Source organism: Shewanella cutis (genome assembly GCF_022410515.1).
GTDB lineage: Bacteria > Pseudomonadota > Gammaproteobacteria > Enterobacterales > Shewanellaceae > Shewanella > Shewanella cutis.
The window spans coordinates 1-43,897 of record NZ_JACSDI010000030.1 but is presented as its reverse complement, the minus strand read 5'-3'; the positions used below and the strand labels follow the sequence as shown (position 1 = coordinate 43,897).

At 43.1% G+C, this 43,897-nt stretch carries 44 protein-coding genes and 4 tRNA genes; 27 read left to right on the top strand and 21 right to left on the bottom strand.

Annotated elements, in window-relative coordinates; translation table 11 throughout:
• Positions 1-833 precede the first annotated feature (833 nt).
• The 9 genes from H9J30_RS20935 to H9J30_RS20895 all read left to right on the top strand — a co-directional run bounded on the left by H9J30_RS20935 (position 834) and on the right by H9J30_RS20895 (position 8,774).
• Complete coding sequence (locus H9J30_RS20935) at positions 834-3,341, top strand: TonB-dependent receptor (RefSeq protein WP_240132743.1); 2,508 nt, start codon at positions 834-836, stop codon at positions 3,339-3,341.
• A 198-nt stretch (positions 3,342-3,539) separates the two neighbouring features.
• On the top strand, positions 3,540-4,223 hold the full coding sequence (ssoR, locus tag H9J30_RS20930) for a response regulator transcription factor SsoR (RefSeq protein ID WP_240132742.1): 684 nt from the start codon (positions 3,540-3,542) through the stop codon (positions 4,221-4,223).
• Between the two features lie 169 nt (positions 4,224-4,392).
• Entirely contained in the window at positions 4,393-5,520 is a 1,128-nt protein-coding gene (locus H9J30_RS20925; RefSeq protein WP_240132741.1) for a M14 family metallopeptidase, read from the top strand.
• 8 nt (positions 5,521-5,528) lie between these two features.
• Positions 5,529-5,846 (top strand): zinc ribbon domain-containing protein, encoded by a 318-nt coding sequence (locus H9J30_RS20920; RefSeq protein WP_240132740.1) that lies wholly within the window; start codon positions 5,529-5,531, stop codon positions 5,844-5,846.
• Positions 5,843-6,124 (top strand): YeaC family protein, encoded by a 282-nt coding sequence (locus tag H9J30_RS20915; protein ID WP_240132739.1) that lies wholly within the window; start codon positions 5,843-5,845, stop codon positions 6,122-6,124. Before H9J30_RS20920 ends, H9J30_RS20915 begins: the two co-directional genes overlap by 4 nt.
• Before the next feature lie 869 nt (positions 6,125-6,993).
• Positions 6,994-7,069 (top strand) — tRNA-Gly (locus H9J30_RS20910).
• Between the two features lie 20 nt (positions 7,070-7,089).
• A tRNA-Cys gene (locus tag H9J30_RS20905) sits at positions 7,090-7,163 on the top strand.
• Positions 7,164-7,213: 50 nt separating this feature from the next.
• Positions 7,214-7,300 (top strand) — tRNA-Leu (locus H9J30_RS20900).
• Positions 7,301-7,580: 280 nt separating this feature from the next.
• Positions 7,581-8,774: an amino acid aminotransferase gene (locus H9J30_RS20895; RefSeq protein WP_240132738.1), complete on the top strand. Its 1,194-nt coding sequence runs from the start codon at positions 7,581-7,583 to the stop codon at positions 8,772-8,774.
• 96 nt (positions 8,775-8,870) lie between these two features.
• On the opposite strand, the gene H9J30_RS20890 is transcribed toward H9J30_RS20895, so the two are convergent.
• On the bottom strand, positions 8,871-9,791 hold the full coding sequence (locus H9J30_RS20890) for a YvcK family protein (RefSeq protein WP_240132737.1): 921 nt from the start codon (positions 9,789-9,791) through the stop codon (positions 8,871-8,873).
• 289 nt (positions 9,792-10,080) lie between these two features.
• Between H9J30_RS20890 and H9J30_RS20885 the strand changes: the two genes are divergently transcribed.
• Together H9J30_RS20885 and H9J30_RS20880 are read left to right on the top strand one after the other, a co-directional pair.
• Positions 10,081-10,893: a glucosaminidase domain-containing protein gene (locus tag H9J30_RS20885; protein WP_240132736.1), complete on the top strand. Its 813-nt coding sequence runs from the start codon at positions 10,081-10,083 to the stop codon at positions 10,891-10,893.
• Positions 10,886-11,509, top strand: coding sequence for a DUF2987 domain-containing protein (locus H9J30_RS20880; RefSeq protein ID WP_240132735.1), 624 nt, complete (start codon positions 10,886-10,888; stop codon positions 11,507-11,509). The genes H9J30_RS20885 and H9J30_RS20880 overlap by 8 nt, the downstream gene beginning before the upstream one ends.
• 56 nt (positions 11,510-11,565) lie before the next feature.
• Here the strand turns inward: H9J30_RS20880 and ttcA are convergent, their stop codons facing one another.
• The 11 genes from ttcA to ccoN form a co-directional block, all read right to left on the bottom strand.
• Positions 11,566-12,534, bottom strand: coding sequence for a tRNA 2-thiocytidine(32) synthetase TtcA (gene ttcA / locus H9J30_RS20875; RefSeq protein ID WP_240132734.1), 969 nt, complete (start codon positions 12,532-12,534; stop codon positions 11,566-11,568).
• 76 nt (positions 12,535-12,610) lie between these two features.
• Entirely contained in the window at positions 12,611-13,543 is a 933-nt protein-coding gene (gene uspE, locus H9J30_RS20870) for a universal stress protein UspE (protein WP_240132733.1), read from the bottom strand.
• Positions 13,544-13,669: 126 nt separating this feature from the next.
• Positions 13,670-14,422 carry an electron transport transcriptional regulator EtrA gene (gene etrA / locus H9J30_RS20865; protein ID WP_240132732.1) on the bottom strand — a complete coding sequence of 251 codons (753 nt, stop codon included), beginning with the start codon at positions 14,420-14,422 and terminating at the stop codon, positions 13,670-13,672.
• A gap of 55 nt (positions 14,423-14,477) precedes the next feature.
• On the bottom strand, positions 14,478-15,182 hold the full coding sequence (locus H9J30_RS20860; protein ID WP_011072344.1) for a sulfite exporter TauE/SafE family protein: 705 nt from the start codon (positions 15,180-15,182) through the stop codon (positions 14,478-14,480).
• On the bottom strand, positions 15,179-15,382 hold the full coding sequence (ccoS, locus tag H9J30_RS20855; RefSeq protein ID WP_240132731.1) for a cbb3-type cytochrome oxidase assembly protein CcoS: 204 nt from the start codon (positions 15,380-15,382) through the stop codon (positions 15,179-15,181). Before ccoS ends, H9J30_RS20860 begins: the two co-directional genes overlap by 4 nt.
• 20 nt (positions 15,383-15,402) lie before the next feature.
• Positions 15,403-17,802, bottom strand: coding sequence for a heavy metal translocating P-type ATPase (locus tag H9J30_RS20850; protein WP_240132730.1), 2,400 nt, complete (start codon positions 17,800-17,802; stop codon positions 15,403-15,405).
• A gap of 22 nt (positions 17,803-17,824) precedes the next feature.
• Positions 17,825-18,304, bottom strand: coding sequence for a FixH family protein (locus H9J30_RS20845; protein WP_240132729.1), 480 nt, complete (start codon positions 18,302-18,304; stop codon positions 17,825-17,827).
• Positions 18,305-18,414: 110 nt separating this feature from the next.
• Positions 18,415-19,383, bottom strand: coding sequence for a cytochrome-c oxidase, cbb3-type subunit III (gene ccoP, locus H9J30_RS20840; RefSeq protein WP_240132728.1), 969 nt, complete (start codon positions 19,381-19,383; stop codon positions 18,415-18,417).
• The gene (locus H9J30_RS20835; RefSeq protein ID WP_011072349.1) at positions 19,383-19,559 is read right to left on the bottom strand and encodes a CcoQ/FixQ family Cbb3-type cytochrome c oxidase assembly chaperone; all 177 of its coding nucleotides are present in this window, start codon (positions 19,557-19,559) and stop codon (positions 19,383-19,385) included. The genes ccoP and H9J30_RS20835 overlap by 1 nt, the downstream gene beginning before the upstream one ends.
• Positions 19,560-19,570: 11 nt before the next feature.
• The gene (gene ccoO / locus H9J30_RS20830; protein WP_011072350.1) at positions 19,571-20,197 is read right to left on the bottom strand and encodes a cytochrome-c oxidase, cbb3-type subunit II; all 627 of its coding nucleotides are present in this window, start codon (positions 20,195-20,197) and stop codon (positions 19,571-19,573) included.
• Positions 20,198-20,209: 12 nt separating this feature from the next.
• Complete coding sequence (gene ccoN, locus H9J30_RS20825; RefSeq protein WP_240132727.1) at positions 20,210-21,646, bottom strand: cytochrome-c oxidase, cbb3-type subunit I; 1,437 nt, start codon at positions 21,644-21,646, stop codon at positions 20,210-20,212.
• Between the two features lie 224 nt (positions 21,647-21,870).
• Here ccoN and H9J30_RS20820 point away from each other — a divergent pair, with 224 nt between their 5' ends.
• Positions 21,871-22,356, top strand: coding sequence for a hypothetical protein (locus H9J30_RS20820; RefSeq protein ID WP_240132726.1), 486 nt, complete (start codon positions 21,871-21,873; stop codon positions 22,354-22,356).
• A gap of 100 nt (positions 22,357-22,456) precedes the next feature.
• Here H9J30_RS20820 and H9J30_RS20815 read toward each other — a convergent pair whose 3' ends face one another.
• Entirely contained in the window at positions 22,457-24,034 is a 1,578-nt protein-coding gene (locus H9J30_RS20815) for a DUF3369 domain-containing protein (protein WP_240132725.1), read from the bottom strand.
• Between the two features lie 177 nt (positions 24,035-24,211).
• On the opposite strand from H9J30_RS20815, the gene H9J30_RS20810 reads away from it, so the two are divergent.
• From H9J30_RS20810 to H9J30_RS20800, 3 genes are all read left to right on the top strand, one after another.
• On the top strand, positions 24,212-24,430 hold the full coding sequence (locus H9J30_RS20810) for a hypothetical protein (RefSeq protein WP_240132746.1): 219 nt from the start codon (positions 24,212-24,214) through the stop codon (positions 24,428-24,430).
• A gap of 61 nt (positions 24,431-24,491) precedes the next feature.
• Entirely contained in the window at positions 24,492-25,787 is a 1,296-nt protein-coding gene (locus tag H9J30_RS20805) for a tyrosine-type recombinase/integrase (protein ID WP_240132724.1), read from the top strand.
• Between the two features lie 285 nt (positions 25,788-26,072).
• Positions 26,073-26,285: a DUF3892 domain-containing protein gene (locus H9J30_RS20800; RefSeq protein ID WP_240132723.1), complete on the top strand. Its 213-nt coding sequence runs from the start codon at positions 26,073-26,075 to the stop codon at positions 26,283-26,285.
• Positions 26,286-26,899: 614 nt separating this feature from the next.
• On the opposite strand, the gene H9J30_RS20795 is transcribed toward H9J30_RS20800, so the two are convergent.
• Positions 26,900-27,337, bottom strand: a complete 438-nt coding sequence (locus tag H9J30_RS20795; RefSeq protein ID WP_023265801.1) for a helix-turn-helix domain-containing protein — start codon at positions 27,335-27,337, stop codon at positions 26,900-26,902.
• A gap of 118 nt (positions 27,338-27,455) precedes the next feature.
• Here H9J30_RS20795 and H9J30_RS20790 point away from each other — a divergent pair, with 118 nt between their 5' ends.
• The 4 genes from H9J30_RS20790 to H9J30_RS20775 are packed head-to-tail and all read left to right on the top strand — an operon-like array spanning position 27,456 to position 29,299.
• Positions 27,456-28,574 carry a phage/plasmid replication protein, II/X family gene (locus H9J30_RS20790; RefSeq protein WP_240132722.1) on the top strand — a complete coding sequence of 373 codons (1,119 nt, stop codon included), beginning with the start codon at positions 27,456-27,458 and terminating at the stop codon, positions 28,572-28,574.
• 11 nt (positions 28,575-28,585) lie between these two features.
• Positions 28,586-28,867, top strand: coding sequence for a single-stranded DNA-binding protein (locus H9J30_RS20785; protein WP_144374978.1), 282 nt, complete (start codon positions 28,586-28,588; stop codon positions 28,865-28,867).
• Positions 28,868-28,871: 4 nt separating this feature from the next.
• The gene (locus H9J30_RS20780) at positions 28,872-29,105 is read left to right on the top strand and encodes a hypothetical protein (protein WP_240132721.1); all 234 of its coding nucleotides are present in this window, start codon (positions 28,872-28,874) and stop codon (positions 29,103-29,105) included.
• Between the two features lie 8 nt (positions 29,106-29,113).
• Positions 29,114-29,299 carry a hypothetical protein gene (locus H9J30_RS20775; RefSeq protein ID WP_240132720.1) on the top strand — a complete coding sequence of 62 codons (186 nt, stop codon included), beginning with the start codon at positions 29,114-29,116 and terminating at the stop codon, positions 29,297-29,299.
• Between the two features lie 1,019 nt (positions 29,300-30,318).
• On the opposite strand, the gene H9J30_RS20770 is transcribed toward H9J30_RS20775, so the two are convergent.
• Positions 30,319-30,409: transfer RNA gene (locus tag H9J30_RS20770), tRNA-Ser, on the bottom strand.
• Positions 30,410-30,489: 80 nt separating this feature from the next.
• Positions 30,490-31,761, bottom strand: a complete 1,272-nt coding sequence (gene punC, locus H9J30_RS20765) for a purine nucleoside transporter PunC (RefSeq protein ID WP_240132719.1) — start codon at positions 31,759-31,761, stop codon at positions 30,490-30,492.
• A 115-nt stretch (positions 31,762-31,876) separates the two neighbouring features.
• On the opposite strand from punC, the gene punR reads away from it, so the two are divergent.
• The 6 genes from punR (at position 31,877) to H9J30_RS20735 (ending at position 35,127) form a co-directional block, all read left to right on the top strand.
• The gene (punR, locus tag H9J30_RS20760) at positions 31,877-32,779 is read left to right on the top strand and encodes a DNA-binding transcriptional activator PunR (RefSeq protein ID WP_240132718.1); all 903 of its coding nucleotides are present in this window, start codon (positions 31,877-31,879) and stop codon (positions 32,777-32,779) included.
• 255 nt (positions 32,780-33,034) lie between these two features.
• Complete coding sequence (locus H9J30_RS20755; protein WP_240132745.1) at positions 33,035-33,694, top strand: Bax inhibitor-1/YccA family protein; 660 nt, start codon at positions 33,035-33,037, stop codon at positions 33,692-33,694.
• Positions 33,695-33,753: 59 nt separating this feature from the next.
• Positions 33,754-34,143: a sulfurtransferase complex subunit TusD gene (tusD, locus tag H9J30_RS20750; protein WP_240132744.1), complete on the top strand. Its 390-nt coding sequence runs from the start codon at positions 33,754-33,756 to the stop codon at positions 34,141-34,143.
• A 14-nt stretch (positions 34,144-34,157) separates the two neighbouring features.
• Entirely contained in the window at positions 34,158-34,514 is a 357-nt protein-coding gene (gene tusC, locus H9J30_RS20745; RefSeq protein ID WP_240132717.1) for a sulfurtransferase complex subunit TusC, read from the top strand.
• Positions 34,514-34,795, top strand: a complete 282-nt coding sequence (gene tusB, locus H9J30_RS20740; protein WP_011072360.1) for a sulfurtransferase complex subunit TusB — start codon at positions 34,514-34,516, stop codon at positions 34,793-34,795. The genes tusC and tusB overlap by 1 nt, the downstream gene beginning before the upstream one ends.
• The gene (locus tag H9J30_RS20735) at positions 34,789-35,127 is read left to right on the top strand and encodes a TusE/DsrC/DsvC family sulfur relay protein (RefSeq protein ID WP_240132716.1); all 339 of its coding nucleotides are present in this window, start codon (positions 34,789-34,791) and stop codon (positions 35,125-35,127) included. The genes tusB and H9J30_RS20735 overlap by 7 nt, the downstream gene beginning before the upstream one ends.
• A gap of 76 nt (positions 35,128-35,203) precedes the next feature.
• Here the strand turns inward: H9J30_RS20735 and H9J30_RS20730 are convergent, their stop codons facing one another.
• The 3 genes from H9J30_RS20730 to H9J30_RS20720 form a co-directional block, all read right to left on the bottom strand.
• Complete coding sequence (locus H9J30_RS20730) at positions 35,204-37,168, bottom strand: RecQ family ATP-dependent DNA helicase (protein WP_240132715.1); 1,965 nt, start codon at positions 37,166-37,168, stop codon at positions 35,204-35,206.
• A gap of 78 nt (positions 37,169-37,246) precedes the next feature.
• On the bottom strand, positions 37,247-37,573 hold the full coding sequence (locus H9J30_RS20725; RefSeq protein WP_240132714.1) for a hypothetical protein: 327 nt from the start codon (positions 37,571-37,573) through the stop codon (positions 37,247-37,249).
• 156 nt (positions 37,574-37,729) lie between these two features.
• Positions 37,730-38,230, bottom strand: coding sequence for a hypothetical protein (locus H9J30_RS20720; RefSeq protein ID WP_427915946.1), 501 nt, complete (start codon positions 38,228-38,230; stop codon positions 37,730-37,732).
• 597 nt (positions 38,231-38,827) lie between these two features.
• Between H9J30_RS20720 and H9J30_RS20715 the strand changes: the two genes are divergently transcribed.
• Together H9J30_RS20715 and H9J30_RS20710 are read left to right on the top strand one after the other, a co-directional pair.
• Positions 38,828-39,937 (top strand): tyrosine-type recombinase/integrase, encoded by a 1,110-nt coding sequence (locus H9J30_RS20715; protein ID WP_240132712.1) that lies wholly within the window; start codon positions 38,828-38,830, stop codon positions 39,935-39,937.
• A gap of 182 nt (positions 39,938-40,119) precedes the next feature.
• Complete coding sequence (locus H9J30_RS20710) at positions 40,120-42,171, top strand: PhoX family protein (RefSeq protein ID WP_240132711.1); 2,052 nt, start codon at positions 40,120-40,122, stop codon at positions 42,169-42,171.
• A 71-nt stretch (positions 42,172-42,242) separates the two neighbouring features.
• Here the strand turns inward: H9J30_RS20710 and H9J30_RS20705 are convergent, their stop codons facing one another.
• Positions 42,243-42,998 carry a tRNA-uridine aminocarboxypropyltransferase gene (locus H9J30_RS20705; RefSeq protein WP_240132710.1) on the bottom strand — a complete coding sequence of 252 codons (756 nt, stop codon included), beginning with the start codon at positions 42,996-42,998 and terminating at the stop codon, positions 42,243-42,245.
• A gap of 283 nt (positions 42,999-43,281) precedes the next feature.
• Entirely contained in the window at positions 43,282-43,650 is a 369-nt protein-coding gene (locus H9J30_RS20700) for a hypothetical protein (RefSeq protein WP_240132709.1), read from the bottom strand.
• Between the last annotated feature and the right edge of the window lie 247 nt (positions 43,651-43,897).

Genomic DNA, 43,897 nt, shown 5'->3' with positions numbered 1-43,897 from the left:
ATCGCTTATCTATTACTTAATATACTAAAGCGGCCTATGCCGCTTTTTTGTTTTTATATTTTTTGAATTTTTTTTGTGCAAGCAACCGTCTTATCTAAGCGCTGTTTATGTGAGTTTATGGGGATTTCACTGGTGAATATCAGTCAAATTATGATAAGTCGTTTTATCGAGATTTGACTCGTTTAAACTATTTTAAAAGTTATAAAGATAGTTTTAGTCAAATTTCATTTCTCATTTTTCTCAGTATTACCATTCACTTGTTTGTACTTTTGTAAGCTTGCCGCATCAAATCAAAGGAATATCCTTATGTGCTAAATTGACAATTAATTGTTGCATTTGTGTGTTACCTGCCGATGCGGTGCATAAAAATCACAAGTTATTCATTTTGTATCATCTGATGTATTGAAACTGCTGATGTTTGCTCAAGCTTTAGCATCACGTTAATTACTTATATGCATATTTTTTCATTATTAGACACCACAGCATTCTGTGCGTTAGATAGTTTATCGCCAAAAAAGTGTGACGATAGTCACACTTTAAAGCTGTCGCGATGTTGCGAAAATGTTTGCTTTTTAACAGTGTAAATCCCTTTAAAATGGATAAAACTTAGTTTTAACTGCTTAGTTAGTCTGCGCGAAAGCATTTGATATATAGATATTACAATCAAGAAACAATCTATTATAGATAAACAAACAATTTGTGGCGGCAGGTTAAAAAAATGGACGTTGACTGAATGAAAGTGAATCCTCAGTATCAAGCGCAACAGTTGTACAGCAATTAGTTGTACAAGCTGTAAGCATAAAAATAATAGTAAGATCTAGGGAGCATTCATCATGATCAAAAGAACCAAAGTGGCGTCGGCTATTAATTTAGCAGTCGTTAGCTCAATTGCTGCGGGTGCCTTTGTGGCATCAAGCGCATTTGCGGCTGAAGAGACAGCAAAAGTTGAACGTATTGAAGTGACGGGTTCACGTATTCAACGTCAAGACATGGAAACAGCTTCTCCTGTTACCGTTATTGATGCTGCTGCAATTAAAGCCGAAGGCTTTACCTCTGTAGACCAAATGCTACAAGTTCAAACCTCAATGGCGGGTGCGGCAGTTGGCTCAACCACTAACAACGGCGCTGATGGTGTTGCACAAGTTGACTTACGTGGTATGGGTTCGCAACGTACTCTCGTTTTGTTAAATGGTCGTCGCATGGTGAACTCAGGTTCGGGCGCTGACAGTTCTGTGGATTTAAACTCTATCCCTGTTGCGATGATCGCTCGCGTTGAAATCCTGAAAGATGGTGCTTCAGCGGTATATGGCTCTGATGCGATTGCTGGCGTTGTGAACATCATCACTAAGAAAGACTTTGAAGGCTTCCAGTTTGATATGAACGGTAGCGGTACCGATAAAGGCGATGGTCAAAACGGTGATGTCAGTGCGCTATATGGTTTTAATACTGATGGTGGTAACTACACATTTGGTGCAGCTTACGCAGACCGTCGTGGTGTAATTCAAGGTGACCGTAGTTGGACTGAGCCAGGTGCAAGTTCTTATATCCCAACAGGCACCTTAGGCGGTAAAGTTCAAGATGCAAACGGCAACTGGGTTGACCGTACTTATGGTTATGATTTTACACAAGATAGTTACTATCAAACTCCAAATGAACGTCGCAGCCTATTTGCGAATATGACCCAAGAGTTAGGTAACGATGTGGTATTAACTGCTGACGCTATCTACACTAACCGTCGTTCTAATCAGCAAATGGCCGCCCAACCTGCTGAAGTTTTCTTGGATGTTTGTAAAACTGCAGGTCAAAAAGATTGTTTGACACTAGATCAAGCAATGATCGCTGGTGGTATCACTGCAAATAAAGATGGTCAAGTTAGTTACCGTCGCCGTACTAATGACGTTGGTCCACGTATTTACACTCAAGATACTGATACTTGGCGTTTATCTGGTGGTTTAGCTGGTACTCTGGATGTACATACTGGTATGAACTGGGATGTCACATACACCTATGGTAAAAACCAGGCTAAAACTGCTGTAGAAAACTCAATCAACGGTTCTGATATGAAAGCTTCAGTGCTGGCCAATCAAGCTGCATGGTTCAGTGGCGCACCATTAACTCAGCAAATGATTGATGCGATTAGCTACACTGAAGAAGCTAAAGGTGGCAATGAGCAACAAACTCTGTCTGCAGGCTTAAACGGTGAGTTATTTGATTTGAGTGCTGGTGCTGTAGGTTTCGCTATCGGTGCAGAGTACCGTCGTGAAAGTGGTTTCTACACGCCAGACGAAGTGGTTATTGCGGGTGAAAGTACTTCTGCTCAGCAAGACCCAACAAATGGTAACTACAATGTAGTTTCTATTTTCCAAGAAGTGAGTGTACCGTTCACTGAAAAACTTACTGGTGAGTTTGCACTGCGTTTAGATGATTACTCAACCTTCGGTAAAGCAACGACTTGGAAGATTGGCTTAACCTATACTGCAACAGATGAACTGATGATTCGTACTGTTGCAGCTACAGGTTTCCGTGCGCCGAGTGTTGCAGAACTCTATGGTGGTAACTCAGGCTCATTCGATTACTTAACTGACCCATGGGGTAATATTAAGGATCCTCAAATCCTAGTAAATCGCATTTCAGATCCTAACTTGAAACCAGAAGAATCTGAGTCTTACACCGCTGGTTTAGTCTACTCGCCAAGTTATCTTGACGGTATGTCTTTGACATTAGATTACTGGCGTTTCAAGGTAACTGATGCGATTGCTCGTGCTAACACTCAAGACGGTTTAGATGCTTGTTTTGCTGGTGATACTGCAGCTTGTGACAAGTTTAACATTGGTGCAGGTGGCGATTTAACCAATCTGTCAAATGCACTGACAAACGTGGGTTCTCAAGATACAAGCGGTATTGACTTTAACTTAGCCTATAACTTCGAGTTAATTGGTTTAGATTGGAAAGTAAGCAATGATACCACTTACTTAGTTCAATTTGAGCAAGATGGTGTTGACTACACTGGAACTATCGATGGTAACTTCGGTGCATATTCTCGTGTTCGTAACAACTTTAGCATCAGTGCTGGTCAAGACGATTGGAGTGTTATGTACTTCAACCGTTACATCGGTGACATGCGTGATCTTGAAGGTGGTAACAAAGTGGGTGATATCATTTATCACAACATTTCTGGTACCTACCACGTTAACGACAGCACCACTGTTAGCTTGGGTGTGAAGAACTTTACCGATGAAAAACCATTGACCGTATCTAACGGTAGTGATGGTGGTACAGTACCAGAAGTTTACGACACTATTGGTCGTACCATTTATGGTGGTGTGACTGTTAAGTTCTAATCTTCAAGATTGAACTTATCCTCAAAAGCGCCTTTGGGCGCTTTTTCTTTTTGGTGTAAAAGGTTACAAGCCTTTATCTATCGCTGCCAACTTGATCACAATTAAGTGGAAACTGATTTTTAATCATCTTCTAATGCTAGAGACAAATATTTAGTTATGGTAACATAAATGATATTGATTCTCGTTTGGTGTTTAGGGATGAGTAGAATACTGTTAGTCGATGATGATCATTTATTCCGAGTGTGGTTAACTGATGTGCTGCAAGCGCAAGGACATGAGGTTGAATGTGCAGTAAATGGTGTTGAAGGGCTGGCATGCATCCGCTCTTTTGCGCCTGACATTGTCATGCTCGATTTGGTAATGCCGCAAATGGATGGTTTTGAGCTATTGCAGGCAAGGGAATGTATGACGCCGATAATGATGTTATCAGCCCGCGATAATGAAGAAGACAGGATACGAAGCTATGAACTTGGTGCAGATGATTTTTTGACCAAACCTTTTAGCATTAAGGAGCTATTGGTACGTTTGCAGGCTATAGAGCGACGGTTAGTGCAGCGGCCCAAGCCTCCTATGGCCATTGAACAAGTCGCAACCGTTCAATCGGTTAGATTTGACGAAACGTCCTATAGGATTACTATCGGCAAACATGCTGTTGAATTAACTCAAACCGAGTTTAGGTTATTTAAGTATCTCTTTGAACGTAAAGGACAAGTGATCACTAAGCAGGAGCTGCAAAAGTCGGTATTGCAGAAGGACTTAGGCCGTTTTGACCGTAATTTAGATATGCATATTAGCAATACTCGGCGAAAATTGGCCAATACCCGTTTACCGCGAACCTTAATCAACACCGTTCGGGGCCAAGGTTACAGTTTTACGGTTTAATCAGTGATGGCTTAGGCATTGGTGAATAAAAGTACCACCGATGCCATCTTAGCTAAAATTGGTCGCTTTCATTTTCCCCTGAAACCGATTTGGTTTATTCTAACGGGCATAAAAGTAGATGCATGTTAAGCATCATTACCCTCACGTGAATAACCAACTAGGAATCATTATGCGGATCAGTGCCAATTTTGATGGCGGAAATATCCAAGTCATTAATCTTGATAATAAAGACGATATTCAACTGGCGATCCGTCCCGATGCGGGCGGTGAGTTTTATCAATGGTTTAACTTCAGATTCGAAGGTGAAGTGGGTGATCATTACGCCTTAAATATCATCAATGCTGGTACGGCTTCCTATCCTAAAGGCTGGCAGGATTACCACGCGGTTGCCAGCTATGATCGTCAGCATTGGTTTCGCGTTCCAACCCAATATATTGATGGCAAGCTAAGTATTCAGCTTGAACTTGACTGTGATGCGATTCAAATCGCCTACTTTGCGCCGTACAGCTATGAGCGCCATTTAGATTTACTCAGCAACGCGCAATTGCATCCCGATGTGAATCTAGAGCATTTAGGCTTAACTTTGGACGGCCGTGATATCACCTTGATGAAAGTCGGTGATGGCAATCCAGACAAGCGCAATATTTGGATCACAGCAAGACAACATCCCGGCGAGACTATGGCGGAATGGTTAGTTGAAGGGTTGGTTAATCGCCTCCTTGATAATGATTGCCCAACAGCTAAAGCATTGCTTGATAAAGCAAACTTTTTCATTGTACCCAATATGAACCCCGATGGTAGCGTTAGAGGTCATCTACGAACTAATGCGATTGGAGTTAACCTTAACCGCGAATGGCAAACGCCGAGTTTAGAAAGAAGCCCAGAGGTTTACCATGTCGTGCATAAAATGCAGCAAACCGGCGTGGATTTATTCTACGATGTCCACGGTGACGAAGGTCTGCCTTATGTGTTCCTCGCAGGTTGCGAAGGGGTGCCCGGTTACAGTGACAGATTGGCAAAGCTCCAAGCCGATTTTACTCAGGCATTGACCCTTGCGAGCGCCGATTTTCAAACCGAATTTGGTTACACCAAAGATGCACCTGGTCAAGCCAACCTAACGGTGGCGTCGAATTGGGTAGCGCAAAACTTCGATTGTTTATCCAATACCCTCGAAATGCCATTTAAAGACAACAACAACCTGCAAGATCCTTTTGTGGGTTGGTCTCCTGAGCGCAGTATTTACTTAGGGGAAGCCTCATTAATTGCCATGCTCGCTGTGGTGGATAAGTTAAGATAGGTACAACTATGGCATTAATTGAATGTCCTGTATGTCGCAAACGAATGTCGAGCAAAGCACCTGCTTGCCCGCATTGTGAGGCTAAAACCACTGGTGATAATGGCTCGATTACGCGGATAAGCCATATTCAAAAATCCAGCAGGTTGATGAACCAAAGTTTTATGGCCATGAGCTTGTTCATTGCCGGAGTGGTCATTTGGTTTTGGGGGGGAGAGCCCGCCGAAGGATTACGTGCCACCATAGGGGGCATCTGTTTTGTATTTGGTTTTGTGGGTTATTTAATCACCCGCGTCAGAATCGTATTACATAAGCGAAAGAGTGTATGACCGACATAAATCAAGTGATCGATCAAATGCCTGTTGAAGTCTACGACAGACTTCGTAGCGCAGCAGAATTAGGCAAATGGGAAGATGGAACCGTCTTAACGCAGGCACAGCGTGAATCGACATTACAAGTGGTGATGCTATACCAAGCTCGCCGCTTAGAGCAGACAGATCATTTCACCATTGGGGCTGGCGGCAAATTAAACGAGTTATCCAAGGCTGAGTTGAAGAAACAGTTTCGCGGTGAGTCGATAGCTGAGTTCAAAGCTGAAGATCTATAGTCACAGCTAACTGTCAACCATTAAAAGTCCATATCACCTTAATCTTGAACGGTTAAGGTGTAATTTATAGGGAGTCAGTGTTTCAATCTTCTAAGTTTAGGTTTTATTGTTAGAGGGGTTCTTTGGCTGGTTCATAAAGCTTCAGAATAAAGCCAAAGAATCTCTTCTAAAGCCTAAGTGTAACTCAATAGACGTTTTTCCATGTTGCTGCTATGCAGCTTGTTCCTTGTTTTAGTCATACGCAATTAAGGAGCTCGCTATCAACATCTACGATCCTAACATTGTTGCATAAAATCCTGTTATACCTTTTTCTGCAAGTGTTTTACTTTGCCATTTTAATAAGACGGCAATCATCTTGTAAAAATGTTGATGAATGAAATGGGTTGGGGTACTAAGAACATTAAAATTTTTAAAAATTAACATTTTCAAAAACATAATAATGGTGCGCGCAAAAAACGATTGTGGAGACTGTGAATTATTGGATGTCTGTTCTCGGATGAGTAATTGTTTTTGACAAATATGCAAGCAACGCTCCTGTAACCAAGTCAGATGATAGCCGTTTATAATCAACGATGGCCAGTGCATCAGGCGTTTATGGCGAATAAGCGTTAAATTATCCGACAACTAAAAAACTAATATAGCCATGTGCGAATTGCTCCACAATTGGCGTCACCTCCAAATTGTTTACTCCATCGACAAGTTTATGTCGCCGTGGCTGAATATTGGGCAAACAGTTTGCTTAAGCGCAATATTTTAAATTTGTTGATTGACTCTGAAGGTTAAATCGGTAGAATGCCAATCCGCAGTCAGGTAACGCGCAGTAGCGTGACTACCATGCTTACTAAATCAAGTTAAGCAGTGACTTTAATGCGACATTAGCTCAGTTGGTAGAGCGATACCTTGCCAAGGTATAGGTCATCGGTTCGAACCCGATATGTCGCTCCAATCTTATAGATTGGAAAGATGGCGCGATGGCAGAATGGCTATGCTGCGGATTGCAAATCCGTCGATCTCGGTTCGACTCCGGGTCGCGCCTCCATAGATATAATATATTGATGACATGATTCCCGTTGTTAATATGAAGAGTTTGCCCGAGTGGTGGAATCGGTAGACACAAGGGATTTAAAATCCCTCGCTGGTAACAGCGTGCCAGTTCAAGTCTGGCCTCGGGTACCATAATTAGAAAAGGCCTAACATTTGTTAGGCCTTTTTTATTGCCAAAACGCCTACAAATTTATCTATGATGTCATAGTGATCTGCCTCTAAAAAATCATATTTATCTAAAAATTCTGCTTTCACATAAATGATCTCTCATTTAGTTGTTATTTATTTTAATCAATCCATAATAGCCAAACTATTTCCTTAAGATGCGGCAATAGGCGCTATTCCCCCTCTTAAGACAGTGGTATAAATAAGCCGAATTTCCCCTACACGTGAACATTTAGGATAAGTAGTCATGATTTTCTCTCAGGTAGTACTCGCACCCGCTGATCCCATCCTTGGTTTAACCGATACCTTCAAGGCAGATCCACGCCAAGATAAAGTGAACCTCGGTGTTGGCATTTATAAGGATGAAGCAGGGCAGACTCCAGTATTGCAGTCAGTGAAGAAAGCAGAAGCCCTATTGCTTGAGCAAGAGAAGACCAAGAATTATTTAGGTATTGAAGGGGTTCAAGCCTACAACCGCGTGGTACAAGAGCTATTATTTGGCGAGGGCAGTGAGCTGGTCAATTCAGGCCGTGCTGCGACCGCTCAGGCGCCAGGCGGTACTGGTGCACTGCGTATTGCAGCCGAGTTTTTACTGCGCAACACGCCATCGCGCACTGTGTGGGTAAGTAACCCAACTTGGGCGAACCATCAGAATATTTTTGAAACTGCAGGGTTAACGGTTAAAGAATACGGTTACTACAACGCCAGTGCTCACGATATCGATTTCGATGGCATGATGACTGATCTCGCCAATGCACAGGCGGGTGACATTATTCTACTGCACGGCTGCTGCCATAACCCAACGGGTATTGACTTGACTTTTGCGCAATGGGATTTAGTGGCTAATCTCTGTGCAGACAAACAATTAGTGCCTTTGTTTGACTTTGCTTACCAAGGTTTTGGAACGGGTATTGAAGAAGATGCTGCAGGCTTACGTTTAGTCGCTTCAAAAGTGCCTGAGCTGTTAGTCGCAAATTCTTTCTCTAAAAACTTTGGGCTTTATAATGAGCGTATCGGTGCTGTAACTGTGGTTGCTCGCAATGCAGATGAAGCTGTCCGCGCTTTTAGCCAAGTGAAACGCACAATTCGGGCAAACTACTCAAATCCACCAGCACACGGCGCGTTAATCGTTAGCACTATTTTGAATGACGCATCATTAAAAGCCCTTTGGGTACAAGAGCTGACTGAAATGCGTGAGCGTATAGCCCTTATGCGTACTCTGTTTGTACAGAGCTTAAAAGATGAGGGTGTGACTCAAGATTTTAGCTTTATTTCGCGCCAAAATGGTATGTTTAGCTTCTCTGGCTTGAATAAGTCACAAGTGGCCCGTTTAAAAGACGAATTTGGAGTTTATATTGTCGGTTCTGGTCGTATTAGTGTGGCTGGAATGACTAAAGCCAATATGCCTGCGATCTGTAAAGCGATTGCTCAGGTCGTATAATCTGATTGATGATAACAAAAAGGACAGCCTAGGCTGTCCTTTTGATTATTATGTTGTTTCGAACTTGAGCATTTTTGTGCGAAGTTAAAAAAGTGATTATGACGCCAACGTTTCTAATGGTAACTCTGATTTTATGCGCAGTACGGCGCATAATGCATCACGAAGGCTTGCCTGATCATGCAATTGCGGGTTGTGGCGATTTCTTAAGGGGAAATAATTAACTAAGGTGCCTAGTCGTAATTGCTCTGAATGGCGCAGCACCTTAGTGATCACCGGCTTACCGATCACTTGATGGCACCATGAAATGCGTTGCTCAATGCTAAATTGGCCAGCGGGGGATGCTTCTTCATTCAGATTATCGATAAAAACCACAGGGGCAGTTGTCATTGCTAACGCTTTAGCAAAGCAGGGCAATAATAACGGCGGCATAATACTGGTCAGAAAACTCCCAGGCCCCAAGATGATCAAATCGGCTCGACGAATGGCTTCACAGGCTTCTGCTGTAGCATTGACTTGCGGCTCTAGACACAGGGCAATAGGTGCCTCATTCATTTTGTCGACGTTAACCTCTCCAAATACTTTCGAACCTGAAGCTTGTAAGGCAACCAAATGTGTTGGTTGTTCTGACATCGGAATGATATTGGTTTCAATCTTAAGCATATGTCGAATAAGATTGACAGCTTCTAGGGGCCTGACACAGAGTTTATCGAGTGCAAGCAGCATAAGATTGCCAAGATTATGGCCACTCAGTTCAGTTTCACCTTGAAAACGATACTCAAATAATTGTGAACCGACGGATGGGCGATGGGCTAGTTGGGACAAACAATTGCGTAAATCGCCCCAAGCGATACAATCTTGCTCAGCTCTTAATCGACCGGTAGAACCACCGTTATCCGTAGTAGCAACAATACCGGTGAGACGATTGCCCAGAAAATCAAGCGATGAGAGTACACGTCCTAATCCGTGACCACCACCAATAGCGACGACATGATTGAATTGATTTAAGATCTGCTGCATAAGGGTTCCTTCCTGAATACCCGAAAAATCCTGCCTTGTTGTTGACTCGCGTTGATGCTTGTCGTCGCCGAGGCTAGCGGAACCTTAGTATAAAAGCTCGGTCAAATGCATGCACTAAAAATTCACACGCACAGTCAATACTTAAGTTCGAGATCGCATTTTTTCTGTGGTTGAACGCAATCATTGGAATAAATGGGTGTTTTTGCATCCAAATTTCGTGAATTTCAAGATATGACATATAATCTGGCGCTTATTTTGCCACGAGTGACTCAACATTAAAGGTGACTTATTGAAAACGGGTAGAATTGGTTCGTTTATACTCGCGTTAGCCCTAGTGATCTTGGCGATCTTTTCGCTAAGATTATTGCTCGTTCCTACAATTGATGAGCCAGAATCTATCGTAACCCAACTGGAAAACGCCATAGACCCCGTTACACAAGTTCCCGATTTTTCTGCTATCACTGATGTAGCGGAAAAAAAACGTGCCTTTTTCGACTTTTTAAGACCTATCGTTCAACAACAAAACGCAATTATTGCTAGCGAGCGAGAGTTTATTACTGACATGCTAGCGATAGTAGAGAACGGCAATGCATTATCTGACTCGCAGTCAGCGCAACTCAATCAGCTATTTGATAAATATCTATATGCTGCCCGTAACGTAGATGCTAAATCCCTCAACAGTTTACTCAAGCGGGTCGATATCATTCCCGAATCGATGGTTCTGATCCAGGCTGCCAATGAGTCCGGGTGGGGTAGTTCTCGATTCGCGCGTGAAGGATTTAATTTTTTTGGTGAATGGTGTTTTAGTAATGGCTGCGGCATAGTGCCTTCCTCTCGAGGTTCTGGCAAAACCCATGAGGTGAAAATATTCCCATCGGTTGATGCTTCAGTATCCTCCTATATGCGTAATTTGAACTCAAATACCGCGTATAACCTATTTCGCTCAATTCGCGCAGATTTACGCGCTCAGGAAGCTGAGCTAAATGCCGACCAATTGATCTATGGGTTAGTAAATTATTCTGAAAGGCAAGAAGCTTATATCGATGAGTTACTCGATATGTTACGACACAATGCAAAATACTTGGTGAAGGCGGATGTTTAAAAAATGGTTGTTAGCGGGACTTTGCTTGTGCACATCAAGTGTGCAGGCTGAGACAATTTCCCTTGAGTATAAAGGGTTTTATGACAGATTAAAGCAGGTCAACAAAGGGAACTATCAGTTAGTTGAAATTGCATTTAGCGTTCCTATATTGCCTAATTGCCATATTCAACGCGGTACAATATCAAGTGAGTTAAATACAACGCCATTGACTTATACCGCCGCCCAACGGCTCTTTATTCCTTTTGACGACGCCCTAAAAGATCAACGTGCATTAGTTAATCTGGAGTTTGATGGCAAGGCTGAAGGCTGCGCAATTGCGATGCAAGTACGAGCGAAGCAGACTCACGCGCAATATGATAAAGAGCGTTTACAGCAAATCGTTACTGAAATGGATGCCTTATTAGGAGCTATGCAGGGCTTTCCTATGCGTTATTTTAAGGAGCCTATTGCAGGGTTAAACTTTGAATTTGGCCAAGAGCAAACAATCACTGTGATACTCGATGGTCGTGAGCAACAGGTCAATGGCAGCTTCAAGCTTGGTGTCGAGCAACTCAACACCTTGTCCTCTTTGCAATTTAGCCAAGCCCCAACAGTACTGAGTCCTTGGGTGAAATAGCGCATTTTGAACTCCAAAAAAGCCCACAGTAGTGGGCTTTTTACATTTAATGGTGCTTACACTTCATAAACGTTAACAATATCAATCCGTTTTGCCGCATCTAAATCGATATGACCGCTGTTTGCAATATCGAGAAAATCGAACGCGGGAAGATTGGCTTCAGCAACATCACCTTTCATGGGAGCGTTAGGATCGCGTTTTAACGATACAAAATCAAATTGTTCACGGTCAACCCCCTGCGATGGCGCAGTGTTTTGCATGGCGGTGAAGATGGTTTCAATACGTCCAGGAAATTGTCTGTCCCATTGATTGAGCATGTCTTTCACCGCTTGGCGCTTAAGGTTTTCCTGAGAGCCACAGAGGTTACAGGGAATAATCGGGAATTTTTTAAGCTCTGCATACTCTTCCAAATCTTTTTCGCGGCAGTAGGCGAGTGGGCGGATCACCACGTTAGCGCCGTCGTCAGAGAGTAGCTTAGGTGGCATGGCTTTCATCTTGCCGCCGAAAAACATATTAAGAAAAAGCGTCTCAATAATATCGTCTCTGTGATGACCAAGGGCGATTTTAGTCGCGCCAATGCGCTGAGCAAAGCCATAGAGGGTGCCGCGGCGTAGACGAGAGCATAGAGAGCAGGTGGTTTTGCCTTCTGGAATTTTCTCCTTCACGATCGAGTAGGTGTCTTTCTCGAGGATGTGATAGGGAACATTTAGGCTGTCTAAATAGGCAGGTAGAACATCTTCTGGGAAACCGGGCTGCTTTTGATCTAAGTTAACAGCGATGATTTCGAACTGCACAGGTGCGCGTTGCTGCAGATTAAGCAGAATATCGAGCATGGCATAGCTGTCTTTACCGCCACTCAAACAGCACATAACACGATCGCCATCCTCAATCATGTTGTAGTCGGCGATGGCACTACCGACTTCACGGCGTAGACGCTTTTGTAATTTATTCAGACGGGTAGTTTGTTTTTTTGATAATTCTTCAGGCATTTGACTCGCCGTAACTTCAGACATAGCTTGCAACATAAAAAAGCGCCCAGTAACTCAGTTTCAGGGCGCGTATTATTCCAGCTATCGAAGGCGGGGTAAAGAGCGGCGTGCGTTATGCATCTTCAAGCGGTGATTTATAACCGTCGGGTTTGATGGCTAATAAATCACAGTTGATGCTATCGATAACATGCTCTGCGGTGTTACCTATGAGTGCTGCTGAAAACCCCGTACGACCCACAGTGCCTAAAATCACTAATTCAGCATCGAGCTGCTCGGCAAGCTCGGGGATCACATCTTCTGGCAATCCTTCTTTGACATGGCAATGCTGCTTATCAATGCCATAGGCATCAGCCAGATACTGCACGCGTTGTTCATGCTGTAAGCGAATGGTGTCGTTATAGGTCTGTGCATCAAAATCGGGTAATTCAATGGCAAGATTCACTGGCGTACCAGGAAAGCCATTGACTAAATGCACTTCGGCAGCAAATTTTCCAGCTAAATCCTTAGCATGCTCAATAATTTTGCCGTTAAGCATTTGATGATCGGTATCTTCGGTCGCTACGTTTACTGCGCAGAGGATTTTACCTGTTTCAGGCCAATCATGATCTTTGACCATTAATACAGGAACCGGTGCTTTACGCATTAAATGCCAATCGGTTGGCGTAAAAATCACCGCTTTTAACTTGTCGTGGGCATGGGTACCTTTAACGATAAGATCATATTGACCTGCAATCGCATGGTTAATAATGCTTTCAAACGGACGATTATGCCAAATGACTTGAGTATCAATGTTGAGTCCTAGGTGATTGTAGGGGGCGAGTAGATCTTGGATCCACGCCACACGCTGATCAATCACACCTTGGCGCATCGCTTCGCGCTCTTGGCTCGATAAAATTGAAGTCATTTCATAGGAGAAGTCAAATATTGAGAGAAACACAGTCACATGGGCGTTACTTTTACTGGCCAAGGTAATTGCTCGGGCGAGAGCAACCTGATTTTCTGTCGTGGGATCGACAACTACCAGTATTTTTTGATAATCCTTCATAACATGTTCCTTTAGTCATAGGCTCATGTTTATCATGAGCCTTTGGCAATTAGCTGTATTGTTCTAGATCAAAACTCTTTTCAAAACTGATGACTAGCGTAAAGCATAAACACTCAAAGGTGTGACTTATCTGGCGATTCTAGCATTACCTGCCAAGAGATTAAGTTCATGATGGTCAACGATGATGATGTATTTGCCTTTCACTTCAATCAACCCCGACTTTTGGAAGCGACCGAGTAAGCGGCTAATAGTTTCAACGGTAAGGCCTAAGTAATTACCAATATCACCACGTGTCATGGTTAAGCGAAATTCTTTAGCTGAAAAACCACGATTACCGAAGCGGTTAGCAAGGTTACTGATAAAGGCTGCGAGACGCTCTTCTGCATTTTTCTTACTCAGGAGCAAAATCATTTCTTGATCGCTCATGATTTCATTGCTCATTAAGCGCATGATTTGCTGACGTAATTTAGGCATTGTGCCTGAAAGTTCGTCGAGGATATTAAAGGGGATTTCACATACCATAGAGGTTTCTAAGGCTTGTGCAAAACTTTGATGTGATTGGGCATGAATACCATCAAAACCGATTACATCACCGGCTAAATGAAAGCCTGTGATCTGTTCATCACCTTGTTCGGTAATAGTGTAACTTTTAATGGTGCCTGAGCGGATCGCAAAGAGCGACTTTAAAGGATCGCCTGATTTAAAAATCTGTTCACCTTTTTGGATGGGCTTCTTACGCTCAATAATGTCATCGAGTTGATCGAGTTCATTAGCATTGAGGGTGAACGGGATACAAAGGGTTCCCATACTGCAATCGTGACAATGAATTGCGCACCCACTGGCAGCGGGACGACGGTTTTTATTCTGCTCTATTGTCATGTCGGTTCTCAAGTTAATCCACTGCTGCCATGTTAAACCAATTCATTCGCTTGGGCTAGTTTAGCTGCGACAGGGCGATATATAAAGTTTGGCCACCAAAGACGATTAATAGTAAGCCGCTCAATAATCTAACGGTTTTTTGTTGTACCCAATTGGCTAAACGCTTTGCTGCCACGCCAGCACTGAGTAGCGCCGGGAGAGTGCCTAAACCAAAGGCGAGCATGATCAAGGCGCCTTGGCTGGCAGAACCTGCCGCCACAGACCAAGTTAAGGTGCTATATACCAGTCCGCAGGGCAGCCATCCCCATATCAATCCAGCGGTGATGGCTTGCATTGGCGTGGTGATCGGCACAAGACGCTGTGCTATGGGTTTTAAATAACGCCACAACACTTGGCCGAGACGTTCAATTTGCACTATTCCGACCCAAATTTTAGCAATGTATAAACCGGTTGCGATCATCATGATGCCCGCGAAGATCCGCAACACTAACAGATAGCTGTCGAGTTCAAATAAGTGGCCAAGCATTGCTGAAGAGCCGCCGACTAAAGCGCCAGCGAGGGTATAACTCAAGATACGGCCAAGGTTATAACTGAATAAATAGGTGAGTTGATGGGCTAAGTGATTTCCCTGTTTGGGATTGGGGAGCTGAGAAGAAAAGGCTCCGACAAGACCACCGCACATACCAAAGCAGTGGGCCGCCCCCATTAAACCAACAAGAAAGGCCCCCGTTACATTGTATTCAATTACAGTGTCAATCACTGCGGCATGCCTTTGTCTTGAGGTTCCTGTAGCTTAATGTTTGCAGGATTTGGCTTGCCAGCATCTTCATCGAAGAGGATGGAGACACTTTGGCGGTCTAAATCATCGAATTGTTCCGATTTTACCGCCCAAAAGAACACGGCTACAGCGATCAACACAAAGATCATCGCGATAGGGATAAGTACATAAATGATGCTCATTAGCTAAGCCTATTTTATTGTTATATTTTAATTCGTAATAATCTCAAACTGTTACCCACAACGATAAGTGAGCTAGCTGACATTCCAATTGCGGCAATATAAGGTGCAACATGACCTGTCACTGCCAAAGGTAAAATGAGTGCGTTATACCCTAATGCCCAAGCCAGATTTTGACGAATAATCTGTGTGGTCAGTTTAGCAACCCTCACGGCTTGGGTGAAGCGGGATAAGTGATCGCCCAGCAAAATTAAATCGGCACTATTCTTGGCAATTGCACTGCCGCTGCCCATGGCCACGGATAAATCGGCGCCTGCGAGGACGGGTGCATCGTTTATACCATCCCCGAACATTACCACCGGATTGGATTGCTGCAACTTTTTCACCAGTGCGAGCTTATCCGCAGGTGTTAGTCCACTATGTACATCGATAATTCCAAGCGCTTTAGCTAACTGATGCACATGCCCTGAGCTATCACCGCTGGCGATACTGACTCGACAACCTTGCTGTTTTAAGATGTCGATAGTTTCTTTGCTATCAACACGAATATTGTCTTTGATCTCAATAGTGGCAAGAACCTCAAGCGAGTCATCATTACCCCATGCCAACCAAATTTGTTGATTTATAAGCTCAGGATTGACTCGCGCGCCAGTAAACTGAGCATTGCCAATTCGGTATTCAGTGCCATTGATGAGGCCTTTTACCCCAAAACCGACTTCATGGTGAACCTGATTGGCGACTACATCTGGTGACAAATAGGCAGAAAACGCAGCTGCAATAGGATGGAGTGAACCCGTTTCCAAGGCTGCGGCAATGGCCAAAACCTCTTCTGTTGCAAGGTGACTATGACACTTTACTTCTGAGACAGATAAGGTACCGCAGGTGAGGGTACCTGTTTTATCAAATACGACATGTTTGATTTGTGGAAGTTTTTCAAAGACACCTGCTTTACGGGTAATGATCCCAAGGCGAGTAAAAATTGCAGTCGCGCAGGTCACAGCTGTCGGTGTTGCCAGCGCAAGGGCACAGGGACAGGTGGCCACTAATACTGATAAGGTGACCCAAAAAGCATCTTCAGGGGATATTTGCAACCACACAAAATAGGTGATTGTCGCGATTGTTAGGATGGTGCCCGAAAAATAGCGCGATAGTTTGTCGGCTAACATGGCCACCGCCGGTTTAGTGTTAGATGCTAATTCCTGCAGGCGAATGATCTCGGCAACTAACTGATCTTGCCCAAGGGCGGTCACCTGCACCTTAATCGGTTGATCAAGGTTAATGGTGCCTGCAAATACTTGGCTATCAACGGGTTTATCAATAGGCATTTGCTCACCAGTAAGCATGGCTTCGTTGATACTGGTATGGCCTTCAACGACGCAGCCATCAGCGGCGACCATTTCGCCGGGTTTTACGAGGATAACGTCACCAAGACGCAGTTTTTTGGCGGGGATTTCATCTTGCCCTTGCTCGGTGACAAGATGCGCTGTCAGCGGCACTAATTTATGTAAGTTACTAGAGCTTACCGAGGCCTTTTGTCGTGCCTTCTGCTCAAAATAGCGACCAAGCAGCAGGAAGAAAGTGAACATAGAAACAGATTCAAAATACACTTCGCCCGTGCCATTGACAGTGGCAAAACAGCTCGCCGTAAAAGCGCCGCCAATGGCGATGGAGACGGAAACATCCATATTCAGTTTGCCACTGAGCAGGGTGCGAATGGCGCTAAAATAGAAGGGCTGCGCCGAGTAAAGTACCACTGGCGTGGCAAAAATCATGCTGACCCAGCGGAAGTAATCCCGATATTGCACATCTAAATCAGTAAAATACCCAGTGTAAAGGGCAAGGGCAAACATCATGACTTGCATGGTGGCAAAACCCGCCAACCCTAAGCGCAATAAAAACTTGCGGCTATTTTGCTTGGTGGTCAGTTCTTGCTCATCCACTTGGTAGGGCGCAGCTTGATAACCAATACGGCTAATTTGCCCAAGAATATCACTGAGTTTGACTTGCTGTTTGTCCCAGCTAATCATCGCCCTTTGGGTGGTGGAGTTAACCATCACTTGGCGCACGCCAGTAAGTTGTTTCACTTTATGCTCGATTAACCAAGCACAGGCTGCACAGGTAATGCCATCAATGGACAGCGACACTGAGTCGCTATTCTCCTCTGAGTGAACAAAATCTTGCTGCACCTCGGGCAAGTCATAGGCGCTAAATTGATTTAACGCCTCTGGTACGAGTGCCGTCTGTTTATTTCCTGGCTCAGTACGGAACTTGTAATAACTTAATAGGCCCGCATCCACAATGGCTTGTGATACCGCTTGGCAACCTGGGCAACACATGAGTTCATCGCGATCATTGATCTGTGTGACAAACTGAGTTCCAGTGAGCACTGGCTCATTACAGTGAAAACAACTTGGATGTGTCATAGCGCTACTTATTCAACCACCATCAGTTCAACCACAATTGGATGTTATCTTTTAATTCAACGCGTTGATGAATACGCCATTTACCATCAAAACCTTCAAGGCGTACTTCCCAAGGACCGGATAATGTATCGGGAAGAGTAATGCGATATACATGGTTAGCATCAGCTGTGATTGTGGTTTTAAGGTCTTTTTCGGCAAGAGTGGGATGATAGAATTCGACTTTTAATGCTGCTTGATAATCAGGGCCGCCATGCTGAGTAAATAAGATTTCATGATGATTCTGCTCGAGTTGCCATTGCATGCCGAGCTGTTTGGCATATTTCACTTTGCTCAAGTCCATATTAATGGCTTTGCCATCTTTGTAATAATCCTCGGCAACCAGAGAGTCAGAATTTGAGAGAGCAATTTTTAGCGTGGCAAAACTTGCGATGACGGCACACAAAGGAAGAATAATTAAAAACCAAGGCCAAAACTGCTTATACCAGGGTTGTTGTTCGTTCATGTTGATTACTCATTATAAAAATTTGCGCCATTTTACCGTTAAAAGGTGGCTTTAGCACTTTAAAAAAAAGGCCTCGAGGTTATCGAGGCCTTTACGTTACACATAACTAATTACTTGTTTGACAAGCTATAAACATAAGCTGCAATTACGTGAACTTTCTCTTCACCGAGAACATCTTTCCATGCTGGCATCACACCAGTACGGCCATGTTTGATGGTTTCTTCGATCACGCCGCGGCTACCGCCATATACCCAAACATCGTCAGTTAAATTAGGTGCGCCCATGAGTTTGTTGCCTTTTGCATCCATACCGTGACATGCAAAACAACCTTTCATGAATGAACCTTGACCTTGAGCTGCGAGTTTTTCATCGTGTTCACGGCCAGACAATTTAACAACATACTCCGCTAAACCAGCAATTTCGCTATCGTCGATTGGCAGACCACCTTTTGGTGGCATCATGCCATTGCGACCACCCATGATAGTGGTTTTGATGGTTGTTAAATCGCCACCATATAACCAATCACTGTCGGTGAGGTTAGGGAAGCCTTTGCTACCACGTGCGTCAGAGCCATGGCACTGTGCGCAGTTTTGTAGGAACAAACGACCGCCCACTTTCAACGCTTCTTGGTTTTTCACTAACTCTTCGAGTGGTGTCGCCAAGTAAGCCGCGAAGATTGGGCCATATTTTTCGTTAGCATGTTTAACTTCTTGATCATATTGAACATACTGACCTTCTTTTGCTGCAAGTTCAACCGCAGCAGCAGAATCGGCTTTAATACCTTGCCCAGTACCAATACTTTGGTTAGAGCTGGTCCAGTTCAATAGGCCCTTGTAGTTACCTAAACCTGGGAATAAGGCTAAGTAAACTAAGCCAAACACGATAGTGATATAGAACATATAACTCCACCACTTTGGCAGTGGGTTATTGAGTTCTTCAATACCATCGAAACTGTGACCCATAGATTCGCCTTCTTTGACATCCGTGGTGTTCTTTGAACACACACGCAGCAACAGAAAACATCCTGCGATCACAATTAACGAGAGTACGCTAATCCAAATACTCCAGAAGCTACTCATCACTTATTCTCTCCTGAGTCCTTCGATTCCTTGCTGATTTCCTCATCAGAAAACACAAGGTTCGCTGCTTCATCAAAGGATTTTTGACGACGCGAGCTATATGCCCAAGCAAATATACCGACGAAGGTCAGCATCACAATAATGGTTAAAATACCTTGTAATGTGCCGTAATCCATATACTGCCTCCTTATTTGAGTGCGTGACCCAAAGACTGAAGATACGCGATCAAAGCTTCCATCTCAGTTTTACCTTCAACGGCTTTTTGAGCGCCCGCGATTTCTTCATCAGTGTAAAGATCATTACCCTTGTAACCGCCTTTATGCATGTTACGCAGAATAGTCATCTTATCGCCGGTCAACTTGCCGTCTAACTTGTTTTCGGCAAGCCATGGGAAGGCTGGCATATTCGATTGAGGAACTACTGCACGAGGATCGATTAAGTGAACTTCATGCCATTTATCGCTGTAACGACCACCAACACGGGCCAAATCAGGGCCTGTACGCTTAGAACCCCATTGGAATGGGTGATCCCAAACGGATTCTCCAGCAACAGAATAGTGGCCGTAACGTTCAGTCTCTGCGCGCAGTGGGCGGATCATCTGGCTGTGGCAGTTGTAGCAACCTTCACGAACATAGATATCACGACCTTCAAGCTGCAGGGCAGTATAAGGTTTCAAACCTTCAACTGGCTCAGTGGTATCTTTTTGGAAAATCAGCGGAGTGATTTCAACCAAGCTACCGAAGCTGATAGCGATAACCGTGAAGATCGCTAACAAACCGATGTTTTTTTCAACTATCTCATGATTAAATTTCATCGAGTTTGCTCCTTAAGCCGCTTTAGCTTCAGCCAGTTCTGGCAATGAATCTTTAGAGGCTTTCACAGTACGGATCACGTTGTATGCCATGATCAGCATACCGGTTAAGAAGAAACAACCACCGAGGAAACGTACAAAGTAGAAAGGATAAGAAGCTTCCAGACTTTCAACAAAGCTATAAGTCAAAGTACCGTCAGCGTTAACAGCACGCCACATCAGACCTTGCATAACACCCGAAATCCACATAGAAACGATGTAAAGTACAGTACCGATAGTCGCTAACCAGAAATGGACGTTGACTAACTTGATGCTGTACATACGGCCATGACCAAACAGTACTGGGATCAAGTGATACAGAGAACCGATAGACACCATTGCAACCCAGCCTAGCGCGCCGGAGTGGACGTGACCGACAGTCCAATCTGTGTAGTGAGATAAGGCGTTAACTGTCTTGATAGCCATCATCGGACCTTCGAAGGTCGACATACCGTAGAAAGACAGAGATACCACTAAGAAACGTAGTACTGGGTCAGTACGCAGTTTATGCCATGCGCCAGATAAGGTCATGATACCGTTGATCATACCCCCCCAAGATGGTGCGAATAGGATCAGTGACATCACCATACCTAACGACTGAGTCCAGTCTGGCAGGGCAGTATAGTGAAGATGGTGTGGACCTGCCCAAATGTACAGTGCGATCAGTGCCCAGAAGTGCACAATCGACAAACGATATGAGTAAACAGGACGACCCGCTTGCTTAGGAACGAAGTAGTACATCATACCTAAGAAGCCAGCGGTTAATAGGAAACCTACCGCATTGTGACCATACCACCATTGCACCATGGCATCGACCGCACCACTGTACATAGAGTATGACTTAAACAAACTGACAGGAACGGCCATTGAGTTCACGATGTGAAGCACGGCAACCGTAATGATAAATGCACCAAAGAACCAGTTCGCGACATAAATATGCGAGGTGGTTCGTTTGATAATAGTGCCGAAAAACACTATGGCATAGGATACCCATACAATAGTGATAGCAATATCGATAGGCCATTCTAATTCAGCATACTCTTTACCACTGGTGTAACCCATTGGCAGAGTAATGGCTGCTGACAGAATGATGGCTTGCCATCCCCAAAACGTAAATGCAGCTAATTTAGGTGCAAAAAGTCGGGTTTGACAGGTGCGTTGTACGACATAATAGGATGTTGCAAAGAGGGCTGATGTTCCGAACGCGAAAATCACCGCATTGGTATGTAATGGTCGCAAGCGACTATACGTAAACCAAGGAGTATCAAAGTTCAGATATGGCCAGATTAACTGAGCCGCAATTAAAACACCGACTGACATACCAACAATACCCCACAACACAGTCGTGAGGGCAAATTGGCGGACAATGGTGTAATTGTAATCAGCGCCTGTTGGCTGGGAATGGTTCATCATAATGCTTCCACTGCTTATTACTTTTACTTTTAGTAAAGACAAGCTTTACCTGTTATATATGACACAAAACTCATATTCCCTATAAGGGTTGTTGAGCGATGTCAATGCGTTATCCCTCACATTTGTGCGCAAATGTGAGGTTTCGCAATGATACTTGAGCCATGTCAAAAAAGATACCAAAGAAGGGGGTTGGAAAGTTGATCTAGATCAACCTGCTCCTTAGAATGTTAACATCTTGCATCAAAAGGTTAATTTTTGTGCTAAATCGTAATTTTTTCTTATTTTTAATCATGCTAGTTACAATGAATCTCACCGCTTGCAAAGAAAAAACCGAGCAACAGGTAAAAATACCATCTGCTGACCCTAGCCTTTGTGCGTTTAAGCAGGGGGATTGTCTTAAAATGGTTGGTGATGTCACTCTCAGAATTAGCCTTTCACCTGATAATGCGCCAAGTGAAAAACCATTAAAATTTAAGCTATTATCTTCTGATGTACTTAATAATCTGCAGGTCCGTTTAGAGGGGCGAGATATGTTTATGGGGGTTATCCCTGTAAATATTAGCCAAGTGGACAAAACGAGCTACGAAGGGCAACTGATTTATGGTTCGTGCAGTAGTGGCTATATGGTATGGCGAGGATTTATTAGTTTTATCCTAAATGGTTCTGAGCAAGTGGTTACTTTTGACTTTTTAGCCGACAACCCGCACTGAGTGGTGAATTTAAGCTAATAACATACTGATCCAATTAGGCTTTATAATCATTTGATCGCAATAATTGTTGTTTCCCCTGCTGATGATCGAGCCTTATGTTTTACTCGTCGTGATCTTTCCAATTTTCTTTAACCTTGACGAAAATATCGATGTTGTCGATAAAGAGTTCGAGTAAATCGGGATCAAAGTGCTTACCTGCACCTTTACGCATTTCTTCAATAACTTGTTCAAGAGGCCAAGCCGCTTTATAGCATCGTGCATGGGAAAGGGCATCAAACACATCTGCAATTGCAACAATACGAGCAAATATGTGAATTTGATCTTGCTTTAAATTTGCAGGATAACCTGAACCATCATATTTTTCATGGTGTTGCTGAGCAATAATCGCTGCAGCTTTCAATATTGGCCGTTCAGAATTAGCAAGGATTTGATACCCAATCATCGGATGTTGGCGCATAACCGACCATTCTTGATCGTCTAACTTGCCTGGTTTGAGTAGCACCGCATCAGGGATCGCGATTTTACCAATATCGTGCATAGGCGATGCTCGACGCAGCAGATCTGCTTCGCTTTCAGATAATCCAGCAATAAGCGCAAGTTGAGCACAATACTCCGCCATGCGTTTCACATGATTCGCCGCCTCTTTTGAGCGACTCTCTACAACATCACCTAAACGTAGGATAAGTTCTGATTGGGTATCTTCGACCTCTTGGTTTAGAAGTAGGTTCTCAAAGGCGATACCCACATTTATTGCAAAAATATCAATGAGTTTTTTATCTAAATCATCAATTTTATCAATACCATCCATATAGAGCAGGTTGATAAGACCACTCTTTGTGGGAAAATAGCCAACAAAGCAATTATCCTCGTACAAACAACGTTTATGGGCAAGCGCACTGCGTAATAACTTGTCTATATGCGAGGGTAGGGTTTTATTGATTGGGGTTTCAGCAAATTGTCCAGTTCCTGCTAAAATCTTAATGTCTGTCGATTCCATATGACCGCTAATCGCATCCATTGCATTGCAGGTTAGCAGTAGCGTTTCAGAATCGAGATTAAGTAGAGTTGCAACTTGTGTAAGTAAACCATCAGCGAATTTATGGAGTGTTCTCAGTTCAAATAATCCTGAGGTGGCTTCGAGTACTCGTTCTAATCCTTTTCGATGGTTAACTTGCGCACGTCTTGCCTGTTCAATTTCCATAATATCACGGTAAGAACGCAGGGCTGAGTAGACACTTGTCATTAATTTGCGAGAATCGAGTTCAGACTTTGCTTTATAATCATTGATATCGTAGTTGACGATGACGTCTTCTTCTGGAGCTTGGCCCGGTTGCCCTGTACGCAAAATGAGACGAATAGTTTTGTTTTTGTGGTCTTCACGGATCCATTTCACTAATTCTAATCCTGCGTGATCTGTTTCCATTACAACATCAATAAAGGCTATTGCCAGATCTTGTTCATTATTTAGGAATTCTTTAGCCTGCTCAGCACTGTAGGCATTGATGAACGAAAGAGCTCGTCCATCGAGTTTGAAACGAGAAAGTGCAAGTTTAGTGACTGTGTGAACATCTGGCTCATCATCGACTAGAAGTATTTTCCATGGTGCTAAAGATGCAGAAGTTTCAGTGTTTTTTTTTCCTGAGAAGAGCGGCTTTTTATTTGTAAGATCAATCACCATCTGAGACCTCATCAGTAAATTTATGTCGCACAAGTAGAGTGTAGTTGAAGCTTGTCAAGTCAGTGATAAATTATTATCAAAGTGGAGTAGGTCGCAATTTCATAAAACGTAATTGATAACTATTATCATTTGTGTATTATAAAAAAAGATAACGAAACAGGAATAGATATGGTACACATGACAGGAAGGATCAATTTATCGATATCAGAAGAGAAACTTGCGCAACTTATTCGAAAGGGAAGTGTGTGTGCCGCAGATTTTTCATGTCTAGATCATCAGTCGAAGCAAAAAGTCTGGCAACTTTGTCTCATATGTTGTCAGAATCGTATAAGTTGCGATCAATGTACACAAACAAGCTGTCCACAAATTGAACGACTCATTATTGCCGATAAATAACGTTATCGGCATTTGCATTTAAGTATTATCATGCAGCAAACCATTATATTTAAAAGTTAATATGCAGTTCCCTCCAGTATTACCCTTATTTGATTCAATTGAATTCATACAAGATGGAAACAGTGTGGTGAATCAATATATCACCCAAGTTAGCCTCACGGATGTGCCAGATGCCGGTTTAGTTATGGAGCACGCAACAGATTGGTTGTTTGAACAAAAACACAGTGAAAACAACTATAAAACATACCGGAGCGAACTCACAACATTCCTACACTGGTGTTTTGATATCGCAAAAATATCACCCACACAAGTAATGCGAAAAGATATGAGCCGCTATGTGGATTATTGCTTAGCGCCACCTTTGATGCTTATCGCTTACTTTAATGTGCCTCAGTTTAAGTTAGATAAACTGCAAGGGGAGCGAGTGCCTAACAGTCTATGGCGACCATTTGTGGGCAAAAAAAAACTGGGGCAAGTACAGCCGTATACATTGAGTGATAATGCGTTAAAAACCAAGGTCGCTATTTTATCTTCTTTTTATACTTACTTAATAAGTGAAGAATTTTGCGAACGTAATCCTGCGCAAATTTGGTTGAATCACAGTCGTTTTGCTCTAAATAAACAATATCAAAATCAAACTGATGAAGATGAAAATAGCTTGGCCTTCACAGAGTTACAGTGGTCCTATGTGATGACTACTGTTACTCAACTTGCTGAAATATCGCCAGAATTACATCAACGCAGCTTATTTTTGATTTCATTAACTTATTCTTGCTATTTACGTATTTCGGATGTTTCCGCGCGCGTTGGTTATTCACCCGTTATGGGTCAATTTAGGCAAAATACGCAGACAGGCATTTGGAGTTTTCACATTCCACTCAGTAAAGGTGGCAAAAAACGTAGTGTTGCAATTTCAAAAGCGTTACTAGCTGGTTTAGTAAAATATCGACAATTTTTAGGTCTTCCAGATTATCCAAGCCAGGGAGAACTTCATCCCTTATTTGTTCGGCACAGAGCCGCTGGTCGTGGACGAGATGTCGGCTTAGTGAATGCCAACCTTGGGATCCGTCAGATACGAGAAGAAATCCAAGCCATTATTAATTTGGCTGCGGATAGAGCTCAAATCGATGGATTTATCCAAGATGCAGCACAAATGCGCAAGCTCACTGCGCACAATATTAGGCATACAGGGATCACCCATGACATCAATATCAATCGTAGACCGTTGTCACATGTCCAAGCCGATGCAGGCCATGAGAGTATTGACACCACATCAAAATATTTGCACACCACACAAATCGAAAGACACGAAAGCGCTTATAATAAGCCATTAGATCATTTACAAGGCATTGATTAGCAGTGTGTTGACTAACCAAATCCCTCCCACACAAAACTGCGCACAATGTATAGACGGCATTATGTTGGGATTTACACCTTGGCATCATGGCGCCAGCGCCAAGGTGCGAGAGAGCGCGAAAAGGGTGGGCGAGCTTGCGAGAATCGCTTGAGCGTTATCGAGTGCGTAACATAATCCGCATTGTGCGAAGTTCGTTATAAAGATACTACATGTTGTGCCCTGTTCATTTATACAGTATCATCTTTGTGAGTGTTTTTTATACTGTTGTGAAATAGGAACTCTAATATGAAACGACCAAGACTAACCGTAATTAGTGAAACTAAAACTGGTGCAAACAAGCAATTCCGTGACAATAGCACCAATCAGAATTTAAGTAGAAATCAGTTGGTTAAAAAGATAGAGAAAGGAGAATACGACGATTACCATGTTAGAGTGATTAATGGTATCAAGTACCCTGTATCTAATCCCGACCCATCAAAAACAAATAATCTTGGTTAATCAATAACAGGATTATTAAGGGACGTGTCCCTTAATGCCAAGCGCTCTTAATAGGGGCGCTTTTTGCCCCGAGCTTTCTCCCTGCCAAGCCGCTTTTCAACGTCCTTCCAGCCCCGCCTAAAGTTGATTTCTGTCTACAAAATTCAAAGCGATTTCACGTTCTGGCGTTCTGGCCGGATGGGTACCTGCTAGCCCCGTTATGGGGCGGGCAGGTATCCGAGGCCAGAGAGCTAAAGTGCGTATAGTAATACTGCACTTTTGTACCACCGATGGTACTTTTTGAGGGGACTGAACGGACACTTGGAAAGGGCGCCCGCGTAGCGGGAAAGGCTCCAAGTGGAAGTGAATGACCATCACGTCCACATACTTTAACAGTGGACTCTACTCTCATTTTGAGAGTCTCGCGAAGCGTTCGGGTTCAGTGACACCCGAACTTTGGTGTGGTTTCCCACACAATTTAGCTGAACTTTACCCCGGTTTCCCGTGGTGAACTGCGGCCCATGCTTACGGGGTCTGGGGAGGAAGGGGGAGCAGGCGAAGCGCCCCCCGACCGACAGGGTTTTAGGTTTGGGTTCCTGTTACACCCAAACTAACTCCTGACATCAGGAATGGCATCAACCTTCATCTGATTTCCTTGTCATTTCAGGAGTGCTGCCAGTAACAAATGTGGGTATACCAAAAAGTGTTTTTCTATCAGTTAATTGCTGCATACTTAATGCAATACAATACTTGTCTATAACTGTTAATAGTATTTGTTTATCTTTATCTGGAATTTGCTTAACCCGCTCTAAGGCTACAGCCATGACTGAATCAACATTTGATCTTTCAGTGTCTATAAGCAGAGCGTCAGCCGAACACTCCAGCGCGTTCATTATTGAATAGATAGTACTGAGCTTTGGATCTGTTTCATCCCTTTCAATCTTCGATATTTGCCCCAATTGAATTTTGCATTTGTTTGCCAATTCACCTTGCGTCCATCCTTTATCACGGCGTAGGCGCTTTAGATTTTCACCTATAGACATAAAATTTCCTTGATAATAATCTTGCAGCATGAATTCTAACCCTATATATTTCGCCTTGAGGAATAATTAACTCTACAGAACTAATGATATTGTTGCTGTAGAAGTATTGACAGGGTTTTGGGGATTGTTTTTCATCGACCGTTTGTTCATGCAACAAGATCATCCAGAGGGCAATTTGCCGCTGGTCGGTCGGCATGTCATTGAACGGTTCGAACTCGAAACAGGTGAGCATTTACCGCCATCGGTTAACCAAAAAATCCTAGAAGGGTCATACAGCACCAAATTAACCATCCGTTGTGATGGGCAACGGGTGAGGGTGGAAGGCAATCCTTCACGCTGGCAGCGTATGGATAACCTATTTGGCTTACAGACGCTTGATGAATGCGTGGCGATCTTTAACCACGTCTTAGCCCAATATGATTTGCCACCGTTCACCAAAAATACCCAAATCTCATACCGCCAAACGCCAGACGGCAAAACCACTCAGCTTGTCGGTAATGGTGCTGAAATTACCGCTATCGACTGGACAGTGAATCATCAAGTAGGCAAGGGCAAAGAGGCCTCGTTTATCCGTGGTATGTCATCGATGCAAATCGGTCGAGGTCGTAAACCGAAGCTGTATCCCGATGGCCATACGTGCAACTGGGGCGAAGGTTCGACTTGGGTCATGACCAAGCTCTACAACAAAGCTGTTGAGTTACAACGGCACTTGAACAAAGAACTCCGTAAAAAAGATGGTGTGCCCATCGATAGGCTTAACTACTTAGAAAACTTAATTAAATACTGCGAAAACACAGGTGTAGTACGCGAAGAACATAGCTTAAGACAGGCCTTGCTAAAGCGTCATGCGCTGCAATTTTATGGCCGAGTGACTGAACAAGACTTTTATCCGCACCTAACTGACATAGAGAACGCCATGAAAACTATCCATATATCACACGATGAGCACCAAAGCATTGCAGACCAACTCTTAAATCTTGGCATCGTTAAAAGTCGTCAAGCAGCTAATGCAACTCAATCTTATGCATTAATTTGGCAACATGGCAAAGATATAAAAAGCGAACTCAGTAGTTCAAATTATTACGTTCATAAAGCCCGTCTAAAAGCTATCGGCATCGATATCGGCCAACAGTTCGATGTAAGCCGTATGTGTCCAACACTGAAACGCTCAGAAGTCATTGAAGTTAAACCACTAATTGTACCGCACTGGTATCAGTTGCCCATCGTTGCACAATCCAATGTTTTACCATTTAAAGCCTATGCATAGGAGCGATAACCATGTTTAAAATCGAAGTATTTCAAGAAGATGTCACCGTTAGCGCCCGAAACATGCCGCCTAAGGATGGTAAGCCTGGGCGAACCATTTACGAGCAAACAGCATACGCGCATCTAGGCGGAAAATTTCCTGTTCAAATGAAGTTGCAAGTCGAAAGTCCTGCCAATGTGCATCCAGCCGGTGAATATCAAATTGATAGTTCCAGCTTTGTAATTAACAACTTTGGCGGCCTTGAGCTTAAGCGCTTTGGTTTAAAAATCGTCCCAATCAACCATAAGGATTAACATCATGCTTGCACAAGGAACTGTGATACAGACTAACTTTGAACCCATTTATCAATCGCTGAATGCTTTAGAGCTTGCTGTTCGAGCATTTGCCGATGTTGCTGAGGATTGGTGCGAAGAAGACCTTAAACATGCACTGGTAAAGCTGTTATCTGAGAATCTAAACCAACAGCTGCAAATGCATCAAGAAGTCATTTATCGTTCGTTAATCAGTGTTGAGCCATCACAAGCGGCTTAGGAGTTACCATGCAAATTATTTCTTATGAAGGCGGCTACAGCATGGTTGAGCGCCAAGATAAACCCGAACTGCAATGCAATAACTGTAATAAGCCTTGGTGGTATGATGATTTTGATAGCATCTTTATCCAGTGCCCACATTGCCAAGGCGAACTGCGCAGAGTCACGCCAGAGGAACCATTTAGACATCGTTAAGGCATGGCAAGGAATGCCGACGAGCGAAGCCTGAGCGCAGGAGAAATGACGCGCCAATGCCGATAAGTGACGTTATCGGCACCCCAAATCCCTCTCACACAAAACTGCGCACAATGTATATTATGTTAAATTGAATATTTGAGCATTTAGACCACAAGTATCTCCTGCTTATCTCTTTATAAAACCTGCGCAGCTCAAGCTTGTGGTCCTTTTTACAATCATTGATTGCTCACACTAACGCACCACATATTAAGGATATATGGTGAATCTCGTCAGAGTTGGCGATTTTGTTTGTTATGTATTCAAGATTTCTTCATTTTCTAAATGATTCGGCTAATCACATACTGACAACCTAAGTTTATGTTGGTGTTGCAGTAATGACTTATTTCGATAACTTTCATCTGTCTGATATTTTAAGTTGCAGCCAAGAGACCTTCTTCTTTAAACCCAATGACAGCAAGAAATTTCACTAACGGTCTGGTGTATAGACAAAAAAACATAACCAATTTCTCAAGGATAAATCGTATTAAATATCTGTTCATTCAGCGGGAGTTATACGCGCTTTAGCCAAGGCAAAGGCTTGAAGGCATAGTGGCGCTCTGTCGAAAGCCTTAAACGCAGTATAAAGCCCGTTCAACCCCGTCCTTCGGGGGCCTCACAGGCATCTCACTCCCGTGTTACATTGACTTAAAAGGGAATAACCATTTCTTCGTCTTGGATTGAGATGCCTGTGAGACTCTGAACTGATTAGACATTTAATGTGATACAACATCCATATTTATATCCAAGCGCCCTAACCTCCTAGGCATATTCATTTACACAAAATTGCAGCAACTTGAGCAATTGATCAGAACATTAAACCATGGTTTGCAAGCTAGGGCTGAGTTTAGAAAATCATAAATGCAAAAGGCCGCTAATTGCTTAGCGGCCTTTTGACGAAATGTGCCGGTGGATCTCAACTTATAGTTAAATTGTATAAACAAAAAAGCCATCATTGTTGATGGCTTTTTCGTGAAATATGGCGGAGGAGCAGGGATTTGAACCCTGGGTGGGCTATAAACCCACGCCGGTTTTCAAGACCGGTGCATTAAACCACTCTGCCACCCCTCCGAACGAAGCGCATAATATAAGTAAGTTTACTGACTGTAAAGCACTAACTGATAATTATGCGCTAACTGTTCGTATTACATTCAATCTGCTTGATTTTGCTTCGCATCTGTAGCGATTCCTACTCGAGCAGGGTCTGGTGCAGTAAAGTGATGAGCAAAATCTCCCCATGTCTGTTCAGTTTTAAGTACATAACCTAGGATAACCAGCAGTGAACAGCATAGAATGCCCCAACCTATGGCTACTTCACCAGAATTAGCCCACATGGCAACTAAACTTGAAGCGCCGAAAGCGATGGTGATCTGCAAAAAGTTTTGTAACCCCGCAGCTTTAGAAGCATGCTGGGTAAATTGCTGCAAGGCACTATTCACCACTATCGGATAAATAGCTCCGTTCGCCGCCGCTAAGATTGAGAATGAAATGAGTAGTGGGAAAATTGTTGTTGCTTTAAATAGCAAGGTAAATAACACGATCGAGACAACACAAATCCCAAAAATAGACAACAATACGTTAAGGGTTTTATCTGCTCCAATGCGTTTTATCAATAACTTACTCGCATAACCGCCGACAATAAACATAATGGTTTGTGGGATAAAGCTGAGGCCAATTTCAGTTGCTTGATAACCATGCTGCTCCATCACAATAGGCCATACGGTCAGGTAGGCAAAAAATGCACCTGAACACGCACCAAAAATCACCACATTGCCTAAATAGCGGGTATTTTTCAAAATTTGCCCATAGGAAACAGCACTAGGCTTAGTATCTTGGTGTTTTGATTTACCTGGCACAAAGTACAAGGTCATCACAACGAGTAAAAAAGCAATCACACACAATGAGATAAATATTGCACGCCATCCAAATTCGTTCAGAATATAAGCGCCTAGGATCGGTGCTAACGCGGGTGACAATGCAACTAACGGCATAATATTGCTGAAGATCCCCTGTGCTTTTTCTGCATCATATTGTTCTACAACGATAGCTTGCCAAATTACGCCAGCACTGCAGGCACCAATGGCTTGGAAAAAGCGGGCAATATTTAACATCGTTACCGAGTCACTATTGGCGATGGCTACACTCGATAAAGCAAAAAGTGCCAACCCAATGATCAGAGCGTAACGCTTGCCCAGTTTGCTGACTAAAGGCCCATAGATAAGTTGCCCAAGTGCCAAGCCTGCAAGGAAACAGGTCAACGACATCGCCACTTGTGAGGGTGAAGAATTGAACGAACTTTCAATTGCTTTGAAAGCAGGTAAATACATGTCGGTGGCAATAAAGCCCAACATGCTTAAGAGAGCTAAATAAAGTAAGAATATAAAAAACTTAATATTTACAAAGATGTTACTTGATGTTTTCATAAAATAATCATGTCAAAAGCCTAAAGGCGTGCAGTCTAAATACTTGTTAATTTTATTGGAAACGTTTATTTTTGACAGATGCTATCAATTATTTTCATCACAATGGATGTCAGCTATGCTCTCGGAACAAGCGTTAGAACTCATTGATATTGTGGCCCGAGTGGGAAGTTTTACTGCAGCCGCCAATCGGTTGCACAAGGTCCCTTCCGCCGTCAGTTATGCCGTTAAACAAATCGAAGAAGAGCTTGGCGTGGTGTTATTCGAACGGCACCATCGTAGTGTGACTTTAACTCCCGCGGGAGAGCATTTTGTTAAGCAAGCGAGAAACTTGCTGACACAAATGGATGAAATGAAACGTGGTACTCAGCGCGTTGCTAACGGTTGGCAACCGACCTTATCAATTGCCTTAGATAACATTGTGCGCGCCGATAGAATTAGCGTATTGATCGCCGACTTTTACCGTCATTTCCATGATATTGAGCTAATAATCCGTATCGAAGTGTTTAACGGTGTGTGGGAAGCCCTCGCGACTGGACGCAGTGATATTGCAATTGGTGCCACCACAGCCATTCCTGTCGGTGGTGTCTTTCAGTATAAAGACATGGGCGACATTGAGTGGGCGTTTTTAGTCAGTAAAAACCATCCCTTAGCGAATATTGATAGACCGTTAACCGACGAAGAGCTGCGCCCATTTCCTTCCATTTGTTTGGAAGATACTTCCAGAGAAATTCCTAAACGCATGACTTGGTTACTGGAAAACCAACGTAGGCTAGTCGTTCCTGACTGGATCCGCGCTATTAACTGTTTTAGAGAAGGACTTGGTATCGGCTATATGCCTGTGCATTTGGCCAGTGTGTTTATTAAAGCTGGCGCACTGGTTGAGAAGCAGCTTGAAAACCCCAAACTGACAAGCCCTTGTTGTCTTGCTTGGAATGCTGACAAAATGTCACCCGCTCTTGCTTGGGTGCTCGATTACTTAGGGGATACGGATAAACTGCATCGCGAATGGCTAGCTTAATTGATGTATTGTGGTCAGATTAAGCTTATTTTAAAGTCGCTGTGTTGCACTATTGTAAAGAAAGAAGGTTGCGTCGTGGATGAATACAAGAATAAGGATTTACAACTTGTTATTTGTGGTAGGAATCCTTTAAGCAAACCACGGTTTTAGGTAGTATTCACTTAGGTTTACTGGATTTGCGATATTAACGGGAACTCTTGTCACCGTTAAAAATCAAAATGAACAGTTTGGATGAAAAGCGAAATGGAGCAAGATATGACTCAGCAAACCCTGTACTCAACGAGTGCAACAACTTTAGAAGTGAACAAACTTCTTAAAAATACCTATTTATTATTGGCCATGACCCTCGCCTTCTCCGCATTATGTGCAGGTTTAGCGATGGCGCTTAATATCAGCCCGCTGATGTCACTTGGTTTATCTATCGGTGGTTTAGTGCTGCTTTTTGTCACGCTCAGGAAAGCCGATTCAGCCGCAGGCATTTTCTGGGTGTTTGCCTTTACGGGAATGGAAGGCGCCTCATTAGGCTATATGCTTAACCATTACGCAGGAATGACAAATGGCTCCGAGTTGATCATGCAAGCACTTGGTTTAACATCTGTTATTTTTATTGCTCTGTCAGCCTATGCCGTCACCACCAAGAAGGATTTCTCTTTTATGCGTGGTTTCTTATTTGCAGGACTGATAGTAGTGATTGCTGCCGCCATTATTAATATTTTTGTCGGTAACAGCGTCGCATTTATGGCAATTAACGCAGGCCTGGCATTGTTGATGACTGGCTTTATTCTGTTCGATACTAGCCGTATCGTAAATGGTGGTGAGACTAATTACATCCGTGCAACTATCTCCTTGTACTTGGACTTTTTAAACCTGTTCATTGCCATTTTGCATTTGCTCGGTATTGGTAACGATGATTGATCCCTTTTTAGGGAAACTTACGCTAAAATGGCCCTACTTATAGGGCCATTTTTTTTATGATGAGCAAATTTATTATCCAAGTAAACGGGCCAGCCTATGGTTCGTCGGCAAGTGTGAATGCCCTACGTTTCACCCAAGCCACGCTTCAAAGCGGACATGACGTTGTCTGTGTCTTTTTCTATCAGGATGGCGTGTATAACTCTACTGACTTTAACTTACCAGCATCCGACGAATATGATGTCATCATGGGGTGGAAACAACTGGCCGCGCAGCACCAAGTGTCATTGGTAAACTGTGTATCGGCCGCGCTTAGACGTGGCATAGTGTCACAGCTGGAAGCACAAGAAAACGGTCTAAGCCATTGGAATGTCGAAAGTTCGTTCATTATGGGTGGACTGGGTGAACTGGTCACGGGTATTGAATCAGCCGATCGGTTGATCTGCTTTTAAGCTTCGGAAATCCTATGAAAAAAATCTGTATATTGTTTCGAAGTGCGCCCCACGGCACCACAAAAGGCCGTGAAGCTTTAGATCTTGCTTTGCTAAGTGCGAGTTTTGAACAAGAAGTGAGTGTCGTCTTTATTGATGAAGGTGTATTGCACCTTCTTAAAGATCAACAGCCTGAACTGATTGGTGGAAAAGATTATCTTGCGACACTGAAAGCCTTACCCCTCTATGATATTGAAGCGGTTTTTGCCTGTAAACAGTCCTTAGGTGACTATGGATTAAGCCATGGTTTATTATCCATACCGGTGACAATCTTAAATGATGAAGCGATTTCTGCTCATTTAAAGGTGGTCGATGAGGTCTTAGTATTCTAATGATTTTACATCATATTCAAACCTCGCCCAGCCGAGACAATGCCCTTAAGCTTTGCCTACGTTATGCCTGTAAAGAAGATGCGATTTTACTCTCGAGTGATGGCGTGAATGCCCTACTGTTGCGTCAATGGGCAATGGCACTTTCACCCTTTAAGGTGATGGTACTTAAAGACGATGTAGTCGCCCGTGGCTTAGGCGAGCGTCTTAAAAATATTAATCAGATTGATTACAACGAGTTTGTGGCGCAATCTCTCTTGCATGATAAGGTGATCACGTGGTAAATCCGCTTATGTTTAACGGTGTCGGCATCGAGCGCGACCATCAAGGTTATTTAAAAAATATCGCCGACTGGCACCCCGATATGGCGCCGATGCTAGCCCAAGAAGAAAATATTGAACTAACAAGCGCCCATTGGGAAGTCATTAACTTTGTTAGAGATTTTTATCTGGAATATAAAACCAGCCCAGCGATTCGCGTATTAGTCAAAGCCATTGGCCAAACACTTGGGCCCGAAAAAGGCAACTCCAAATACCTCTATACACTGTTCCCTGTAGGCCCAGCTAAACAGGCGACAAAAATCGCGGGATTGCCTAAACCTGCAAAGTGTATCTAGGTTGGTAAATGTGAGTTTTTAAATTCAACGTTTTAAAGGCATATCTTAGGATATGCCTTTAAAATATCTTTTTGCTTTAAAGTAAGTTTTGTAATTTTTGCTTTATTTCGGCATACCTTAAATTTTCGCAGCGACCAAAACCTGCAAGTTTGCGCACTTGTAAGCGGGTGAAGATGGGAAGACTCATTCCCGCTAAAAAGCGGCATTGGGTTTCAAGGGAAAGTAACGCAAGCCCCTTGCTGCTGACGAGTTGGTTAAGTTCGTTAAGATCGGCGCTAATACGCTGATCTTCTGGCCAAATGGGGGTGTTGGAATACGTGAGTTTGGCCACTTGACCGCGACAAACACTGCAATGACCGCAGGATTTAGGGGCGGCATTATCGTCAAAATAGCGCGCTAAATTATAATTTAAGCAAGTTGTTAGCTCAAAAAATCGCACTAACTGGGCAATCCGTGCCACTTCTTTGGCTTCCTTATCAGCAAAATAGTGATAGAGATATTCTGCTAATGTGGGCGTAGACAATTTGACTGTTTCCACCTGATATACATCGGTAATTTGCTTGGTTTCTAATTCAATGAGTTGCTGACTTGCAAGGTATTCTAAGGCCGCCAATACGCGGTTACGTTCAGCTCCCGTGGCCTGATAAAGCGCATTAAAATCTAAACTTCCCCAAACACGTTTCATCTGGGTGTGTGTAAATATCTGGGTTAAAAATGCCTGTCGCTCAGGTGAAAACTGACTTAATACGTGCGCTTGAGGTTGGAGAAATCGATATTGAACATCAGCGTAGTAGGCATAAAGCGGTTTGATCACGCCCTGAAGTTCAAGCTGTACTAGAAGAGTCTTAAGTGGCAACAATCTAATATTACTCTGATTGGCTAACTGATTCAGTTGCACTTCCCAACGATTAGCTTGGGTTCCTTGGCGAATGCTGTCAATCACGGTGGCAATACTTGCTAGCTCCGGTGTGTCGCCATACACAAAGTTTTCTACAGTGTTGATCCCATCTAAATTGGCTAAGGTAACGCAATGGGAAAGCTGCCCATCACGCCCTGCGCGACCAATTTCTTGGCAGTAGTTTTCGATGGATTTAGGTAAGTCATAGTGGATCACAAAACGGATATTGCTTTTATCAATCCCCATGCCAAAGGCGATGGTTGCAACGACGATTTGAGTCTGACCTAGCATAAAATCATGCTGAATTTGCTGACGTTTATCATCATCAAACCCCGCATGGTAAGCCTGAGCTACAAAGCCCATGCTACAAAGTTGTGATGCAACTTCTTCCGCAGTATGCTGCAACGTCACATAGACAATCCCCGCACCATCAAAGCTTTGTAGTTGTTGCTTGAGTATTCGTAATTTATTTTCACTGGCAACTGGTAGCACTGTTAAATCAAGATTTGACCGATAAAAACCTGTTTGCACAATGTGTTGTGGCTTTATATCGAAACGAATCGCCATATCCTGTTTGACTTTTCGCGTTGCGGTAGCGGTTAGTAACAGCACTAATGGAATCGATAACTCACGGCAATAATCGGGTAATTTCAAATAATCGGGACGAAAATTATGCCCCCATTCGGAGATACAGTGGGCTTCATCCACAACCAGCATTGATAGTGGAATAGATTGAATAAACTGCCGAAAACGTTCATTTTTGAAGCGTTCAACTGACACCATCAACAATTTCAACTGGCCTGAACGCGCCTCTCGCATGACCTGTTGGGTCTGTTCTGACGTTAAAGTAGAGTCGATACTTGCCGCTTTAATGCCCTTCTGTTGTAAGAAATTCAATTGATCTTTAATCAAGGCCAACAAAGGGGAAACCACTAAGGTTAAATGGGGAAGCTGCAGCGCGGTAAATTGATAGCAGAGTGATTTTCCTGAGCCCGTTGGAAATATAGCCAGGCTCGATTGGCCCGCTAAAAGCTGAGTGATAACCTCACCTTGGCCCGGTCTAAATTCTGAAAAACCAAATTGTTGCTGTAATCGTGAGATTAAAGCTGAGCCTTCGTCAGGCTGAGACGCTGAATAAGACATAGAGATACCCTTTTACCCTACACTTCAACAAGAAAAGGTCTAAGACTGAGGAAATAGTGAGTGCCGTAAACCTAGTTACTATGACTTTCTGGCTAAATATAAATTGATAAATGCGGTGAGCTTATCATTAAAAACTTCTTCAAATGTGTCGAGGTCTTGACCTAATGTATTGAAATATATAGAAACCTGAGGACGAGATAACCATTTGTTATCTATACTATATTCCATTTCAGGTAAAGTTTTATCGTAACGAGGCACTAAGGTCCACGTCACTAAGTCGACAGCAAAATGCTTCATTGCTTGCTGTGCTAAGTTGCAAAAAGCTTCAATATGTTCGCGACCATCAGGTCCAAGACAACCAGGCTCAACTCGGCAAAGTACTGATAGCTTTTTTGGCATTGGCATAGGTTTTCCCTGTAAGAAGCATTGGTAAATTTTTTGCGATTAATCCCCCATCAAACAACGTAGGCTACCGCTCTTAGTTCTCTTTAGTTTACGTCACATTATCAGGAAGTCACGTTACGACGATTTAAAACCTAAAGTTGTTAACTCAAATGAATATTAGTCGGCAGATTGTTCTTCATTCGCGATAAAAACGGCTGCGGCATGCTCAGATAATAACGTATCGATGGCTTGATCAAAACTGTCTAAACGTTCAAGTTCCATATAGCGCTTTAACCGTAAAATAATATCCTTGCTCACTTCAATATGCGACTTCTTCTGACGCTTTTTAATTTGTGAAAGTTCTTTGCGAACCGTGCGCCATCCTAAATCACTAAAATACTGATTCAGCATTCGATTAATCAGTTGCAATTGAAGATCAACATTTTGATTTTTTTTACGCAATTGAACTAGCACATTTAAGTTAGCGATTAATTCAGTGTAACTCGTAGATGTTTGCGCTAATAAGTTAAACCATTCGGCCTTCTCCCCTACAACATCGGGGTGAACCATGCGATAAATTAATGGTAGGGCGAATACTAATTCCGCTTTATCTAATAACAATAATTTTCGCCCTGCGGTCGGTGCGGCATGGTGGTATTCCCAAAAATAGGTTGTCATCATTTATGTAGAAAATCATAGTTCTTGGTAGGCAACATGATAGCGATAAATGCTGAAATACAAAAGAATGGTTACACCATTTTATCTGGAGTTTTTTGCAATGGCTTTTCATTGAAGTAAATATGAGGAGAAAAGGATCTGCTTCATTTAGATAGTGATGGCTAATCCCGTGTTTTTGTGAGGCTAAATTCTAACCAATACAGAATATGCAAACATTTTTCCCCCTCTCTAGTTATTTTTAAACACCAATAAAATGGTTTAACCATAATTTAAAAGTAGACTGATATCACCACACTATTGTAGTAAACATAAAAATTCAGGTTGAGTGTTTTATCGGCAAAATTTGGATTGCGCCAGTGCGACTGGCTAATATTTAAGCGGAGTTATTCTAAAGGGCTGCCGATGGTTATATTTAGACAATATAAGAGATTTCACGCTTCTTAACCTATCACTTCATCAATTGTTTTATTTATAACCAATTTGGTTATTTTAAATTCAAACAGTCCTTCTACCAGTGATAATGACGTTTATCACTGGTAGTCATGGCGACTATTTCCGTATAATTTAGCCAGTTTTATCAGCAGTGAAATAACATTAATGTCAAAATCGATTCAAATTTATCGCACGGATGACAGTCATCCTCATCAGGCGGTGGGTATAAGCGCGAATTTAACAAAGCCATTTACTCAAGGTGATAAGACATTTTTTGAAGAAATTTCACTACCTCAATCGGTGCATGCTGACTTTTATAATGCAGCTTCCGAAACTGAGTATGAAATATCCAACAATACTCGCCGTGTATATCGAATTAGCTTTAGTTTTTTTGAACAGTATTGCCTCGAACACAATCTGCAATCTTTACCAGCCGATCCGCGCAGCATTATTTCATTTATCGGTCATCAAAAAGAATTACTGCAAGCCAGCACTGGGATGCAGCTTTCCAAACAAACTTTAACTACACGGATTGCCGCCATTCGTTTCTACCATATTCAAGCAGGTTTTCCGACACCTACTGAGCATCCGCTGGTGATTAGAGTCATGCGCGGTTTGAGTCGTAATCATCAGCGTCTAGTTCAAGATTATGATCAGCAACCCATAATGTATGATGAAGTTGAATTATTGATCCAAGCTGTAGATCAGCAGCCCCATCCCCTACTTCGTCTAAGAGACAAGGCCATCATTCAGCTCGGTTTACAGGGGGGATTTCGCCGCTCCGAATTAGCCAATTTGAAGGTGCATTATTTAAGTTTTATGCGGGATAAATTAAAAGTGCGTCTGCCCTTTTCTAAAAGTAATCAGCAAGGGTTGAAAGAGTGGAAGAGTTTACCCGATTCAGAACCTTTTGCGGCTTATCATGCAGTAAAATCATGGTTAAATGAAAGTCAGATCACCGATGGGCATTTATTTCGATCTATTTCCCGTGATGGCAAGACATTAAGACCGTATCACGTAAACGATAATAGTAAGCCCAAATCTACATTTAGCCGAAATAGTGGTTTCTTAAATGGAGATGATATTTATCGGATCATTAAACAATACTGTCTACAAGCTGGATTGCCCGCGCAATATTATGGTGCCCATAGTTTACGAAGTGGGTGTGTGACACAACTACATGAAAATAATAAAGATATATTGTACATCATGGCTCGCACAGGGCATACTGATCCGCGCTCCTTACGCCATTATCTAAAACCGAAAGAAGATTAATATCCAAATTTTACTTAATTAATAACAGTAATTCAGGAGGCATTTTCTAAGTCAGGTTCATTTTAATAAGCGTTAAAGATGTAAATTGCAGTATTACTGTCATATAAACTCAGCTTTAGTGTCATATTGATACTTTAGGCTTAGCCACGAAATCTCATTCTTCGTACTAGCTGGAGTAAAATATGAGCAAGGCCACCTTTGATCCTACACGCTATAATAAAAGTAATAACGAACCTTTTAATCAAGTGTTGGATAAACATTTATCTCGTCGTAATTTTGTCAAAAGTGGATTAGGTCTTGGAGCTATGACTGCCTTTGCTGGCATGGGGTTGACTGGATGTGGTTCTGACAGTTCTTCTACCCCAGTAGATCCTGTGCCACCATTACCCCCAACCAAAAGTAGCGCTAAGCTTAACTTTACCTCAGTCAAAGGTGCACGCTTAAATGCTGTAGTCGTTCCTGAAGGTTATAGCGCTCAAGTACTTGCGCCATGGGGAACGCCATTAAATGCTAAAGCTTCACCATGGAAAGCCGATGGCAGCAATACTGCAGATGACCAAGCAAACTCAGTGGGTATGCACCACGATGGCATGCATTTCTTCCCGCTGAACCAAGCAGGTGATGACGGTTTATTGTGTATTAACCATGAATATATTGATGAAATAGCCTTACATCCTAATGGCCCAACGGTCGATGCAACGACTGGTTTACGCACCATTGTCGATGAAGTGCGTAAGGAAATTAATGCCCACGGTGTGTCTGTTGTCAGAATTAAACTGACGAATAATCAATGGGAAGTTGTGTATAACGACAAACATAATCGCCGCTTTACCGGCGCGACAGTGATGGATATCTCTGGACCTCTCGCCTATTCTCCACTGCTTGAAACTCGTTATTCTCCCGATGGCAGTCAAGCACGCGGCACTTTAAATAACTGCGGCAATGGTTATACGCCTTGGGGGACTTACCTCACATGTGAGGAAAATTGGCCTGAGTATTTCGTAAACCGTGGCACCCTCACCCGCGATCAAATTCGAATCGGGATCAGTAAAACGTCAAGCCGTTATGGTTGGGATGATCTTGCTGGTCAAGATGAAGAGCGCCTTGATGAGTTTAGCCGCTTTGATGTGACACCTAAGGGAGTTAGCGCTCAGGATGATTATCGTAATGAAGCCAACGGCCATGGCTATATCGTGGAAATTGACCCATACAATCCTACATCGCGAGCAATTAAGCGCACAGCCTTAGGGCGCTTTCGCCACGAAGGCTGTACATTCGGTAAGTTGAGTGAAGGTCAACCCGTAGTATTTTACTCTGGCCATGATGCGCGTTTTGAGTACCTCTACAAATTCGTGTCGGCAGCGCCTTGGAACCCTCAGGATGCCAACAGCAGCAATCGCCTCGAAATCGGTGATAAGTATATGAATGAAGGTACATTATATGTTGCTAAGTTTAATGAAAACGGGGGTGGCGCTTGGTTGCCATTGACTTTAGATAGTCAAACGACCGACGGTAAAACCTTAGGTAATAGCTTTGCAAGTCTTGCTGATATTATCCTTAATACGGCGGGTGCAGCAGATTTACTGGGTGCGACCCCAATGGATCGCCCAGAATGGTGCGCGGTCGATCCGTTCACCGGTTCAGTGTATTTAACACTGACGAATAACTCGAAACGTACCGAAGCCAACCCTGCAAACCCAAGACTAAAAAATAACTTTGGGCATATTATTCGTTGGGATGAAGCTGATAAAGAAACTGAATTTACCTGGGATATTTTTGTCTTTGGCTCACCAAGTGATGGTAATGCTGAAACAAACCTCTCCGGCTTAACGGATCTAAACCAGTTTGCTAGCCCAGATGGTCTTGCCTTTGATAAGCGTGGTATTTTATGGGTACAAACCGATAATGGCGCTGAAGAAGTCGCAGAAGAAACAAACGATCAAATGCTGGCGATTGTCCCTTCGACACTGCTTGATAGTGCCAATAAACAAACCAGTGTGACAGCCAAAAACCAGATGGAATTAAAACGCTTTTTCGTTGGTCCAAACGACTGTGAAGTTACAGGTTTTGCTATAAGCCCTGATTACAAAACGGTATTTGCTAACATTCAGCATCCAGGTAACTGGCCTTATTCAAACAATGCCGCAGAAGTCACACCGACAGGTGTTGTGCTTCGCCCACGTGCTGCCACTGTGGTGATCCGTAAACTCGATGGAAAAGAAGTCGCCGTTTAATCTATCGGGTCAACCATCTGATTAAGCTTTGTAATCCCCTCCCTCGAGGGGATTTTTCTTTAATGACATTGCTAGAGCGTCGCAGCGGTATAAGCCACTTCAAAGGCATTGGTAAAATCACTAATCGGGAGAATATCTTCACGGCAGCGACGATTGCGCCCCAGTAATGATGACTCGACAAACAGGTCGAACCATGCCGTTAATGCTTTACCATTTGCATCTTCTCCCATCGCAGCCAATGCAAGTGAAGCGACTTCTGCCGTTCCCAGTTGAAAATCGTGACTCCCCTTACGTAGTGCGTAAGTGGCTAACGTATCAGGATCAAAAGACAAGATAGGCAAGCCCTGCAAATAAGGACTCTTACGAAACATCTTAATGGCTTCTCGCCAACTGCCATCGAGCATAATCAGCAAGGGACGTTTACCTTTGGCAAGCGTAGCCATAGGGACTTGGCTTAAAACGGTTTGGCCTTGGTCCGCATATTGTGCCGGAAACACTAAAAACGGCTGATAATGGTCGCTGCTTAAAAGTGCAATTAACTCTGGTGCAGGATCGGTGCGCGACCAAAGAAACGCGTGGGTATCGGGGATAAGATCTGCAATCAAACGGCCACTATTTGTTGGCTTAAGGACCTCATCGTTATACATGATAAGCAGAAAGCTAGCCTGAGTGGTTAAATGCCGTCGCAGTGAGCAGGTGCAAAATTGCTCGCCTAATAAACACAAAGGGCAGCGGATGAGTTTTTTACCGCGAGCGCCAAAGGGTTTAGTCGAAATGGATTTGCGATATTCATATAAACGATGTACAGCGTGTGGGGCAAGAGCCATAGCAACCAATTCTCAATCAAACTCATTTTAAAAGGCGGTACAAAGCGTATGCCATTATTTCGCGGAGGCGCAGTGTATCCTTTGGCCGATAAAGGTGCAATTGTGGAAGAGTAATAAAGTATCATACTCAGGCAACTCGCTTTTGGACAAAAGCGTGTTAGATTCCCAACTCTAATTATTGAGTTTCGGATTAAAATTTCTATGGGATTAACGCAAAGCTTTGGGGCGGCTGGAGCGCAGCGTAAGCCGTCCCAGCCAAGATAGTGGCGACAACAGCGCCTTGTTATGTTGCCAAAACACGAATGCATTCCTTATAAGCGGAAATTGTGTTCTCAACAAACAGGATGACTTTGACCACATTTCCGTTGTTTAGAACACAACTTACCTCAATTTTATCTTCGATGATTTTAGCCCTAGCTACTGCATCATCAGTTGTGGGACCAAGATTAAAAAATGTATATCCGCTGGCAACTTCGCCTTTCTCAATATTTGCCAACTCACGTCTCAGAGCGTTTACAAATGCAGGCAAATACGCGGTATTGTCAAAGTAAGTGATCAAAACAGAGCCTAACCAAATATCCACGCTCTGCATCGTTGGAGTTTGCTTTTCTCCAATTGAAAAAGCCAATTCACTTCGTAAACCTATGTCCATATCTTCCTTGCAACATAACGCCGCAATAAAGGGCGAGCGCTAGCGAGTCCAGCCCACCACGCCTTTTGTGGGCGATTTTTAATTGCCTTGTTAGCTGCGAGCACTTCGCCAAACCTCTATAAAAAACAACGAAGATAAACCCATAGCTACCAGTACTGAGATTGCCAGACCAATCTTGTCATAATGATAGTGAGTAACTCCGTTTTGAATACTCAGCATCGAAAATAAAAAATCCGGCCACCCAAGA

What these genes read in the sequence shown, in the direction of transcription:
- H9J30_RS20935 (WP_240132743.1), top strand. Translation starts at nt 834, where the DNA reads ATGATCAAAAGAACCAAAGTGGCGTCGGCTATTAATTTAGCAGTCGTT.
- ssoR (WP_240132742.1), top strand. Translation starts at nt 3,540, where the DNA reads ATGAGTAGAATACTGTTAGTCGATGATGATCATTTATTCCGAGTGTGG.
- H9J30_RS20925 (WP_240132741.1), top strand. Translation starts at nt 4,393, where the DNA reads ATGCGGATCAGTGCCAATTTTGATGGCGGAAATATCCAAGTCATTAAT.
- H9J30_RS20920 (WP_240132740.1), top strand. Translation starts at nt 5,529, where the DNA reads ATGGCATTAATTGAATGTCCTGTATGTCGCAAACGAATGTCGAGCAAA.
- H9J30_RS20915 (WP_240132739.1), top strand. Translation starts at nt 5,843, where the DNA reads ATGACCGACATAAATCAAGTGATCGATCAAATGCCTGTTGAAGTCTAC.
- H9J30_RS20895 (WP_240132738.1), top strand. Translation starts at nt 7,581, where the DNA reads ATGATTTTCTCTCAGGTAGTACTCGCACCCGCTGATCCCATCCTTGGT.
- H9J30_RS20890 (WP_240132737.1), bottom strand. Translation starts at nt 9,791, where the DNA reads ATGCAGCAGATCTTAAATCAATTCAATCATGTCGTCGCTATTGGTGGT.
- H9J30_RS20880 (WP_240132735.1), top strand. Translation starts at nt 10,886, where the DNA reads ATGTTTAAAAAATGGTTGTTAGCGGGACTTTGCTTGTGCACATCAAGT.
- ttcA (WP_240132734.1), bottom strand. Translation starts at nt 12,534, where the DNA reads ATGTTGCAAGCTATGTCTGAAGTTACGGCGAGTCAAATGCCTGAAGAA.
- uspE (WP_240132733.1), bottom strand. Translation starts at nt 13,543, where the DNA reads ATGAAGGATTATCAAAAAATACTGGTAGTTGTCGATCCCACGACAGAA.
- etrA (WP_240132732.1), bottom strand. Translation starts at nt 14,422, where the DNA reads ATGACAATAGAGCAGAATAAAAACCGTCGTCCCGCTGCCAGTGGGTGC.
- ccoS (WP_240132731.1), bottom strand. Translation starts at nt 15,382, where the DNA reads ATGAGCATCATTTATGTACTTATCCCTATCGCGATGATCTTTGTGTTG.
- H9J30_RS20850 (WP_240132730.1), bottom strand. Translation starts at nt 17,802, where the DNA reads ATGACACATCCAAGTTGTTTTCACTGTAATGAGCCAGTGCTCACTGGA.
- H9J30_RS20845 (WP_240132729.1), bottom strand. Translation starts at nt 18,304, where the DNA reads ATGAACGAACAACAACCCTGGTATAAGCAGTTTTGGCCTTGGTTTTTA.
- ccoP (WP_240132728.1), bottom strand. Translation starts at nt 19,383, where the DNA reads ATGAGTAGCTTCTGGAGTATTTGGATTAGCGTACTCTCGTTAATTGTG.
- H9J30_RS20835 (WP_011072349.1), bottom strand. Translation starts at nt 19,559, where the DNA reads ATGGATTACGGCACATTACAAGGTATTTTAACCATTATTGTGATGCTG.
- ccoO (WP_011072350.1), bottom strand. Translation starts at nt 20,197, where the DNA reads ATGAAATTTAATCATGAGATAGTTGAAAAAAACATCGGTTTGTTAGCG.
- ccoN (WP_240132727.1), bottom strand. Translation starts at nt 21,646, where the DNA reads ATGATGAACCATTCCCAGCCAACAGGCGCTGATTACAATTACACCATT.
- H9J30_RS20820 (WP_240132726.1), top strand. Translation starts at nt 21,871, where the DNA reads ATGTTAACATCTTGCATCAAAAGGTTAATTTTTGTGCTAAATCGTAAT.
- H9J30_RS20815 (WP_240132725.1), bottom strand. Translation starts at nt 24,034, where the DNA reads ATGGTGATTGATCTTACAAATAAAAAGCCGCTCTTCTCAGGAAAAAAA.
- H9J30_RS20810 (WP_240132746.1), top strand. Translation starts at nt 24,212, where the DNA reads ATGACAGGAAGGATCAATTTATCGATATCAGAAGAGAAACTTGCGCAA.
- H9J30_RS20805 (WP_240132724.1), top strand. Translation starts at nt 24,492, where the DNA reads ATGCAGTTCCCTCCAGTATTACCCTTATTTGATTCAATTGAATTCATA.
- H9J30_RS20800 (WP_240132723.1), top strand. Translation starts at nt 26,073, where the DNA reads ATGAAACGACCAAGACTAACCGTAATTAGTGAAACTAAAACTGGTGCA.
- H9J30_RS20795 (WP_023265801.1), bottom strand. Translation starts at nt 27,337, where the DNA reads ATGCTGCAAGATTATTATCAAGGAAATTTTATGTCTATAGGTGAAAAT.
- H9J30_RS20790 (WP_240132722.1), top strand. Translation starts at nt 27,456, where the DNA reads ATGCAACAAGATCATCCAGAGGGCAATTTGCCGCTGGTCGGTCGGCAT.
- H9J30_RS20785 (WP_144374978.1), top strand. Translation starts at nt 28,586, where the DNA reads ATGTTTAAAATCGAAGTATTTCAAGAAGATGTCACCGTTAGCGCCCGA.
- H9J30_RS20780 (WP_240132721.1), top strand. Translation starts at nt 28,872, where the DNA reads ATGCTTGCACAAGGAACTGTGATACAGACTAACTTTGAACCCATTTAT.
- H9J30_RS20775 (WP_240132720.1), top strand. Translation starts at nt 29,114, where the DNA reads ATGCAAATTATTTCTTATGAAGGCGGCTACAGCATGGTTGAGCGCCAA.
- punC (WP_240132719.1), bottom strand. Translation starts at nt 31,761, where the DNA reads ATGAAAACATCAAGTAACATCTTTGTAAATATTAAGTTTTTTATATTC.
- punR (WP_240132718.1), top strand. Translation starts at nt 31,877, where the DNA reads ATGCTCTCGGAACAAGCGTTAGAACTCATTGATATTGTGGCCCGAGTG.
- H9J30_RS20755 (WP_240132745.1), top strand. Translation starts at nt 33,035, where the DNA reads ATGACTCAGCAAACCCTGTACTCAACGAGTGCAACAACTTTAGAAGTG.
- tusD (WP_240132744.1), top strand. Translation starts at nt 33,754, where the DNA reads ATGAGCAAATTTATTATCCAAGTAAACGGGCCAGCCTATGGTTCGTCG.
- tusC (WP_240132717.1), top strand. Translation starts at nt 34,158, where the DNA reads ATGAAAAAAATCTGTATATTGTTTCGAAGTGCGCCCCACGGCACCACA.
- tusB (WP_011072360.1), top strand. Translation starts at nt 34,514, where the DNA reads ATGATTTTACATCATATTCAAACCTCGCCCAGCCGAGACAATGCCCTT.
- H9J30_RS20730 (WP_240132715.1), bottom strand. Translation starts at nt 37,168, where the DNA reads ATGTCTTATTCAGCGTCTCAGCCTGACGAAGGCTCAGCTTTAATCTCA.
- H9J30_RS20725 (WP_240132714.1), bottom strand. Translation starts at nt 37,573, where the DNA reads ATGCCAATGCCAAAAAAGCTATCAGTACTTTGCCGAGTTGAGCCTGGT.
- H9J30_RS20720 (WP_427915946.1), bottom strand. Translation starts at nt 38,230, where the DNA reads ATGACAACCTATTTTTGGGAATACCACCATGCCGCACCGACCGCAGGG.
- H9J30_RS20715 (WP_240132712.1), top strand. Translation starts at nt 38,828, where the DNA reads ATGTCAAAATCGATTCAAATTTATCGCACGGATGACAGTCATCCTCAT.
- H9J30_RS20710 (WP_240132711.1), top strand. Translation starts at nt 40,120, where the DNA reads ATGAGCAAGGCCACCTTTGATCCTACACGCTATAATAAAAGTAATAAC.
- H9J30_RS20705 (WP_240132710.1), bottom strand. Translation starts at nt 42,998, where the DNA reads ATGGCTCTTGCCCCACACGCTGTACATCGTTTATATGAATATCGCAAA.
- H9J30_RS20700 (WP_240132709.1), bottom strand. Translation starts at nt 43,650, where the DNA reads ATGGACATAGGTTTACGAAGTGAATTGGCTTTTTCAATTGGAGAAAAG.